Genomic DNA, 57094 nt, shown 5'->3' with positions numbered 1-57094 from the left:
ATCTTCTCGATGCCCGCATAGCGGACGTTTTTGAGTGCCGCTTCGATTCGTTTGCTCACATTGCGGGCCGGAATCACCGCATACAAAGCGCCCACCTCCCCGTTTCCACATGATATGCAAGAATGCCCACGGCTTGTGACCAAACGGGACTTACGCTCATACCCTATCCCGAAAGGAGGAGTTGCCATGTGGAAAGTGGGCGACCTCGTCGCGCGGAAGTCCTATGGGAAAGACATCTGTTTTCACATCGTAGAGCTCGATCGGTCAAATCGCATGGCCGTGCTCAAAGGGGTGGAAGTGCGCCTGCTCGCAGATGCGCCGGTGAGCGACCTTGAGAAGCTGAGCGATAAGGAGCTCCGGGACTACATCGCAGGCTACACCCGGGAAGAGGACGATGTGATGCGCCTGATTCGCTCCCGCCGCCTGATCGAGGAAGAAAAGCGGTTGATCCGCTCTGACATAAAGTTTCGCGACCATCATGATTTTTTTGAAAAGCCGGGACGGGTTCTGCATCTGGATGGAGATGGCTCATATTTGCACAAATGCTTGATGTTCTATGAGGAGCTTCGCATCCCGGCGATCGGACATCATGTGCCAGAGGTGCGCATGGCAGAAATGCTGCCCCAACTGCTCGACCAATACCACCCGGACATTCTGATCCTGACCGGGCATGATGGCCTGTTGCGCAAGGGGCAGGATCTGTCCAACGTGTTCAACTACAGAAACACCGAAAACTTCATTCGCGCAGTCAAGGCGGCCCGCCGCTATGAGCGCTCGTTTGACGATCTGATCATCTTCGCCGGAGCCTGTCAGTCCCACTATGAATCGCTCCTCGATGCGGGAGCCAACTTCGCTTCCTCCCCGCACCGCATCTTGATCCATGCGCTCGACCCGGTGTTCATCGCCGAGAAGATCGCCTACACGCCGATCAACCAGACGGTGAACATCTTCGACGTGGTGAAGTCGACGATCACAGGCACCGATGGGCTTGGCGGCGTGGAATCACGAGGAAAATACCGCATCGGGCTCCCCCGCAGCCCCTACTGATGCAAAAGCGGTTGAAACTAAGAGCATTCTGGAGAAGAATGAACTTTCTGAAAACTAAAAGGGATAAATGATTGTAATTTCTTCATAAAGACCATTGACAGGTTTTTTGGGGCGCTGATATAATTATTAACTTTCTTTGACAAAGTTCGTCAAGCATGCTACACTGAATCTTGGAAAGAGGTGGTGTGTGTTGACAGCGAAAAACGCACTAAACGAGATTAAGCGCAGCCTTGACCGTTATGTTGGTGAGAAGATCTTGCTGCGCGCCAACGGTGGACGCCGCAAAACAATCGAGCGCACCGGCGTTCTCGAAGAGACATACCCTTCTGTTTTTGTCATCAAATTGGATCAGGAGAACTCCTTTAAGCGAGTCTCGTACAGCTACGCAGACATTCTGACTGAGACGGTCGAACTGATGGTCTGCAACGATGACGGTCACGTACGCCTGACCTATTCGCAAGGGATCTTAGAAGCATAGAGCATGGGGAGTCACTCCCCGCCGCAGCCTTTCACAACCTGGTGAAAGGCTTTTTTCTTTTTGGGCAGACTACCTGTCGTCGACGTCAGATCGACAAAAGGGGGGATTGGACATGGGACGCAGAAGAGGCGTGATGAGCGAATCGCTGAAGTATGAGCTGGCCAAAGAGCTCGGTTTTTACGACACGGTTCAAAAAGAAGGATGGGGTGGCATTCGCGCCCGCGATGCAGGGAACATGGTCAAGCGCGCGATCGAGATCGCCGAAGAGGCGATGGCGCGCGACAATCAACGCTCTTGAGTTCGAGCTGACGTTCGCAGGCCAGGGCTTACGCCCTGGTTTTTCCTTTTGTGCAGGCAGGTTTTGATGGGGAGATGAATAAGCGTTCCGCCTCTCAGGGAAGACTGTCAACCTGAAGCAGTATTTCCAAGTGCTAGCATCTAAGAACTTGAGGAGGCGACTGCGTGAGCAAGCGACCTAGTAGGTTGGTCATCATCGGTGGAGCAGAGGACAAGCAGGGCGACATGGAGATCCTCCGTGAAGTCGTTCGTCTCGCAGGCGGGAAGCATGCGCGAATCGTCGTGATGACGGTCGCGACCGAGCTGCCGATCGAGGTGGGGGCTGAGTACATCGAGGTGTTCGACTCGATCGGCGTCGCCGATGTGCGCATGTTCGATGTGTCGACCCGCGAGGCGGCAGGTGCCAATTCGGCAATCAAGGCGGTGGAGGATGCGACCTGCGTCTTTTTCACCGGCGGTGATCAGGTGCGCGTGACCAAGCTGCTCGGGGGGACGCGGATGGATGCTGCTTTGCACAGACGGTTTGAAGATGGGATGGTGCTGGCCGGCACGAGCGCGGGGGCCTCGATGATGTCCTCGACGATGATCGTGTCAGGCGTGAGCGAAACCAACCCGAAGATCGGCATCGTGGAGATGGCACCCGGCATGGAGTTTTTGGCCGGGGCGGTGGTCGACCAGCATTTCGCCCAGCGTGGACGGTATGGTCGCCTGTTCTCCGCTGTGGCGCAATATCCGCACCATTTGGGGCTTGGCATCGATGAAAACACCGCGATCGTGGTGGAGGGTCAAGAGTTTCGAGTGATCGGGGAGGGCGCCGTCAGCGTGATCGACGCAGGCCAGCTTTCCTATACGAATCTGGAGCAGGTGCGAAACGGAGATGATCTGGCGCTATGCAGCGTGACTCTGCACATTTTACCGAAGGGGCATCGCTTTCATCTGCGCGATCGCGCACCGATCTTACAAAAGGACACAGCACATACGTCCGAACCAACACGAGGAGTGGACCATCAATGAGAATTGAGGATATTCGGTTCATCTCAGGGCCGAATCTCTATCTGCATCGCCCGGTCATGGTGATGCGCCTGTATTTGGAGGAGTACACCGGGAAGGAATCGAAAGACTTCCCCGGGCTGAACGACCGCCTGCTCCACCTGTTGCCCGGCCTGCGCGATCACCACTGCGCGAAGGGCGAGCCGGGCGGTTTTGTGGAACGCCTTCATGAGGGTACATATATCGGCCATGTGATCGAGCATGTGGCCATCGAGCTATCACAGCAGATCGGTATCGGGGTCAACCGCGGCAAGACGCAGTTTGTGGAGGAAGGCGTGTATGACATCATCGTCGAGTGCCAGAACGAGGCGGGCATGGAATGCCTGCTTCGCACCGCTTTTGAGCTGGTGCAGAGCTTGCTCGACGGTCAGCCATATTCGCTGCAACCGCGCATCGAGCAGGCGCGACGCTCCGCTATGCGCACGGCGCTCGGCCCGAGCACCCGCTCGATCGTAGATGCGGCAGCCGCTCGTGGCATCCCCTTTTATAGATTGAACGATAAGAGTCTGGTTCAGCTTGGAACCGGGCGTTTTTTAAAGCGGATTCAAGCGACGATCACCGAGCAGACATCCTGCATCAGCACAGACATCGCCTCCGACAAGGAGCTGACCAAACAGCTGCTCGATCTGGCGGCGATCCCCGTCCCGCACGGCGGGGTGGCCAGCACAGAGGAGGAGGCGGTCGCGCTGTGGCGGGAATTGAACACCGCGCTCGTCATCAAGCCGCTCGATGGCAATCAAGGGAAGGGCGTGTCGATCAACCTGCTCTGTGAGGACGAAGTGCGAGCCGCGTTTCGCATCGCCAAGGAGCATTCGCATCGCGTGGTGGTCGAAGAGTATATCGACGGTCGTCACTACCGCCTGCTCGTCGTCGGCGGGCAGGTCGCCGCAGCGTCTGAGCGCGTGCCCGCCCATGTGGTCGGCGACGGGAGAAGCACGATCGCTCAGCTGATCGCGGCTGCCAATCAGGACCCTGCGCGCGGTGACGGGCACGCCAAGTCGCTCTCGAAGATCAAAGTGGACGAGGTGGCGCTCGCCTACCTCGCCCGCGTGGGGCGCACCCTCGACGATCTGCCGCACGCAGGGGAGATGGTGCTCTTGCGAGACAGCGCCAACCTCTCCACCGGCGGCACGGCGGTCGATGTGACCGGGAGATTGCACCTGAGCATCGCCGAGGTGGCGGTGCGGACCGCAAGGATCGTCGGCCTCGACGTGTGCGGGATCGATCTGGTCTGTCCTGACATCGCCCAGCCGTTCGATGAGCGGTCGAGCGCGATCATCGAGGTCAATGCGGCACCTGGCATTCGGATGCACCAATCGCCGAGCGTCGGCGACTCGCGCAACGTGGGCGAGGCGATCCTCGACATGCTCTACCCGCCCGGTGCGAAGACGAGGATTCCGATCCTCTCGATCACCGGAACGAACGGCAAGACGACGACGACGCGGATGATCGGCCATGTGTTGCAGACGACCGGCCAGACGGTCGGCATGACTTCGACAGACGGCATATACATCGACGGTCGGTGCGTGGCGAAAGGCGACACGACCGGGCCGCGCTCCGCCCGCGCTATCTTGAGCGATCCGGGCGTCGATGTCGCGGTGCTGGAGACGGCAAGAGGCGGGATCGTCCGCGCGGGGCTCGGCTTTGAATATGCGGACATCGGCATCATCACCAACATTCAGCCTGACCACCTCGGGCAGGACGGCATCGACTCGGTGGAAGATCTGATCAGCATCAAATCGCTGATCGCCGAGCGGGTGCGCCCGGGAGGAACGGTGATCCTCAACGCGGATGACCCCCATCTGAGCGCGCTGCCCAAGCTGATGAAGGAGCGTCACCGCAAGGGTCGCAAATATGTCTTTTTCTCGTTGCAGAGCAACTCGCTACATCTGCGCCGCCACCTGTCGGAAGGGGGAACGGGCTACTATTACGAAGGCGGCTGGATCTACGAGGCGGTCGGGGACAGCGCTCGCCCGATGATGCGCGCCGACGAGATTCCGGTGACGATGCTCGGCGCTGCCCACTTCCATGTGGCGAACGCGATGGCGGCGATGGCCGCCTGCAGAGCGTTCGGCATGCACCCGGCGAAGATCGCAGCGGCGCTGTCCGGCTTTCGCAGCGACCTGCACAACCCCGGGCGCGTCAACCTCTATCAGATCGGGCGCGGGTATGTGCTGGTCGACTACGGGCACAACCCGCATTCGTTTCAGGCGGTCTGCGAGATGGCAGGTCGCCTGCCCAACCGCCGCGTGACCGGGGTGATCGGCGTGCCGGGCGATCGCAACAACGAGATCGTCTCCGCTTCCGGCAGGGTGGCTGCCACCGGCTTTCACCGCCTGTTTGTCAAAGAGGATGTCGACCTGCGCGGCCGGGCGCGGGGAGAGGTTGCCAAGCTGTTGAAAACGGCGATCGTCGAGGTGTCGCCCGACAAGGAATGCCGCGTCATCCACAACGAGTGCGATGCGCTGGAGGCGGCGCTGAAAGAGCTGCAGGAAGGGGAGCTGATCGTCGTCTTCTACGAGAAGCTCCCCCCGATCCTTGAGGTGCTGAAGCGGCATGATGCGGTCAGCGTTTCGCACATGGCTCTGCCAAAGACGCACGCAAACGTGTAAAAAACATGGAGAAAAAGCGTAAATGGTACGCTTTTTCTCCATGTTTGGCAGGAAAATGACCTATCACATGGAAAGACTAAAGCCAAAAGCAACGAACGATTCGTATGAAGGTAGGTCATCTCTCATGTGGACAGAAAAAGCGCAAGCCAAAATCAACCTGACTCTCGACGTGCTCCACAAGCGATCGGACGGTTATCACGAAGTGGAGATGGTGATGCAGACGGTCGACCTGTCTGACCACCTGACGTTTTATCCGCTTGCGGAAGATGAGATTCAATTGTCTTGCACGGTGCCCTACATTCCGCTCGACAGCCGCAACCTCGTCTATCAGGCGGCGAAACTGGTCAAGGAGACGTTTGGCATCGCTTCTGGCATCCGCATTCATATCGACAAGCGGATTCCGGTCGCGGCAGGCTTGGCGGGAGGGTCGAGCGATGCGGCGGCCACCTTGCGCGGGCTCAACCGCGTCTTCCAGCTCGGGCAGAGCTTGGATCAGCTGGCGGAGCTCGGGGCGAAGATCGGCTCAGACGTCCCGTTTTGCATCTATGGCGGCACGGCGCTCGCCCGCGGTCGCGGCGAGCTGATCGAGCACCTGCCGAAGGTGGCCCCGACGTGGGTCGTGCTGGTCAAGCCGCCGATCGCCGTCTCGACGGCAGATGTGTACGGGCGGCTGAAGGTGGCGGAGATCGAGCGGCATCCGAGCGCGATGGCGATGGTCGAGGCGCTCGCCACAGGCGAAGTGCGCCTGATCGCCGATCATCTCGGCAACGTGCTGGAAAGCGTGACATTTTCGATGTACCCGGAAGTGGAACGGCTGAAGGGCCAACTGCTGAAGTTCGGAGCGGTCGGCGCGCTGATGTCGGGCAGCGGTCCGACCGTGTTTGCGCTCGTCGACCGAGAGCACAAGGCCAACCGCATCTACAACGCACTGCGCGGCTTCTCCCGCGAAGTGTATCTCTGCCGCTTCTACTAGGGGGACCCAAGGAGGCAGGACTGCATGGACGTGTTGGTGCTTGCCGGCGGGACGAGCGCAGAGCTGCCCGTCCCCGAAAAAGCGCAGATCAACATCGGCGGGCGCCGGATGGTCGATCATGTGGTCGCCGCCCTGCAGGCGGTGCCAGCTGTGCGCTCCGTTCGCGTCCATCGCGGGCGGGAGCAGAGCTTGGTGGCCAACCTGCTGGACGCGGTGGAGGCGATGATTGCCGAGGGAAGCGAATATGTGCTGATCTCCGCCTGCGACATCCCGTTTTTGACACCGGAGGCGGTCGAGGATTTTTTGGCGAACTGTCCACCAGAATGCGACTTCTGCTACCCGATCGTGCGAAGGGAAGCGTGCGAGCGCAAGTTTCCCGGCGTGAGGCGCACCTATGTCAAGCTCAAGGAGGGGACGTTTACCGGCGGCAACCTCTTTCTGGTGCGGGCCGAAGCGCTCCCACCGCTGCGGGAGCGGCTGACGCGCATCTTCCACTATCGGAAGCGCCCTTTGCTGCTGGCCCGCGAGTTCGGGTGGGGCGTCACCCTGTCGTTTGCAGTGTCCGCCTTGCTGCGCACGCTTTCGGTGCAGAAGCTCGAACGGGAGCTCTGGCGGCTGACCGGGATCAGGGCGAAAGCGGTGATCACCGAGCATGCGGAGATCGGAACGGACATCGACAAACTTTCCGACCTGAGGCAGCTGGAACAGCTTGTCATAAACACGAAAGAAGTGATATGATCCTCATATCAATGTTCGTGTTTCGGAAGGGGGCTGCTAGGTGAGCAAAATGCGACGCAGTGAGCGTATCGTACGGTTGACACAAATCCTGCTCGAACAGCCGCACCGCGTGTTGTCGCTGACGGAGATGGCAGACAAACTCTCCTCGGCGAAGTCCAGCCTGAGCGAGGACTTGGCGATCATCCGCGAAGTGATGGAGTCAGAAGGGCTGGGCACGCTGGAGACGCAGGCGGGAGCGGCGGGCGGCGTGCGCTATGTGCCGGGCTTTCGCAAGGAGCTAGGCTTGCAATACATTCAGCAGATCAGCGAGATCTTGGGCTCCGGTGAGCGCATCTTGCCGGGCGGTTTTTTGTATATGTCTGACGTGTTGGGCGATCCGATTCTGCTCGACACCGCCGGCAAGATGTTTGCCGCCCGCTTTAAGGAGTCGGGCGCCGACTATGTTGTCACCGTCGAGACGAAGGGGATTCCGATCGCGGTGGCTGCGGCGCGCTACCTCTCCGTGCCGATGGTGGTCGTCCGCCGCGATCACAAGGTGACCGAAGGGTCGTCCGTCTCGATCAACTATGTGTCGGGCAGTCGGCGGATTCAGACGATGTCGCTGTCGCGCCGCTCGCTGCCAGAGAAGTCGAAGGTGCTGATCGTCGACGATTTCATGAAGGCGGGCGGAACGGTGAAAGCGCTGATCGACCTGATGAAAGAGTTCCAGGTCGAGGTGGTCGGCACCGGCATCTTCATGTCGACCGAGGAGCCGCAGGAGAAGATGATCTCCGGCTACGTGTCGCTTGCGACCTTGCGCGAGGTCGACGAGCAGGCGCGCCAGGTGGAGATCGTCCCCGGCACGTATTTTAACGAGGAGGAATGAACAATGGAAAAGAACATCATCTCGACACAGAACGCACCGGCCGCGATCGGCCCGTACTCGCAAGCGATGAAGGTGGGCAACATGCTCTTCACTTCCGGGCAGATCCCGCTGACGCCAAACGGCGACCTGGTCACCGGTGACATCAAAGAGCAGACCCATCAGGTGTTCCAAAACCTGAAAGGGGTGCTGGAAGCGGCGGGCGCAACGTTTCATGATGTTGCAAAAGCAACCGTTTTCATCGCCGACATGAACCAGTTTGGCGAGATCAACGAAGTGTATGCCGAATACTTTGGCGACCATCGTCCGGCTCGCTCCACCGTCCAGGTGGCACGCCTGCCGAAAGATGTTGGCGTCGAGATCGAACTGATCGCATTCGTAAAATAAGCATGGAAGAGAGCGACGCCCCTCGGTGAGGGGCGTTTTTTCGTGCGCACAGAGCGGCTGAATAACTCATTGAGAAATTTGTGAGGAGCCAAGAAGAGGAGTTCATAAACAAAACATATTTTATTTTAATATAAACCATTGCATCAAAGATATATATGTTATATATTTTAATATGCGGTGAAGCTATGGAAAAATCGGTCAGATGTTGGCACGGACGTTGCTCTGCAACAGCTCAATGATCAGACTCTTTACTCACTAAAGATGGTTCGTCCAACTTTTAGCGAAGGATTAATATCAATTTCAGGGTATAATCATAAGAGTCCTACTAAACTTGCACAGCTAAACTTAAAGAAATTTGATTCATAAGAAGGAATTAAGCGATGAAGGGTCGTATTATTACATCAAAGTTTGGCAACACGTAAAATCACAAAAGTTTAAAGAGGTGACAGATGTGCAAATCACTGATGTTCGTCTTCGTAAAATGAACACAGAGGGCCGGATGAAGGCTATTGCATCGATTACAATTGACAATGAATTCGTAATTCACGACATTCGCATCATCGACGGGAACAACGGTATGTTCGTCGCGATGCCGAGCAAGCGCACGCCAGATGGAGAATTCCGCGATATCGCGCATCCAATTTCTTCTGAGACCAGGGAGAAGATTCAAAGCGCGATTCTGAAAGTCTATTACCAGGAAGAAGAAGTGAGCACAGAAGGGGTAACGATCGCGTAAAGATCGCCCGCCAATCGCAACTGATACCAAACGGACCTCGTCATGTCCCCGCAGACGAGGTCCGTTTTTTTTCGATCTTGTGAAGTCGGTTGAAAAGGGCTATCTGATAAGATATAGTTTGGGGTGGACAAACCCTGTAAACTTTGTGTTTACATTGATAGATCGTGAAATCCGGATGGGAGGATCACACATGTCAGGAACATACGCGGTGGTCTTAGCTGCAGGCATGGGCACGCGCATGAAATCCAAGAAGCATAAAGTCCTGCACGAGATCTGTGGCAAACCGATGGTTTTGCACATGGTGGACACGCTGGAAGCGGCCGGTTTTGATCGCAAGGTGATCGTCGTCGGCGCTTCGAGAGAGCAAGTGATGGAGCGGCTGGGCGATCATGAGTATGCGATCCAAGAGGAGCAGCTCGGCACCGCACATGCGGTGATGATGGCCAAGGACAAACTCGGCCATGAGCAGGGATTGACGCTCGTCTGCGCAGGCGACACGCCGATCATCCGCCAAGAGACGTTGGAGCAGATGCTTCAAGCGCACAGAGCGAGCGGGGCGGCCGTCACCGTTTTGACGGCGGTGGTGGACAATCCTTTCGGACTCGGGCGCATCATCCGCGACGAGGCGGGCAACGTGCTGCGCATCGTCGAGGAGAAGGATGCGAGCGACGAAGAGCGCAAGGTTCAGGAGATCAACTCCTCCGTCTTTCTCTACGACAATCAGCTGTTGTTCCACGCGCTCGCCAAGATCGATAACAACAACGCGCAAGGGGAATACTACCTGCCTGACTGCCTGGAGGTACTGCGCTGCGAAGGGCACCAAGTAAACGCTTACGTCTGCGAAGACCCGCGGGAGATTCAAGGCATCAACGACCGAGCACAGCTCGCGATCGCCAACGAGATCATCCGCGAGCGCATCGCGATTAACCATATGAAAAACGGCGTCACCATCGTCGATCCGAAAGGGACCTACATCGACGCGGGCGTTGCGATCGGAGCGGACACGGTGCTGCTGCCGGGGACGGTGCTCGAAGGCGACACGGTGATCGGCGAGGATTGCAAGATCGGCCCGAACGCGCATCTGGTCAACGTCACCGTCGAAGACGGTGTGAAGATCCAGCATTCGGTGCTGACCGACGCGGTGGTCGAGCGCGAGGCGACCGTCGGACCGTTCGCCTACCTGCGCCCGAAGGCGCATATCGGACAAGGGGCGAAGATCGGCGATTTTGTCGAGATCAAGAACGCCAAGATCGGGGCGGGCAGCAAAGTTTCGCACCTGTCCTACATCGGAGATGCGGAGATCGGCAGCGGCGTCAACGTCGGCTGTGGAACGATCACCGTCAACTATGATGGCGTGAACAAGTACAAGACGATCGTGGGCGACGACTCGTTTATCGGTTGCAATTCCAACCTGGTCGCGCCGCTCACCTTGGGCAAGAAAGTATATGTGGCAGCCGGTTCGACCGTCACAGACGACGTTCCGGACGGAGCGCTCGCGATCGCACGGGAGCGCCAGGTGACAAAAGAAGGCTATACAGAAAAATTGGAAGCTCGCCTGAAAGAGCAAAAAAAGTAGGGGGCTTGTGACATGACGCCATACAAAGACAAGAAGCTGAAAATTTTTGCAGGGAATTCCAATGTTGAATTGGCGGAGGAAATTGCCAACTATGTCGGCGTGCCGCTCGGGACTGCAAATGTCATTCGCTTTAGCGACGGAGAAATTCGCATCAAGATTGACGAGAGCGTGCGCGGTTGTGATGTCTTTGTTGTCCAGCCGACCTCAGCCCCTGCCAACGAGCACATCATGGAGCTGTTGATCATGGTCGATGCGCTCAAGCGCGCATCTGCCAAGAGCATCAACGTGGTGGTTCCGTACTATGGCTATGCGCGCCAAGACCGCAAATCGCGGGCGCGCGAACCGATCACAGCCAAGCTGGTCGCCAACCTGATCCAGACGGCAGGCGCCCACCGGATGATCACGATGGATCTGCACGCCGGCCAGATCCAAGGCTTTTTCGACATCCCGGTCGATCATCTGCTGGCTGAGAAGCTGCTGGCCGATTATTTTGCACAAAAAGGTCTGGAAGATGTCGTCATCGTCTCGCCCGACATGGGCGGCGTCACGCGCGCGCGCGGCATGGCGGAGCGCCTCGGGGCGGGCATCGCGATCATCGACAAGCGCCGCCCGGAGCCGAACGTGTCAGAGGTGATGAACATCATCGGCAACATCGAAGGCAAGACGGCGATCATGATCGACGACATGATCGACACGGCGGGCACGATCACCCACGGTGCGGCGGCGCTGATCGAGCGCGGATGCAAAGAGGTCTATGCCTGCTGCGTGCATCCGGTGCTCTCCGGGCCTGCGATCACTCGCCTGGAAAACTCGGTGCTCAAAGAGGTTGTCGTCTGCAACACGATCATCCTCGACGAAGAGAAGCGTCAAGGCACCAACAAGATCACCCAGCTGTCTGTCGCATCGCTGATCGGGAATGCGATCGTCAAGATCCATGAAGAAGAGTCTGTATCCACTTTGTTCTAGTATCTAAAAACTAGCCATTCCTAGGCGGATCGATGCCTGCCGATTGCAAAACCCCCATTGGAAAATGGGGGTTTTGTTGCGCCCAGAGCGCCCCCGCCGCTCAGGCTGATCACAGGAGACACCCCCTTCGTGCCAAGCTGTACCGAATGCGGAGTCGCCAGAAAAGAATCTGACTCGACGTGTACAGGGTGCGTTCTCGGGGCATCCTGATCGGGTAGAGCGAAATTCGGGAGGTACGTAAAATGGCGATGAACCGCATCAGTTTGGAAGCGCATCGGCGCACGAGCCTGACAAAAGGGGAGCGCAGCCGCATTCGCAGCCGCGGTGATGTTCCTGGCGTGGTGTACGGCAAAGGCAGAGAACCACAGGCGATCTATCTCACGCACGAATCGTTCAAACGGTTGCATGGTCACGGTCGCATGCTGGTCGAGCTGACCCTCGATGGCGACCGCATCTCGGTGATGGTGCACGAGGTGAGCCGCGACATGATGAACAAACAGCCGTTGCACATCGACCTGCACGCTGTCGACCTGTCCGAGCCGATTCAGGTGGAAATTCCGATCTTCCTCGACGGGTTGGAAGAGGTGGAGAAGAAAAACGCCATCATCCAGCAGCAGACTCGCGATGTGCTGGTCAAATGCTTGCCGACAGACGTGCCCGAGTTTATCATGCACAACATCGCAAGCCTCGGCATCGGCGATAGCGTCCACTGCGGCGATCTGAAAATGCCGGCGAAAGTTGCGTTGCTCTCCTCGCCTGACGAGGTGGTCTGCTCGATCTTGGAGGCGAAAAATGCGCCGCCGGAGACGGAGATCGAGCCGAAAGAGCCAGATCTCGTGCACGACACGGAGGGCAAGGGCAAAGATGCGCCAGATAAGGTGGCGCGCTGATCGCGTTCTCGCGACGCAAAACATAGGGCGAATCCAAGCCGTTCCTCATCAGGAGCGGCTTTTTGCTTGCATCGTGCGGAGAGAACAAGTATCGTAAGAAGAGGCAGAAAACAAAAAGGGAGGAACATCCCCGTGAAACTTTTTGTCGGTCTGGGCAATCCGGGCTCAAACTATGAGCTGAACCGTCACAACATCGGGTTTCTCGCGATCGATCGCTTGGAAGATGAGCTGTCGATTCCGGTCAACAAAAGCAAATGGAACGCGCTATACGGCGAAGGGAACTACAAAGGGGAAAAAGTGGTGCTCCTCAAGCCGATGACTTATATGAACCGATCTGGGGATGCGCTGCAGGCGGCGGTCGCATGGTACAAGCCGAACCTGGAAGACATCTTTGTCATCTATGATGACATGGACACCCCGCTCGGACGGATGCGCCTGCGCGAGAGAGGAAGCGCCGGCGGTCACAACGGAATGAAATCGATCATTCAGCACCTCGGCACCGAATCGTTTCAGCGCATCCGCTTGGGCGTTGGCCGCCCGCATCCGGGCAGCGATGTGATTCAGCACGTCCTGACCAACTTCCGCAAAGAAGAGTGGGAAGAGGTCGAGAAAGTGGTCTTAAATATGAAGAGCGTCATAGATTGTATCCTAGAAGATGGGTTCCAAAAGGCGATGAACCGATTCAACACCAAATAGAACGGAACATTTTGGTATGGTGGCGATCTCCCCTGTGCATACTAAGCTGAGAAGCATGTGAGGAACAGGGGGATCGGAAGATGCGCATCATCTATTACTGCCGCCATTGTCAAAGCCATCTCGGCGAGGTGGACGGGAAGTTTGCAGATGAGGTAAAGCTTGGATTTCGTACGTTAACACCGGAAGAGGCGGCCGATATTATCACCTACAATTCGATTCAGGATTCGACCTATGTGAAGACGATCTGTGAATACTGTCAGGAAGCGATCGAGGCTCATCCGGAGCTGAGCCTTTTGTCAAATCCGTTGCAGTAATCGTTCAAGTTTCAGGATGAACAGTGCCTTAGCGCATGGCTAAGGCTTTTTTGCTCTTACGGAGGGGATATCGTGCAATCATTAGTTCGAATTTTGAGTTCGGATGACGATTTTAAACGCGTCTTGCATCAATGTCAAGACGGCATTCGCGATCAGCTGATCACCGGACTGACAGGATCGGCCCAGCATCTCTGGCTCGCAGGGATTCGGGGCTCTTTGGCGCGTCCGCTGCTGATCGTCACGCACAGCATGGGCCGGGCGCAACAGGTGTATGAAGATCTGATGGAGCTGATGCCGCAGGAGAGCGTTCGGCTCTTCCCCAGCCGAGAGCTCGGGTTTGTCGATGTGCTCGCCTACAGTCCGGAGCTTGCGGCAGCCAGGCTGTCGGTGCTGGAGTCGCTGGTGCGCGGCGAGAGCACGATCATCATCGCGCCGCTCTCCGCCCTGCACGAGACGCTGACCTCTCCGCACGAATTTCTGCGGGCGGGTCGCACGCTGCGCGTCGGCGACGAGATCCGCATCGAAGATTTTGCTTACCACCTGAGCTACCTCGGCTATGAGCGCGTGGACATGGTGGAGAGCAAGGGTGAGTTTTCGGTGCGCGGCGGCATCGTCGACGTCTTTCCCCTCACGCGAGAAGAAGCGGTGCGGATCGAGCTGTTCGATGTGGAAGTGGACTCGATCCGCACCTTTGATGCATCCAGCCAACGCTCACTGGAAAAGGTGGAGCAGGTCGCCTTTTGGCCGATTCGCGAGGTGATCGCGCCAGCAGAGCGCATTCGTGTGGCCGGTCAGGAGCTCGCCGCGCGGTTTGAACAGCACCTGAGCAAGCTGCAGAGCGCTGAGGTGGCGGAGAAGCTGCGCGAGAACATCGGAGCTGACCTCGATCGGATGGAGGAGGGCGCTTGGTTTCCCAACCTGATCCGCTACTATGATCTGATCGAGCCGACCCCTTACAACCTGCTGCGCTATCTGCGCCAGGACACCCTGCTGATCTTCGATGAGCCGGGCAGACTGAAAGAGACGGTCAAGAGCTTGGAGAAAGAGGAGCTGGAAGGGCTGACCACCGCGCTCGAATACGGGGAGATGCTGCCGGGCCTCGCCGTGGAGAAAAGGCGCGGCGATCTCTTTGTCGACAAGGCGCACACCAAGCTGATGTTCTCGCTGTTCACCCGGGCGATCCCGGGGCTTTCCCCGCAGGCGGTCGTCTCCACCACCACCCGCTCGATGCAAAATTTCCACGGGCAGATGAACGTGCTGAAATCGGAGTTGGAGCGCTGGTCGAAGCTGTCCTATCAGGTGATCTTTTTGGCGGCGACAGCAGAGCGCGCCGAGCGGATGCAGCGCGTGCTCGACGATTACCAGATGGAGGCGAACATCGTCAGCGACTGGGATGGAACCCGTCAGGCCCCGATGATTCTGATCGGCAACCTCGCGACCGGATTTGAGCTGTCCTCGCTGCGGATCGCGGTGATCACCGAGACGGAAGTGTTCACCAACAAGAAGAAGATTCGCAAGATGAAAACGCTCTCAGACGCGCAGAAGATCAAGTCGTACCAAGACTTGAAAGTTGGGGATTACGTGGTGCACGTCAACCACGGGATCGGCAAGTACATGGGGATTCAGACGAAAGAGATCTTAGGCATTCACAAAGATTATCTCCAGATCAAATACAAGGGCAAAGATGAGCTGTTCGTGCCGGTCGAGCAGATCGACCTGGTGCAAAAATATATCGGTCAGGAAGAAAAAGAGCCGAAGATCTACTCGCTCGGCGGCTCCGAATGGCAGCGGGTGCGCAGCAAGGTGCAGTCGGCGGTCAAAGATATCGCAGAAGACCTGATCAAGCTGTATGCCAAGCGGCAGGCGGCGCCCGGCCATCCGTTTGCGCCGGAGACCCCGTGGCAGCGGGAGTTTGAAGCGATGTTTCCATATAAAGAGACGGACGACCAACTGCGCTGCATCGGCGAGATCAAAAAGGACATGGAGCTCGGGCGGCCGATGGATCGCCTGCTCTGCGGCGATGTCGGGTATGGCAAGACGGAGGTCGCCATCCGCGCCGCGTTTAAAGCGGTGATGGACGGCAAGCAGGTGGCGGTGCTGGTGCCGACGACCATCTTGGCGCAACAGCATTTCCAGACCTTTAAAGAGCGCTGCTCCGGCTTTCCGGTCAACGTGGAGCTGATCTCGCGCTTTCGGACAAAAGGGCAGGTGACCGAGGCGACCAAAGGGCTGAAGAGCGGCAGTGTCGACATCGTGATCGGCACGCATCGACTGTTGTCAAAATCGATTCAATATAAAGACTTAGGGCTGTTGATCATCGATGAAGAGCAGCGCTTTGGCGTGGGGCATAAGGAGAAGCTGAAGCAGTTGCGCGCCAACGTGGACTGTCTGACGCTGACTGCGACCCCGATCCCGCGCACGCTGCACATGTCGATGATCGGGGTGCGCGACCTGTCTGTCATCGAGACGCCGCCCGAAAATCGCTTTCCGGTGCAGACGTTTGTCGTCGAGCAGCAGGACGGGATCGTCCGCGAGGCGATCGAGCGGGAACTGAGCCGCGGGGGACAGGTCTACTATCTGTTCAACAAGGTGAACGGGATTCAGGAGATGGCACAGCATTTGAAGCGGCTGGTACCGGACGCGAGAGTTCTCGTCGGCCACGGCCAGATGCCAGAGGAGGAGTTGGAGCGGGTGATGCTCGACTTCCTGCAGGGGGATGCGGACGTGCTGGTGTCGACGACGATCATCGAGACAGGGCTGGACGTGCCCAACGTCAACACGCTGATCGTGCACGATGCGGACCATCTGGGGCTCTCGCAGCTCTATCAGCTTCGCGGGCGGGTGGGGCGTTCGACGCGCATCGCCTACGCCTATTTTACCTACCAGCGCAACAAGGTGTTGTCGGAGGTGGCGGAGAAGCGCCTGCAGGCGATCAAGGAGTTCACCGAGCTCGGCTCCGGCTTCAAGATCGCGATGCGCGACCTGTCGATCCGCGGGGCGGGCAACCTGCTCGGCGCACAGCAACACGGCTTTATCGCGTCTGTCGGCTTCGACCTCTATTCGCAGATGCTGGGGGAGGCGATCGAGGAGTTGAAAGAGGGTGGGGTGCGCGAAGAGCAGTCGCCCGATCCGACGGTCGAGCTGTCTGTCGATGCGTACATCCCGTCGACCTATATCACCGACCCGATGCAAAAGATCGAAATCTATAAAAAGTTTGTCGCCGCCCGAACGCTTGAGGAAGTGCGCGATCTGGAGGAAGAGGTGGAGGATCGCTTTGGCGACCTGCCGATCGAGGTGCGCAACCTGCTTTCCGTCTCGCAGCTGAAGGCGAACGCGATCCGCTATGGCATGGTGGAGATCAAGCAAACGCCGCAGGGTGAGGTGATCCTTCGCTTGGACGAAGCGCAGCGCAAGCGAATCGACGGCGAAAAGCTGTTCTCGCTCACCCGCGACTTCCCCAACCGCATGAAGCTGACCTCCCAGCCGCAGATCGTGGTCACGTTAAAGGTGAAAGGGCTGAAAGAGGCGGAGATCCTCCAGATGCTCGAAAAGTTTATGGATCGCTACCAGATCGTCCCCAAGCAGGAGGGGGAGCGGAGAGATCCGATCACATCGCCTTAGATCGGGAGAACAGATCGCCCTGCTGTGAGCAGGCGATTCGATCCGACTGAACCAGCGCAACGCCCTCGTTTCGTAAAAGAGACGAGGGCGTTTTTTGATGGGGAGGGATGTGGAGTGGATAATCTAAAATAGAGAAACCATTTGATTCCAACTTGAAAAATATGTATAATATATAATGATATGTAAAGTGATTATAATTTTTAATATTCGTGGATTGTAATGTGTATAAACGGTGCAAGGCGACCTTTTTGGTATTGATGTGCATCGCGCTATTCCCGACAGCGGCGTACGCCTCGTCGCAAATTCGAAGATCACCACAATCTATAATTGAGGTGAACCGGATGAAAAAAATCATCATGATCTCCACTCTGGCTGTCGTGTTGGCACTCACGGGAATCTGGGCGGCGCAAAAAAATACGAAACATGTTGCACAGTCTGAAGAGGTACAAAAAGAGCTTGAGGTCAATTTCCGAGAGGGTGACACCAAAGTGAGCGTCGCTCATGCAAAGGTCGAGTCTTTTCGTTCCTTGCAAGAGCTGGAAGATCATTCAGACCTGATCGTTCGTGGAGTGAAGTTGGACGGAAAGGAAAACGTGACCACCTCACCGATTGGCACAATAATGGATGTGGAGACAATCTCTCGCTTTCAGGTCTCTGCGGTATACAAAGGCGTTGTGGCGCAAGGGGACGTGCTCACTGTTGCCGAACCGGTCGCAACTCATCGGGGAGTGATCGTGTCGATCGCAGGCTACAAAGCGATGAAACAAGGAAAAGAGTATATCCTCTTCCTATTCAAGGCACCAGATACCAACAATCTTGGGATTGTCGCTGTGACGCAGGGGAAATACACAACAGATCGCACCGTCGAACTGTATGCGAAACAAGAGGAAGACAACCACAAACGCATCTCCAAGTACACGAAGGAAGTCAACGACAAGTATAGCAAGGAGCAGTAAACCATTTCGCTCAGTGGTATACATTTTTGAAAAATAGCCTCAAGAAGCAGAAGGGAGGTAGCAGATGAAATACCATCAGACGGTCAATCATCAGCATGATCCGCTCGACCCGCCACACGAGGTATGGGTCGATGAGCAGCTGTTGCCGCTGCAGCGGATTGAAGGAGGAGGGCCTCCGAAGAAAGTCATCCTGTCTCAGATGCCCAAGTGGTTGAGGATGTTCTTTCTGTTCGTCATGGGCTCCTTTCTCCTGATGGGAGCGTTCGGAGTCTACATGACGTTCTTTCGCTCCTGATCGGTGAAAAAAACCGCCTTCTGCAAAGCGGTTGCGAAAAATGAGTCTACATCGAACAGGCGGGTGAGCTTACATCCGCCTGTTTGCGATACAATCGACCGTTCCCGGCTTCCATCCTCACGTGACAATCCTCCCGCAGCAGGAGCCCCCCTTAAATAAGGCGCGATCTGGATCACAGAGCAGCAAGGATTATGAACGGATGAGTGCCCCACCTGCGCCAGCGAGCCGGCGCTGTTTTACCCCCCTCTCCCCATGCATAAACGCCCTGAGCAGGCTCAATACTAACCTCACTTTCCCATCCAAAAGAAAGGGGGATTCCCAACCCACAATGTACCAATGGTAAAAATCAAGGGGCGTGGACAAGATAATGCCAACAGCAGATAGATATCTATAGAAACACATACAGATCGATCCAGATACCTATCCATACCTTGCTAGCTTGATTCCACGGAAAGAGAGGTCGAATCGAAGAAATGAAGGCAACAGGAATTGTACGCAGAATCGACGATTTGGGCCGTGTCGTGATTCCGAAGGAAATTCGTAGAACTCTCCGCATCCGGGAAGGGGACCCGCTGGAGATTTTTGTAGACCGCGATGGAGAAGTCATACTCAAAAAATATTCGCCGATCGGCGAACTTGGCGATTTTGCAAAAGAGTATGCGGAGTCGCTGTCCGAGACGCTCGGACACATCTGCCTGATCACCGACCGCGATGTGATCATCGCCGTCTCGGGCACCTCGAAGAAAGACTTTATGGAAAAGCCGGTCGGCTCGGACATTGAGCGCTCGATGGACGATCGCAAGACGATCACCAGCTTCGCGCCAGGCGAATATGGCATCACGCGCGACAAATCGGAAATGTTCTCCTCCCAGGTGATCGCTCCGATCATCGCCGGCGGCGATCCGATCGGCACGGTGGTCATCCTCTCCCGCGACGAGGCGGTCAAGATGGGCGAGCTGGAAACGAAGCTCGCGGAGACGGCAGCTGGTTTTCTCGCCAAGCAGATGGAGCAATAATCCTATAGCCTTATGAAGCGATAGACAGGTTGTTTGCGGCGACCTGTCTTTTTCTGCGCCGAGCGGTCGACACATTTCAGGGTGCCAGTCCTAACTCCTGCTCCTGTCTCATACGATGAGAAGGAACGAGCCTCGCAGGGATGATCTGCCAGGTATGCTATACTTAGGAGGAGTTGCCGATGACAGAACGCAACCTGTTTTTGCGCGGTGCGCTCGTGCTCGGGCTGGCTGGCATCCTGTCGAAGGTGCTGGGCTCTGTCTATACGATCTTTCTACAAAACATCATCGGGGATCGGGGGATCGGCCTCTATCAGATGGCCTACCCGATCTATTCGACCTTGTTGATTCTTTCGACGGCAGGCTTTCCGGTCGCCGTCTCTAAATTTGTGGCGGAGCATATCGCGCTCGGCGATTATGCAGGTGCGAAAAAAGTGTTCCGCGTCTCCTCCGCTCTGCTGACGCTGTCAGGAGTCGTCTGCTTTTTTATGCTCTATTACGGGGCGGATCGGTTCGCCGTCTGGTTTGGCGATCAAGATGCGGCGATCGCGATCCGGGCGATCTCGCCAGCGCTGCTCGTCGTGCCGATCATGAGCGCCTTTCGCGGCTATTTTCAAGGTTGGCAGCGGATGGAGCCGACGGCGATCTCGCAGGTGACCGAGCAGCTGGTTCGGGTGGGGACGATCCTCGTGGCGGCTGTGCTGTTGCTCAAGTGGGGCTATTCGGAGGCACACGCAGCAGCAGGTGCTGCTTTTGGCGCGTTTACCGGCGGGGTGGTTGGCTTTCTCATCCTGCTGGTCTATGCCTGGAGAAGGCGGGAGCTGTTCCGCCACGACATGCGCTTTCGCAACAAAGTTCCACAGCAGCGGACGCGCGCGCATATCAAAAAGCTCTGCTGGTACGCGCTGCCGATCTCGCTGGGCGCGCTGGTCGTGCCGCTGATGAACAACATCGATGTGGTGACGGTCGTCAACCTGCTCAAAGCGTGCGGTTACTCGCAGCAGGAGGCGACCGAGATGTTCGGGCTGCTGACCGGGCGCGCGTTCAAGCTGATGCTCTTGCCGACCACGTTCGCCTCGGCGATCGGCACGGCGCTGTTGCCGGCGATTGCGGCGGCGATCGCCCTGAAGAACGCCACGCTCGTCGCGCGGCGGATGGAGCTGGCGATGCGGATGACCGTGCTGGTCGCCCTGCCGTCTGCAGTCGGGCTCGCCCTGCTCGCCTCGCCGATCGACATCATGCTGTTTAAGGACACGGAGGGCACCCAGGCGATCATCGCGATCGCGGCAGCCACCCTGTTCGCCTCGATTCAGCTGACGACCTCCTCGATCCTGCAGGGCATGGGCGTCGTCTACGTTCCGGTGCGCAACCTGTTCATCGGGGCGGTGGTCAAGCTCGGGCTGAACTTCCTGCTCGTCCCGATCTGGGGGATCAACGGGGCGGCGATCTCCACCGTCATCTCCTACCTGCTCGCCACCCTGCTCAACCTCTACAGCATGTATCGCCGCACCGGCGTGGTGTTCGACCTGCGGGCGATGCTTGTGCGCCCGCTGCTCGCCACCTTTTTCATGGGGGTGGCCGCCTATTCGATCCTGCGCGAGCTGTGGCCGCTGCTCGCTGGCGTGCTCAGCTCCGATCGGCTGGTCGCAGCGGCGGCAACGCTCGTCGCCATCGCCGGGTCGGGTGCCGTCTACGCGCTTGCGCTGATGGTCACCGGGGCGGTGACGCGCTCAGACATCGCGGGGATTCCCAAGGTGGGCCCGCGCCTGGGCGCACTGTTTCAAAAGCTCGGCTTGATCAGATGATAAGGAGTGGAACAAATCGATGGCAAAAGTGACAGTCGTGGGGCTCGGGCCTGGTTCGTGGAACGGGCTGCCCCTCGGTACCTATACGATCTTAGAAGAGCAACAGCAGATGGGAAGCGCGGTTTTTTTGCGAACTGAGCGCCATCCTGTCGTCGACGATCTCCGCGAGAAGGGGATCGTCTTTACTGCTTTTGATCACTATTATGAGCAGTCTGAACAGTTTGCAGAGGTCTATCAGAAGATCGCTGACCACCTGCTGAATGCAGCGCGCGAGCAGGGACAGATCGTCTATGCGGTGCCCGGCCATCCGGGCGTGGCGGAGACGACGGTGCAACACCTCCGCCGCCAAGGGGCGCGTGCAGGCGTGGAGGTTGTGATCGGGCCTGGGCACTCTTTTCTCGACGATCTGCTCGTCCACGTCGGCGTCGACCCGGCCGACGGGATGCTGTTGCTCGATGGGACGAGCTTGCGTCCCCGCCAGCTCAACCCCAGCCTGCACGCGGTGATCATGCAGGTCTATTCGCCAGACGTGGCATCGGAGGTCAAGCTGACCCTGATGGAGCAGTACACAGACGACTATCCGGTCACCGTCGTGCGCGCGATCGGCGTGGAAGGGATGGAGAAGGTGCTCACCATCCCGCTGTACGAACTCGATCGCCTCGACTGGATCGACCACCTCACCTCCGTCTTCGTGCCGAGCACCGAAGAGGAGGCGGTCGTCCACCGCCAGATGTGGCGATATGTCGAAATCGTAAGCAGGCTGCGCGACCCGGAGGAGGGCTGTCCGTGGGATCTGAAGCAGACGCACCAGTCGCTGCGCAAATACGTGCTGGAAGAAGCGTACGAGGTGGCGGAGGCGATCGACAAGGACGATCCGTTCGAGCTGGCCGACGAGCTGGGCGATCTGCTCCTGCAGATCGTGCTGCACGCGCAGATCGGCGCTGAGGAGGGCACGTTCGACATCTACGAGGTGATCCGCTCCGCTGCCGACAAGATGATCAGGCGCCATCCGCACGTCTTCGGCGGCGGCAGAGAGGCGGATACGGCAGAGGAGGTCGTGCAGAACTGGCAGGAGATCAAAGCGCAGGAGAAGGCGGAAAAAGGGTTGGTGCAGCGCTCGATCTTAGACGACATCCCGAGCGCGCTGCCGTCCGTCACCGCCGCGATCCGCTTGCAGAAGAAGGCGGCTCAGGTCGGGTTTGACTGGTCGGACATCGCCGATGTATATAAAAAGGTAAAAGAAGAAATAAATGAATTACAAGAGACGAGCGGCAAGTCTGACGAATTTGGCGATTTGCTCTTCGCGATGATCAACTTGGCGCGCTTCTTAGAGGTGGACCCCGAAACGGCGCTCGCCAGCACCAACCGCAAGTTTCGCGACCGCTTCCAACACATCGAAAACTCGCTGCGAGAGCGGGGGAAGACCTTGGAGGAAAGCAGTTTAGAAGAGATGGATCAGCTCTGGGAAGAGGCGAAACGTCGCTCCTGATGTTGCTTTCTGCAATTTTATAGGCGATCGGCAGGATTTTTGTGAAGAAAGCACGAATTACCACTTGGTATTTTTAACCCAAAACACCATTGGCTTTTGGAAAGGGGCATATTATCACGATGAATAAGGTAGAACTGATCACCGCAGTAGCGGAAAAATCCGGCCTGAAGAAAAAAGACGCAGAACTTGCGGTTAACAGCTTTTTGGAAACGATCGAAGAGGCACTGGCTGCAGGCGACAAGGTGCAACTGATCGGCTTTGGCACATTCGAAACCCGCAAGCGCGCAGCTCGCTCGGGCCGCAACCCGAAGACCGGCGCTGAGATCACCATCCCAGAGTCTGTCGTTCCGGCTTTCAAACCGGGCAACAAGCTGAAAGAAGCGACGAAGTAGTCTCATGCGCTTGGACAAATTCCTCAAAGTGTCCCGTCTGATCAAGCGGCGCACCCTGGCCAAAGAAGTGTGCGATCAGGGGCGTATCTCGATCAACGGACGCCCGGCAAAAGCCAGCACCAGCGTCGCCTGCGGCGATGTGTTGACGGTGAAGTTCGGCCAGAAGATCGTCGAAGCACGCGTCGAGGTGCTGCAAGAATCTGCGAAGAAGGAACTTGCGGCCCAGATGTATACGATCCTCTCGGAGACGAAGCGTTCGGGCGAGCCTGACCTGGACGATGACGACGAAGAGGATGAGGACTAAACTACGTGAGGTAGAGCACCGACATACCAGTCGGTGCTCTATTTTTTTGTATTGAACGGACGACCCTCCGCATAGATTGTACCAACTGGTGTGATGAGGAGGAACTGTTGATGCAAGAGGAACGTCTGCGCAATAAAAATTACCCGCAGCATGAAGTCATCCTCCGCAACAGGCAAAATCTTGAGCTGACCGGCGTGCTCAACGTCGAGAGCTTCGATGCGCAAGAGTTTGTCCTGAAGACGCAATACGGCTTTTTAGCGATCCGCGGGGAGAATCTGCATATTAAAACGCTCAATCTGGAAAATGGGATCGTGGCGATCGAGGGCCTGATTTTAGACATGGGGTACTTTGATGAAGGGATGTCGGCAGGTGAGAAGGCAAAGGGCCTATTCAGCAAGCTGTTCCGCTAGAGCGAACGGAAAGGGGCGACGGGAATGAATCAGCAGATGCAATACCTCGCCATACTGTCCATGAGCCTGAGCGGCGCCGTACTCGGTGCCGTTTATGATGTCTATCGAACGATCCTGTCCGAGTGGAAATATCTCCGCTTCTTAGGCCCGGTGCTCGACTTTCTCTTCTGGGTGTTCGCCCTGCTGCTGGTCCTCGTCGCTCTGCATGAGGTCAACCACGGGGATGTCAGGGTGTACGTGTTCGTACTTTTGGGAATCGGCCTCGTACTTTATCGCCTGCTCTTGCGTAAACTGGTGGTTGGGAGCACAGTCCGCATCGTGCTGGCGATCACGTTCAGCGTGAAGATGATCTACCGGCTGTTCATGATGCTGGTGGTGACCCCGCTGCTCTGGATCGGATCGCTGTTGCTCGCCCTGTGGCGCTTGATCGATCGGCTGGCAGCAGGTCTTGAGCGCCTGATCCTCTGGCCGTTCCAGCCGCTCTTGCGCGTTTGCAGCTGGCTGTTGCACAAGCTCTATCGCTTGGCGATCGAACCGCTGGTCGGACCTGTGGTGCGCCCGGTGCAAAAATTTGTTCAGCGAGTAAAGAGCAGATGGAAAGGATTTCTGCGCGCTGTGGCGAAGTGGTTAGTCGGCAAAGATCAGGATGATGACGACAACAAGAAGCGCTGACGAACAGGAGGCGAACAGGATGAGCAAACCGGCTCGGAAAAACGTACTGCCCATGCAACAGGATTCTGAAAAAAAGCATCCTGTTCCAACTGACCGCACCGCTCCGGCAAAAGCGAAGAAGAGATTGAATTTCCGCAACTTGTTTCTGCTGGCCTTTATGACCTGGGCTGCTTATGTGTTCTTCTTCGTGCAATCTCCAGACATCGACCGGCTGAATCAAGATCAGGCGCAGTTGAACTCGGAGATCAAGCTGATGCAGGAGACTAACCAAGAACTGCAAAAGAAGATTGAGCAATTGAACGACCCTGATTACATTGCGGAAATCGCGCGCAAAAAGTACCTGATGGTCAAAGAGGGCGAAACGTTGTTTTTGCCGCCGAAACAGTAAACTTCTCCCTTCTTGAATTATTGGGGTTCTCTCGTTATAATTTTAGTTGGAAACTTGTGTTCACCCTTAAGGAGGAGCTTTCTCTAACATGGCCATTGAATTGGGCAGCAAACTGGTTGGGAAGGTAACAGGGATCACCAATTTTGGTGCATTCGTGTTGCTACCCGGTAACGTCACGGGTCTCGTGCACATCTCGGAAATTGCCGATACTTACGTGAAAGACATTAATGATCATCTGAAAGTCAACGACGAAGTCACCGTCAAAGTCATCAACGTGGACAAAGACGGGAAGATTGGCCTTTCGATTCGCCAAGCAAAAGATCCACAGCCCGGCCAAGAAGCGGGTCAGAAGCGCGATTTTGGGCGCGGCGACCGTCCTCCTCGTCCCGACCGTCCGCATGGCGGCCGTGAAGACAGAGGCCCGCGCGGCGGTGGCAATCGTGGTGGTGGACGTGCGCAAGGCGGCGGCAACCGACTGAACTTTGAAGATAAGATGAACCGCTTCTTGAAAGAAAGCGAAGACCGTCTATCTGCACTCAAACGTCATGAGTCGAAGCGTGGAGGTCGTGGTGGCCGACGCGGCTAATTTTTTCGAGATAACGTCAACAACGGCACTTCCAGCCTCGCTTGGAGGTGCCTTTTGTTTGTGACCCCTCGATTTCCAAAAATATGTTCAAGAGATCTACATAAAATTCCTCGTTTTGACACAACATGTAGTTGTTCATTATAATAAAATAGTCTATGGAACGGTCTAGTCTATGGAATGTTCGTTTTTATCATCTGAAATAAAGAGGTGACAAGTCTCATGATGTTGTTCGAAGGGATGCCGTTACATCCGATCTCAGTCGCAGTTGTGTTTGTGATCTTCGCCGTACTGTGCGTGTTCACTATGGTTTCCATGGTCAAACAGCGCAAGATGGCATTGGCAGGCTTCATGTTCCTGTCTGCTGTCGTCATGGTGGCATCTGCGGTGATTTCAGCACAAGTATCCGCTACGTAATTGAGGTTTGATCAGAAAAGCCTTCTCGGTGCGCGAGGAGGTTTTTTATTTTTTGTCAACGCGGTCCAAATGAATTTAATTTTCGGAATAATTTTATTATATTTTCGCCGTTCACAAAAAGGTCCCTCCAACATAGAGTATATCGTCGGCTGGCAACAAAAAAAGTTTTTTTGGAGGGACTTCATCATGGGTTTTAACCTCAATGACATTCAAGAGTACAACCTCGAAAAATGTCATGAATTGCGGATCAAAGAAATCGAATCATACTGGACTCGTTACGGCTATTGGCTCGCACTTCTCGCGAAAATCGATAAAACAAAATAAGATCGGCAACGCGAAAAGCCACTCGGACAGGGTGGCTTTTCGCGTGCGATCATTTTGCTTTCCGGCTGTATTTCGAATACATCCACCAGATCGTTCCACCGACGAGAGCTGCCACCGCGAGCGCGATCCCGACATAGGACCACACATAGTTCATCTGCAACCGCCTCCTTCGATCTTCTGGTTGTAGTATGCCCAAGACTTTGAACAATTCCCTTTTACCTTGTACGATTTTTGTGCTATAATTGCACTTGCTCTCTATGCAAAGATGAATATTCTTCCTGACGGCGGCTATACTGAAGTATTGGACTCACCGGCAGGATGTTCTGGAATTTGTACATACATCGATAGGTAAAACGGAAAGGAAGTGCGGGCCTTGTCCGAACAAGCATTGCATCTTGATCCAAAGCAAATTGCGGAGCTGTCCCTCGTCGACCTCGCGTATCTCGTTTTAAAGACAACCAACAATCCCTACCATTTCCGCGATCTGATGGCAGAGCTGGCGCGCCTGAAAGGCCTGTCTGAAGAGCAGGTGAACGATGTGATCGCGCGTCTGTACACCGAGATCAACATCGACGGCCGCTTCGTCTGCATCGGTGGCAACGTGTGGGGACTGAAGCGTTGGTATCCAACCGATAAAGCGGCGCCAGAGAAAGCGGCGACCGGCAAGAAGTTCGTTCGCAAAGATCTTGACGATGATGACGACTTCTACGATGAGGACGAAGATTCGTTCGAGGAAGAAGCTGAAGAGGACGATTCCTTTGGCGACTATTCGGAAGATGACGCCGATCAGGAAGAGCTCACCCCAGATGCTGAAGAAGATGAAGAGCTCGCCGAAGAGGATTTTGATGACGAAGAAGAGGACGAGGCTGACTCGGATGAGGAAGAACTCGATTCCTATGAGGATGAAGAAGAGTTTTAAGTGATACGATATAACGAACAAAGCCGCGAACCTGAAAATAGGGCGCGGCTCTTTTTGCTGGTCCTCTATTGACAACGTTGCGAGGGAACGCTAAGATACTAAAGGTATTTTGGAAAAAAGCGAACAGGTTCGTTTTTTTTTGTGTACGGATTGCAAAAACTACTTCAATCACGCAGTACATAGGGGGCACAGCAAGGCATGGCAAAGTATATTTTCGTCACAGGCGGTGTTGTTTCTTCGTTAGGCAAAGGGATTACCGCTGCATCGCTCGGTCGCTTGTTGAAAAATCGCGGTCTGAAAGTAACGATTCAAAAGTTTGACCCGTATATCAACGTCGATCCGGGCACGATGAGCCCGTATCAGCACGGTGAGGTGTTCGTCACAGACGACGGTGCGGAAACAGACCTCGACCTCGGTCACTACGAACGCTTTATCGATATCAACCTGTCGAAGAACAACAACATCACGACCGGGAAGGTGTATTGGTCGGTCATCTCCAAGGAGCGCCGTGGTGACTACCTTGGCGGCACCGTTCAGGTGATCCCGCACATCACCAACGAGATCAAAGAGCGCGTCTTCCGCGCGGCGAAAGATACGTCTGCCGATGTGGTGATCACCGAGATCGGCGGTACGGTAGGCGATATCGAGTCCCTGCCGTTCCTCGAAGCGATTCGCCAGATCAAGTCGGATGTCGGTCGGGAAAATGTGATGTACATCCATGTCACGCTGATTCCGTACCTCGGCAAAGCGGGCGAGATCAAGACCAAGCCGACCCAGCACTCGGTCAAGGAACTGCGCTCGATCGGGATTTCCCCGAACATCATCGTCTGCCGGACTTCGATGCCGCTGTCGCTCGACGTGAAGCGCAAGATCGCGCTGTTCTGCGATACCGATCAGGATGCGGTCATCGAGGCGCAGGATGCGGACACGCTCTATGATCTGCCGTTGATGTTCCAGGAGGAAGGCTTGGACGAACTGGTCGTTCGCCACTTCGGGTTCGATGTGCCCAAAGCGGACATGACCGAGTGGATCGAGCTGGTCAGCAAGGTGAAAAACTTGCAGCACACGACCAAGATCGCGCTCGTCGGCAAATATGTGTCGCTTCGCGACGCGTACATCTCGGTGGCAGAAGCGCTGTACCATGCCGGCTATGCGGCAGACTCGAACATTGAGATCGACTGGGTGCCAGCCGAAGAGGTGACTGAGGAGAACGTCGAGGAGCTGCTGCGCGATGCGGATGGCATCCTCGTGCCGGGCGGCTTCGGGGATCGCGGCGTGGAAGGCAAGATCATCGCGACCCAGTATGCGCGCGAGAAGAAGATTCCGTTCCTCGGCATCTGTCTGGGCATGCAGGTTGCTTGCATCGAGTATGCGCGCAATGTGCTCGGCCATGCGGATGCGAATTCGAGCGAGATCAACGAGCTGACCACCCATCCGATCATCGACTTGCTCCCCGAGCAGAAGGAGATCGAAGACCTGGGCGGCACGCTTCGCCTCGGCCTCTATCCCTGCAAGGTGGAGACGGGCACGAAAGCGTACGATGCGTATGGCGACGCTCTGATCTATGAGCGCCATCGCCACCGCTATGAGTTTAACAACGAGTACCGTGAAGAGATGAAGAACCAGGGCTTCCTGTTCTCCGGAACCTCGCCGGACGGCCGTCTGGTCGAGATCATCGAGTTGGCAGATCACCCGTGGTTTGTCGCATCGCAGTTCCACCCGGAGTTCACGTCGCGACCGAACCGTCCGCAACCGCTGTTCCGCGATTTTGTGAAAGCGGCGCTGGTGAAGCACAACAACCGCTAGTTCGTACAGAAACGAAAAAGAGCCGATCTCCCGCTCAGGAGATCGGCTCTTTTCTTTGCTGCCGCGCCGTGAGCAGAACAGGCAGGCTCTGTGGCCGCAAGCTGTTCGACATCGCTCGCTGCGGGCTGAGCGCCTTTTGGTCGCCGCTCACTTCGACAAGCTGCTTGTTCATGGTGAAGCGAACGAGAAATGAGGGCATCTGCATTGGCATTTCGTTCCCCCTACCCCTGTAGAAACGTGTTTGTCCTCTGCCATGCACCCGCTCATTCGGCAGCCCGGCTGCCATCGCGAGGTCGACCCCACATCCACCTCGCCTTAGGCCCGAAGCTTTGCGCCCCATGCTTTCACATGGTTTACCTTTTACGCTTGGCGGTACTCCGTTACCAAGAGTATGGAAACGATTGCGGGGTTAGACCAAAACTGAACGAAAAATAGACAAAATCTGTACAGCAAATCGACCAGCGCGGAACAAAAAAACCGACTCTCGCTGCCAGTGATCCTGACAAGGAGAAGCGGCGGATGTTCATGTATCGGCAGACTGCGACGCCTTCCAGCGCGCATATTCGATAAACTCTTGAAACTGTTCTTTGGTCAGACCGCTCGCCGCCGCTTGCTGCGTCAGCTGCAACCAGCCGAGATCGAGCTGCTTGACCAATGCCACCAGCTCAGGTGCCAATTCGCTCGCCAACATCTGGGCGGTGGTATAGCTCCGATCAAAAAAGAAGTCGGTCGGCACCTCAAGCACAGAGGCGATCTTCTCAAGAAATTGGATCGACGGATTGTCGCGGACGCCGCGCTCGATGTCGCTCAAATAGCTCTTCGCACAATCGGCGCGCGCAGCCAACTCGCCCAAGCTGATTCCTCTCTCTTTTCGAAGTTGGCGAATTTTTGCTCCGAGCATGCTCTCCCCCTCCTCCTCTTTCTTTCCATTGTAGCAAACAACTTCCTGGATGGTATAGGTCGATGATCTTTAGTCATCCTATGTCACCCGCTATAAATATAGTCCCGACGATTCGGTTACATCATTAAAACAAATAAATCAAACACGAGCCTCGATGGAGGCGAGCGAATAGGAGCGGAGAGCGAGTCGACATGGCTGTTCGCTAAAGAGGACATGAAGCGGTAATTTCAGTTCTGTGTTCGTTATATCGGTCATATGGTAGTGGAGGAAAATGACAGCGAGGCTGAGAGTTGAAGGGGGTGAACGTCATCGAGCCGTTCGAATCGATCGAGCAGAGCGTGCAAGAAACGCGTTTGGAGCGGGGAAAGCGCACCCGTCAGCAGCGGCGAAGGCAGTGGGGGATGATGAGCGTCGCCATGCTGACCGCGTTTTCGACGACCGTCCTGCTGGGGGTGGAAAGCTCCCGCATGACCAACTCGCTCTTCACAGCAGAGGTCGCCAACGCGTCCTCGGTTACGGCGGGCAACCTCTGTGTGGAAGATACGCACCAGAACGGTGAGAAGCACAAGCCCCACCCGCCGGGGGAGGGGAAGGGTCACTGCAAACCGCATGGCGATGACAAAAAACAGGATCGGAGCGAGCAACCGCCTGCAGAGGCGCCGGCGCAGCAACCGGCCGACGCAGCAACCGAAAGCAAGCGGTGAGCTGCCAACCGCACCGACTGCGCTTGCAACCGGCCTGATCTGTCCAAAGGAGGAAAGTCAGGGGGCTCCCCAGTGTCATCCGCTGCGCAGATCGAAGGTGCAGGCTCGATGTCGGCGCTTCCCGCCCCTGACGAGATCGACACCCACACGCCTCCAGCTCTGGGATAAACACATGCAGGGAGGACTGAAATGAAAAAGGCGAGGAACCTGATCGGCAAAATCATCTCCGGTCTGCTGATCGCGCTGCTCTGTTTCAATCTGTACTTCGTGCTCGCTTCCAAGCTATCTGGGGGAGAGCCGAAGGTGTTCGGTCACACCCTGATGGTCGTGCTGTCCGGATCGATGGGCCCGGTGTTCGATACGGGCGATCTGATCGCAGTCAAGCCGGGCGATCTTGCCACCAAATATGAAGTTGGCGATGTGATCTCCTTTCGCTCGGCAGAAAGCTCCTCGATCATCATCACCCACCGCGTGCTCGAAGTGAAGATGGGAGACGGCTACCCGGTCTATGTGACGCAGGGGGATGCGAACGAGGCGGCCGATCCGGAGCCGGTGCGGCAGGCGCAAGTCATCGGCAAGTATGCAGACTTTCACATCCCGAAGATCGGCTACTTTTTCGACTGGTTGAAGACGACGCAAGGCTTGGCGATCCTGCTCTTGATCCCCGGTGTCCTGCTGATCGCAGGCCCGATCTACGCGCTGATCCGCGAGATCATGAACAAGGAGAGCGAGCCGCAGGCGGAGAGCGTCGATACGGTGACCGCCGAGCAGATGGCAGCCACGCAGACGGAAGCGACTGCGGCTGTGGATGCTGAAGCAGAGGATGAAGCAGAGGACGGAGCTGAGGACGGAGCTGAGGACGGAGCTGAGGATGGAGCTGAGGACAGAGCTGAGGATGAAGCTGAGGATGAAGCTGAGGATGAAGCTGAGGATGAAGCTGAGGATGAAGCTGAGGATGAAGCTGAGGATGAAGCTGAGGATGAAGCTGAGGATGAAGCTGAGGATGAAGCTGAGGTGGAAGGAAAGGCGAGGTTGGAATGACAGCTATGGGGCTTGATCGGCAGCGGATGTCCATCTCGACGTCTGGTCGAGCAGCCAGAACCTATATGGCTTCATCAAGTAAAGGAGGACGTCTCAAGTGAAAAAGAAGATCGCGATGGCAATGGTATCAACCGCGCTGGGCGCTATGCTGATCGGCGCAGGCTCCTACGCACTGTTCACATCGGAGGCGGTGAACAGCGGCAACAACTTTGCAGCGGGCACGCTGACGCTGGAAGATCTTTCGGGCGGCCCGATCGCTTCGCAGTCGATCCATTTTAACAACCTCGCCCCCGGCGACAATGGTACGGTGACGATGACGGTGCGCAATGCGGGATCGCTCGACGCATGGGTGCGCATCAACCAAGCAGCTTCGAACTCCTCCAAGGCGGGCCAACTGTTCGCCGGAGCAACACCTCTGCAGCTCGGCTGGGATGCTGATGTGGTGAAGGTGCCTGCAGGCGGAACGACCACGTTTGATGTCACATACAACTTCCCGCTTGCGGCAGACAACTCCTACCAGAGCAAAAGCGGCTCGTTCAATGTGGTCGTGCAAGCGGTGCAAGCTCGCAACAACACAAACGCGGGCAACACCGGCCCGATCGCTTGGCAATAGGAAACGACTTTCGAGGATGAGCTGAAACGGGTGGTGTGATCTCGCCCGCTCGTTTCCCATCTGGACGCATGGTGAGAGGAGCCAAGTTCGATGAAAAAGAAAAAACTTGCGATCTTTGCCCTGACCGGAGTTGTGGCCACGACGCTGGTGGTCGGTGGTGCGACGTACGCGCTGTTCTCAAGCTCGGTCGTCAATCACAACACGGTGGAATCGGGGACGCTGATCATCACGGCGAAGCGAGACGATGTGCCAAACGTCGGTCCGATGTTCTACACCCAGTCGGTCATCGGTCAGGTGGGCGCGATGCCGACCGGAGAATGGGCGCCAGGCGATAAGCATACGCGCGGCCTGTTCTTATCGAACACCGGATCGCTCGCCGCCAAGCTGAAAACTTTGACGATCATCCCGACCAACTCTTCCGCTCAGCCAGTATCGACCAGCTCGGTCGGAGCCAACCTGCAAGCGTATAACGATTCGATCCTGTTCGCTCGACAAGCGCGAGTGAAAATTTGGGAGGTCAAAGAGTACGACCCTACCCGTGGACTCATTCCCTTTACGCGCATGGATGGCAGCGACATGGACCTTGTGATGGACATCATCAACGAGGGCTATCGGATCTGGTATGATGCGAACCCGAGCGCAGACCTCCAGGATCAAACACAGGTGGCGCAACTGCTCAACGCGGTCAACGCGTACCTGCTCGAACAGCTCAACGAGCGCGGATCGAGCGTCAACAACCGCCTGTTTAATGTCGTGAAGATGTACGACCAACCGCTGATCAATTTTGTGAACACGCCGCTTCAAGCATCTTCGTTCGGCATTGAGCTGCAGCCGGGCGAAGCGACGCTTCTCGCCTACACGGTCGAGATGAACCGGATTCCGCCTGCGGGTATCGACCCCAACTCGTTCCAAGGCAAATCGGTCTTCTTCACCTTCGGCTCGAAGTGGGAGCAGTCTGCTCACAACTAAGCGGCGATCTGGCTTCCTACCCCTGATCGGATAGAGGCTTGAGACTGCGGCAGCGCGTTGTCGCAGTCTCAAGCTGTGCCGCGGGAGAGGTCAGCAAAGAGGGGTGAAGGAAAAGGTGAGGAGCAAGCGGGTCAAAAAGTTTTCTCTGCTCATCATGACCTTGCTGTTGGCGATGATGCTTGCGGCTGGCGACCGTCTGGCACAGGCGAGCCCGCCTGCGCCCGCAAGCGCTGTCAATCAGCTGGGCACGCTTTCTGTCGATGCCTCGCCTGCCGAACTGTTCGCAGGTTCGCAGCAGATCGGCAACCTGGCGCCGGGAGACGGGGCGAGCGGCGCGTTTACTGTGCAAAACACAGGTGCCGATCAGGTGCGGGTGCAGGTGAAGCATCATCTGGAAGGCGATCTGTTTCAGATGTTTTCGCCCGATGGACATCCACTGGAGATCTCCTATTCGATCATGTTGTATAACAGTCTTCACCTACCGATCGGAACCGCGATACAAGTCCCGCCTTTCTCATCCGATCAGGTGTCGCCAAGCTTTCTGTTAGGCCCTGATCATCGCGCGGTGATCACCTACGAGTATCGGTTGCCGCTCGCAGCTACGAATGAATACCAAGGCAAACAGGGGCGGGTGGAGCTTGTGGTGATCACCAGCCAGGTACCCGATGTGCCGAAGCCTTGCGAGGAGACGAACACCTGCCCGAAACCACCTTGTGAGGTGACCGACACCTGCCCACCGTTGCCCTGTGAAGTGACAGATACTTGTCCGAAGCCGCCTTGCGAAGAGACCAACACCTGTCCGCCGCCCAGACCTTGTTCAGACATTCCCTGCCCGCCGGCAGATGGCAATCCCACTCCCAAGCCTGACCCCGGCTCCAATCCTGATCCTAAGCCCGACCCCAAAAATGACCCGCCACAAAAGCCTACCGCTCCCGGCCTGATCGAAGGCGGCACCAGCCCGCAGACGGGAGTGCCGGTGGTCAGGATGGCGATGCAGGGTGCCTTGTTGTTGGTGAGCGGCGGGCTGATGATCGTCTGGGCGAGAAAGAAGAGGAAGAAGTAGATGAAAAACGGTCGACTTCTGATGCTGCTAGGTGCGATCTGCATGCTGGCGGGGCTGATCTGGCTGGCGCAGATCCCCTATTTTTTCTATCGCTCCGACGCGGTGGGTCAAGAGCTGCTGGCAAGGGCGAAGGCGAGCGCTGTCGATCGAGCTGAGGGGACGACCGCGGGCGGATCGAACGCAGCGCCTGCACGGAGCGACGCTGATGATGAGCAAGGGCCTCCTGCGGCGATCTCCCCACCGCTCGGCTGGCTCACCATCCCATCGCTGCAGCTGGAAGCACCGATCCTCTCCGGCACCGACGAGGAGCAGATCGCCGTCGCGGTCGGTCATTTTCAGGGCAGCGCCGCTCTGGGAACGGAGAGCACCGCGCTGCTGGCCGCCCACAATGCGACCTACTTTCGCCACATCGATCGGTTGAAGCGAGGAGACGAGATCCAGATCACAACTTCTGCCGGGGTGTTCACCTATCAGGTGACCGGTGCGAGCGTTGCGCATGCTGCTGACGGTGTGGTCAAGATGGGAGGGGAGGGGCTGGTGCTGATGACCTGCTACCCGCTCGACGCGCTTCGCCAGACAGAGTATCGCTATCTGGTGTATGCGACCGCAAAAAAGCCGAGAGCATGAGCTCTCGGCTTTTTACGTTCTTTTTATTTCAGGTCGAGGCGGATGTCGCGGCCGTCATCTTTGACGGTCACTTGCTTGCCTTGAGCGGTCAGGTCTTTGACCATCTTCACCCAAGAGTCGAGCATCACATCGCCGATCTTCCAATCTTTCACTTCGCCGAACACGGTGTAGCCGTCGCCAGCGCCGGTCGCCATGAAGTCGTTGGTGGTCACCTTGAAAGTGCGGCTTTCGTTGTACTTGCCGTCCACATAGATCGGCGTACCGTCGGTCAGCGTCACTTTGGTCACCATGTCGCCCGCTTTTCGCGTGCCGTCCCACTCGACGTTCACGCCAGACCATTGCATGGCGACCAAACCGGAGTATTTGTCGACAACGTCGATCGCGCGCTTGATCTGCTCTGCGGTCATCGTGCCGGTGTTGTTCGTGTTGCCGAACGGAAGGACGGCAAACATCTCACCGTAGGTGATCTCGCCTGCGTTCACATCTGCGCGGATGCCGCCTGCGTTGGTGAAGGCGATATCGGAGCCTTCCGCCTGACGCATCGCATCGGTGATCAGCATGCCGAGCGGAGTGACGCCGTCGCGGTCCTTGCCGCCGTTTTGCGACATGCGAGGCGGTTTGCGCGACAGTTCGGTCGCTGCAACGCCTTGCACTTCCGACTCTTTCGCCGACACTTTGTCCTTGTAGCCCTTGATGATGTTTTTGACGTTCTGATCAGCGGTGGTCAAGTTGGTGTACGTTTCGAGCAGACCAGCGTTTGAGGAGACGATATCTTTGTTGTCCTTGTCGACGAACAGCTGGACGTGACCGAGCGCCCATGTCCACTGCGATGCTTCGACGACCGGGATGCCGTTGACGATCCCTGCTACGCGCTGGTGGGAGTGCCCGCCGATGATAGCGTCGATCATGCCGTTGCCCGTGCCGTTGGCCAGGTCGACCAGCTCGCCCATGATCTCTTTGGTCTTCTTGTCTTGCTCGCCCGGCAGGTGGGAGGTGACGATGACCACGTCGCACCCTTTCGCCTTCAGCTCTGCAGACAGCTCTTTGGCGATCGGAGCCGGATCTGGGAAGGACAGTCCTTCGATGTTGGTCGACTTGGTGGTCGTCTTCGTCTGCGGCGTGGAGAAGCCGATGACGCCGATTTTCACGCCGCCCTTGTCCAAGATCACATAAGGCTGCGTCCAGTCGACCAGCTTGCCGGTCGAGTCTTCGATGACGTTGGCGGAGATGATCGGCACTTTCGATTTATTGATGTTGTCGATCAGCACGTCGCGTCCGAAGTCGAACTCGTGGTTGCCGATCGCCATCGCGTCATACTTGATCTCTTCCATCGATTCGATGACCGACTCCCCGTTGAACAGGTTGGAGATCAGCGTGCCTTGCCATGCGTCGCCACCATCGACGACGACGGTGCCATCCGGGTTGACCGAGCGGAAGTCGTTGACGATGCCGCCGATCGTTTCCATGCCGCCTTGATCTTGATTTTTGTTCTTGTCAAATTGAACTTCAATATTGCCATGAATGTCATTGGTAGAGAGGATATCCAGCACGTCGAACAGGACGTACTTCAGCGCTTTCGCCGCTTCGCCGCGGGTCATCTTCGCGTTCGGGTCGAAGTTGCCGTCTGCGTTCGGCTCAAATACGCCGGCGATCGCCGTGTAGGCGACGAACGGGCGAGCCCACTCGGCCACCTGATCTTTATCGTTAAAATAGTTGAGCACCTTTTGGTTCACGTTCGGAACTTGACCTTTGTTCATCGAGGCGCCGATGATGACGGCGAGCTCTTGGCGGGTCACTTCGCGGTTCGGCTCGAAGTTCCCGTTGCCGACGCCGGAGACCAGACCTGCTGCCACCGCGTTTTCAACGATTTGGCGCTGCCAGGTCGCCAGGTCGTGGAACGATGATTTTTTCGCGGTCACATCTTCGAGCTTGAGCGCTTTGTTGATCATCGCGACCAGCTCGGCGCGCGTTACATATTTGTCTGCTTTCAAATCGGTGGTGCCCGGATAGCCGACGATCGCACCCTTCATCTGAGCGAGTTCAAGATCGGTTTTTTGGGTGGTCGGAGCTTGCGCCGATGTGGTGGTCACGCCGGTCGCCAGCGCCTGTGGGCTGTACAGTGCGGTCATCAGCGAAGCGACGACTGCCAATGCCCCAAACTTTACGCCATTCTTTTTCATATCTTTTTTCTTCCTCCTACTCTAGTAAAAGAGTGATAGTTCGACCCTATTATACTAGATGTCAGGAAATAAAGGTTAACAACATCGGAGTATTTCGTTAATTTTGTTAGGAATCTGCTCAAAGGGCTGTCGTTTCTTGACAGTGGGACATGGCGATCCCTATAATAATAAGGATGTACAGAGGTTGCCAGATTGTAGATTAGGAGGGGTTAGCAGTGTCCATTAACATAACTTTGCCGGATGGAAGCGTGCGTTCTTACGAGGGCGGACAGGTGACGCCGGCAGAGGTGGCTGCAAGTATCGGCAAAGGGCTTGCCAAGGCAGCGCTCGCCGCAAAAGTTGACGGTCGCCTCGTGGATCTTTCGCATCCGATCAAGCAAGATGCGGAGATCGCGATCGTGACCTGGGATTCGACTGAAGGTCATGAGGTGTTTTGGCACACCTCGACTCACATTATGGCACAAGCGGTGAAACGCCTGTTCCCGGATGCGCAGCTGACCGTGGGACCGACGATCGACGAAGGATATTTCTATGACATCGACACCCCTCGCACCTTGACGCCTGAAGATGTGGAGAAGGTAGAAGCGGAGATGAAGAAGATCATCGAGGCTGACTTCCCGATCGTTCGCAAGGAGCTGTCCCGCGAGGACGCGATCGCCTATTTCGAAGGGATCGGCGAACACTACAAGGTCGAGATCATCAAAGACTTGCCGGAAGACGAAGTGATCTCCGCCTATACGCAAGGGGAGTTTACCGATCTCTGCTATGGACCGCACCTGCCGTCGACCGGCAAGGTGAAAGCGCTGAAGATCACCAACATCGCAGGCGCTTACTGGCGCGGCGACCAAAACAACAAACAGCTCCAGCGACTGTACGGCGTGTCATATCCGTCGCAAAAGGAGCTCGAACAATATAACTTCCGCATCGAGGAAGCGAAGAAGCGCGACCATCGCCGCCTCGGCAAGGAGCTCGGCCTGTTCTCGCTGCGCGATGAATCGCCGGCGATTCCGTTCTGGCTGCCCAAAGGCCGCGTCCTGTGGAACACGCTGCGCGACTGGTCGTACAAGACGCAGCTTCGCCTCGGCTATCAGGAGATCAACACCCCGCAGGTGCTCAAGGTCGACCTGTTCCATCAGTCGGGCCACTACGACTTCTACAAGGACAACATGTACTTCATGAACCAGGACGGCACCGAGTATGGATTGAAGCCGATGAACTGCCCGGCGCACTGTCTGGTGTTCTCCGAAGGCGTCCATTCCTATCGCGACCTGCCCGTTCGCTACTCCGAGTACGAGCGTCTGCATCGCTGGGAGATGTCAGGTGCGGTACACGGTCTGATGCGCGTGCGCGGCCTCTGCCAAGATGATGCGCACCTCTTCTGCACCGAAGAGCAGATCGAAAAGGAGATCATGGGCGTGCTCCGACTGCTCGACCAAACGTACAGCACGCTCGGCCTGACCTACAAAGTCAAGCTTTCGACCCGTCCGGAAGAGTATATGGGAGAGCTTGAGCTGTGGAACAAGGCGGAGGCGACGCTGGAAAAAACGCTGAACGACATCGGGGCCAACTGGGTGCTCAACCCGGGCGATGGCGCGTTCTACGGACCGAAGCTCGACTTTGATGTCACCGACTCGCTCGGACGCACCTGGCAGTGCGCGACTTTGCAGCTCGACTTCCAACTGCCGATCCGCTTCAACCTCAACTATGTGGATCGCGATGGCGGGCAGAAGACGCCGATCATCATCCACCGGGCGATCTTCGGCTCGATCGAGCGCTTTATCGGCATCCTGATCGAGCACTTTGCCGGCGCGTTCCCGACTTGGCTCGCTCCAGAGCAAGTGCGGATTCTGCCGATCGCAGACCGCCACATCGAGTATGCGGAACAGCTCAAGGAGAAATTGCTCGACCACGAGATTCGCGCGACTGTCGATGCTGACCATGAGAAGATCGGTTACAAGATCCGCAACGGTCAGCTGCAAAAGGTTCCGTACATGCTGATCATCGGCGATCGCGAAGCGGAGACCGGCTCTGTCGCAGTTCGCAGCCGCGAAGCGGGCGACCTCGGCACCAAGTCGGCAGAGGAGTTCATCGCGGACATTCTCGCGGAGATCAACGAGAAGCGCCTGTCCAAGTCTCATCTGTCGGCGACAGAGGCGTAAGCCTCTTCGCTGAGTGCGCCCTTTCGCCCTTCGACGAGGGAAGTCAACAGCAACAGCGATCGTTCGCATCGTGATCTGCGAAAAGCGGATGTATCGCGACCCAAAAAGGCTAGCCTCTGTGCAGGGGCTAGCCTTTTTCGTGCTTCAAGGCGCGCCGTTCGTTTCACCTCGATCAAGTTTGGCAAGCAAGGAAGCTTAGGATCGCTGGGCGGATCGAATGGAACCTCAACATGTCAGCATCCAGATCGGAATCGTTCCTTGCACTGCGGAACAGCGCCATGATCGGCACTGTTCCGCTTTTTTGATGGGAAACTTTTCGCAGAGCGCAGGAGCGGGTCATTTTTTAACGGGTTTCTAAAGTTCAGACGCTATGATGAAGACGAAGAGCGATCGAGCAGAGCGGAACGACCAGTTGAACGATGAAAAACGATGGCGATCTAGGGGGGAAACGTATGAAAGCTGGAGCAAAAGGGAGCATTTTGGTGACGGGCGGTGCTGGATACATCGGGAGTCACACGGTGCAGGCGCTGCGGAGAAGAGGTCTGCAGGCGGTCGTTGTGGACAATTTGGTGACAGGACATCGAGCGGCCGTTCCGCCAGACGTGCCGTTTTATCAGGCGGACATCGCTGATCAGGATGTGATCGAGGAGATCATCCACACGCACCGCGTCGAAGCGGTCATCCATTTTGCCGGACGCGGTCAGGTCAGCGAATCGATCGCGAAACCAGATCTTTATTTCCTGGAAAATACGGCGAAGACGATGCAGTTCGTCTCGAATCTGATCGCGCAAGGGGTCAACACGATCGTGTTCTCCTCGACGGCAGCCGTGTATGGAAGTCCTGAGGCGGTGCCGATCGCGGAAGAGGCGGAGAAAAAACCGCTCAATCCGTATGGACTGTCCAAGCTGATGATCGAGCAATCGTTCGAATGGTTGGAGAAGGCATACGGGTTGCGCTGGATCGCTTTGCGGTATTTTAATGCGGCAGGTGCTGCGCTGGATGGGACGCTCGGCGAGCATCACGACACCGAGACGCACCTGATCCCGCTCGTGCTGCAGACGGCGCTCGGGCTGCGCGAGATGGTCTCGATCTTCGGCACGGATCACAACACGCAGGACGGGACGAGTGTTCGCGACTATGTCCACGTGCAAGATCTGGCAGAAGCGCATGTGCTGGCTGTCGATGCGTTGAAAACGGGCCTTGCGAGCGGCGCATATAACGTGGGGACGGGCAGGGGGGTATCAGATCGTCAGGTAATCGAGACGGTGACGCAGGAGACGGGAGTGTGCTTTCCGGTGCAGGAGAAGGAGCGCAGACAGGGCGAACCTGTTGAGTTGGTGGCGCAGGCGGAAAAGATCAGGGAAGCGATCGGCTGGCAGGCGAAGCACAGCGATCTGTCGACGATCATCTCCAGCGCTTGGAACTGGCATCTGCGGTACCCCTCCGGTTACCAGGGCGACGTGAGCAATCATTGAGCCGCGCCAGTCGGTCGGCCGATGAAGCGAAACGGAGGGAGAACAGCGTGATCACTTCAGCGTTTGATGAGGCTGGAACTGAGGGGATGGAGGGTGCAAAGCGGGAAGTGGAGATCGCGACAAGTGCGATGCGATTGGAGCGAGCATTATGGCCCACCAGATCGAAGTTGGATGGACGGGTGAGATCTGGGGACGCCTTCGGGAGCAGATCGATGCAACGGGTGCACAAGATCGGAGGCTTGTTGATGTGGTGCTGGTGAACGGCATGTGCGGCTCCGTTCAGGGGGCGCGAGCGATCCTTGTTGTCCAGAGAAGAAAAACAGCACTCTTGCCGAGTGCTGTTTTTTATAGGCTTCGAGCTCCAATACCTGCCGAGGAGCATCCTTATTGTAAAACTAGACGTCCCGCTTGCTAAACTTCCGAACGGCTAAGAAGAGCAGGAGCGCTCCATACAGGAACGAATAGATGAGCATCGCATTGCTCGGCATGGCCACCGTGCCAAACAAGCCCTTCGCAGCAAAGGAGAGCGGGCTGTCCGCCACGTCGAAGAGCATGACGGTCATGCGCCTGAACAGCGCGTCGATCGGATAGACGAGCGAGGAGAGGATGCCGATGTTTTGCAGCGCCACATTTTTCATCAGCGCACCAAACTGCTCCATAAAGCCACCGATAAAGCTGATGCCGAACAGGACGATCATGATGATGCCGCCGTTGATCGTCGTCAGGCGAGTGGAGAGCCAGAGACCGAGCGCCGCCGTGATCAGGGGGAGGGTTAGAAACAGGGAGCCCGCTTTGGCAAACTGCTCGAAGCTGAGCGTGATGGTCAGCGCACCGCCGAACAGCTTGTTCATCAAAATGACGCCGCCGAAGATAAACAGCGAGTAGAGCACCAGCAAGCTGCCCAGCCCGATAAATTTACCGAGGATCAGATCGCGACGCTTGATCGGCCGCGCGAGAATCGTGTCGATCTGGTGGCTTTCGATCTCGCCAGACACGCTGCCGACCGTGGAGAGCGTCGTCAGCAAGATCGTGATAAAGTTGGCAAAAAAGAGTCCGATCGAAAGAATTTGGGTGGCAAACATCGACTTTTCCATCAACAGCTGGCCGATGTCACCGCCGAGAAAGCTTAACTGTTCTTCCAGCTCTTTGGAGGCGTAGTGGTTGGCGACGCCAAAAAAGATCAAAAAGGCGATCGTCATCAGCAGGGCGATCAGAAAGATGCGCTTATAGAGCGTTTCTTTAAATGACAGTTTGGCGATTGAGAACATGCTCTTGCTCCTTTCGGTTCACCCAGTGCAGGAAGACATCTTCCAGATGCGGTTGGATCGGCACCAGCTCGTACAGCATCACACCCCGCTGGCTGAACAGATTGACAAGCTCAGGAATCTGGTCGTCCCCCGACAGTTGGAGCAGGAATCGCTGCGTGTTGTCCTCCGCCGAGGAATCGACCGGCTCCCAAGCGCGGATCAGCCCGTCGAGGCTGTTCAGAATGCCCTTGGTCAGGCCGGCAGCCCGTATCTGCACTCTGGTCTGCGCCTCTGTCAGCTTGCGCCATTCCCCTTGGACGACCAGTTCGCTTTTGTGAATGATCGCCACATGGTCGCAGATCGTCTCCACCTCGGAGAGCAGGTGCGAGTTCAAGAAGACCGTCTTGCCTTCCCGTTTCAATTCGGACATCAGATCGCGGACCTCCCGACGCCCGATCGGGTCGAGCGCAGAAGTCGGCTCGTCGAGGAAGATCAGATCGGGGTCGCTGATCAGCGCGCAGGCCAGACCGATCCGCTGCTGCATCCCTTTGGAGAACTTCCGAATCTTCCCGTCCGCTCTCCCGGCCATGCCGACGCGCTCGATCAGATCGTCAACGCGCTTCTTGCGCAGATGGCGCGGGACTCCTGCCAACTCTGCGTGCGTCTCCAACAGCTGGCGGCCGGTCAGCCAGTCCTGATAGCGAAACAGCTCGGGCAGATAGCCGATCTTGCGCTTGGTGTCGATATCGCCGATCGGTCGGCCCATCATCTCGGCACGTCCGCTCGTCGGGTGAATCAGCCCGAGCATCGTGCGGACAAACGTGCTCTTGCCTGCGCCATTTGGCCCGATAAACCCGAAGACGACGCCGCGCGGCACTTCGAGGGTGATATTTTTACAGCCCGCTCTTCCGTCATACTGTTTGGTGAGATTCCATGTCTGAATCACGAGGTCGCTCATGAGTAACTCCTTTCCGTGCAGAACAGAACAAGAGCAAACCGATTGGCGGCTGCTCTTGCTCCCATCTGACGTTCGCTTCTAGAGGCTGTTGGCGATGCTCAGCAGTTTAGCTTTCAGCTCTTGATCTGACATTTCAGCTTGGAAATAGAGGGAGATGTTGTGAATCTCTCCGTCCGCTTCCCACATCAATGAGGCGCTGTTGCCATACTGCTCGGGCAGGAACAGACCGCTGTTGCCCTTTACTTTAACATCTTCCGCTTTCTTCTTGCCTTCGAAGAATGGAATCGGCAGCGTGGTCTTCCAATCTTTGATCGAAGAGAGCTGTGCGCTGACTCCTTGCGGCAGGAGCGGCGAGGCGAGAATCGTCCGGCGCAGCTCTTCCACATCCACATCGGCCGGCACGTTGAGCTTCGGCGAGCTGAACACTTTGTAGTTGATCCATTCGCCATTGTTTTGCCCGAACTGATAGCTGGTCGTCTTCGGGAAGGTCAGCGCAAAATGCTTGTCGTTCAGCTTCTCGTCAAATTTTACGCCTGCGTTCAGCTGGGCCAGCATCTTGTTCGCCTTGTCGGTGTCCAACTGCATGTTGATCGTATACTCAGGCTGAATGCCACCATATTGGAACTCATAGCCAGCAGGGAGAGTGATCGGGGAAACACCTGCCGCTTTCATCCCGTCCAGCGATTCGAAATTTTGCTGTTCGCGAGTTTCATCGACCCAGAATTTCCCGAGCCCGCTGATCGTCTTTTCGCCGATCTCGTGACCGGAGAAGAGCTGTCCGATGCTCTGCAGATCCTCTTGGGTGACTTTGACCATCTCCACTTTGTTGACGCGGAAGATGGAGAGCAGTCCGTCTGCTGCCGCTTGAACTTGCGGGATGGTCATCACCGAGACGACCAGTGCGGCCGCCGCCGTGCCTGCGATCCATTTTTGATATGTTTTTGCCATGCTAAACCAGCTCCGTTTCGTTTGGGGTGGGGTTGCAATCGTTTCGATCGGCCGGGTCGGCTCGATCGCTGCGCTTGCACCAGCTGTGCGCTCGCGCAGTTTCGCTTCAAAGCGCGACCAAGCTTGCTCGACGTCGATCTTCGCCTCTTCAGGAAGCGGGGCGAAGCTTTCGGCGAGCGCCTCATCCGCCCAGGCGGTCAGGCGCTTCAGCTCAAGGAGGGCTTGGCGACAGAGGTCGCACTGGTCGAGGTGAAGGGCGAGCTCCTTGCGCTCTTGGCGAGAGAGTTCGCCGTCGACATATGCTTGGATGCGTGCTTCTTGTGGACAGTTGTTCATGCCTCAGACCCCCTTTTTCGTTGATAGAGATCTCGAAATTTGCGTCTGGCGCGGGCGAGCAACGTGCCGACCGAGCCGGTATCGACCGAGGTTGCTTCGGCCAATTCTTTGTAGTTGTAGCCGGAGTATTTCATCATCAGCAAGGTGCGATCGCGCTCCGGCAGAGAGAAGATCGCCTCGCGAACCGCTTCGATCTCCTCCTGATGGAGCCAGCGGTCTTCAGGTGATGGTTCCACTTGCGAGCTGTGATGCGCCTGCTCTTCATCGCGGGCATTGCGCCTTTTCTCACCGCGCAGATAGTTGTAGGCGGCGTAAATGCCCGCTTGCATCAGCCACCCACCGATATTTTCAATGAGGCGAATGTCTTGATCGTACAGTTTCAGAAACACCTCTTGGGCGAGGTCTTCTGCTGCCGACTGATCGCGAGTGATGCGCATGATCTGCCGGACAACCTGCGGGTAGTAGGTTTTGAACAGCTCTGGAAATGGCGGAGCGGTATGGGAACTCGGTCGTTCTGCCATGCGTGCGATTCCCTCCATTCTGCGCCTCCTTTCATCGCGGGCTTCTATCTATACGAAACCGCCCGAGCGGCTTTTGTGACAGCAGCGATCAAAAAAAGAAGCATGACGCGATGTTTTCTGCGCGTCATGCTGGAAAGCGAACCGATTCGTGCGCTAGGCCACATAGGTAGAATAGCCGAAAAATCCACCGAGGATGCCGGCGATCCCGATCGCTCCCAGATAGAGGCGAAGCAGATTGGTGCGCTCTCTCGGCGGCAGGCTGTCTTTCAGCGCGGTGATCGACTGCGAGTTGCGGATGATGACGAGCAGGGCGGCCAGCGTCCCGACGACAGCAAAGAAGCGAGTGAAGCTGAGGTCGAAATAGGTCAGGAACAGCGCAAGGAAAAGCCCGCCGAGGCTGATGCCGTAGAGATACTTGTCCAACTCCGGCAACGCGTTCCGCTTGGTGCGCACGAGGAAGGTGTAAAGGTTGAGCAAAAGTGCCGCAATCAACATAAATTGAAACATCGTAGCTAACGTATGGGTTGTCATCGCATATCTCCTTTATTATCAGAATTTTATATCTATTAGTATACAGGATTACATGTCCTCGCGCTTGATCAATCGTGCGCGCGTGACGATGTTTTCGCCAAATTTGTCTTTCAGCAGGTCGACCGTCTTCGAAAGCTCCTCCTGTTTTGGGTCGGGGGCGCGAAAGCTGAGATCGTCGAACAGGCTGAGCTGCTCCGCATGCTGTTGGTCGTCTGCACAAAGCCCGCTGACCGAGACGCCGATCAGCCGGATCGCATCCTTTTTCGTGAGCGCGCACTTGGCGAGCAGTCGTTTCGCCACCTCGTAGATCGTCTGTTCCAAATGGGTGGGTGCAGGCAAGGTCTGGCTTCTGGTGATCGTGCGAAAGGGGGCGTAGCGCAGCTTCAGCGTCACCGTCCGCCCTTTCACACCTTTGCGGCGCAGGCGGCGCGCCACCTTGACCGCTTGGCTGAGCAGCGTGGTTTCGAGGAAGGCGATCTCCTGCACATCTGCGGCGAAGGTCGTCTCGTGACCGACCGATTTGACCTCATGCTCCGGCTCGACCGGTCGATCGTCGAGGCCGTTCGACAGCCGATAGATGTGATCGGCAAAATCGCCGAGGTGGATGCGCATGCGCTTCAGATCCATGTTGGCCACATCGCCGATCGTCTTCAGCCCGAGGCGCTGCAGCTGTTCGGCGCTCTTCTTGCCGACGCCCCACAGGCGGGTGATCGGCAGGGGGTGAACGCGATGGAGCAGATCCTCCCGGTTCAGCAGGACGAGCCCATCCGGCTTTTCCAGATCGGAGCCGAGCTTGGCGAGATATTTATTGTAGGAGATGCCGACCGACGCGCTCAGGCCAAGCTCGTCGCGAATGTCCTGCTTCAGCCTCCTCGCGATCGTCAGGCCATCCCCGAACAGGCGGGCGCTGCCGGTGACGTCGAGAAACGCCTCGTCGACCGAAAGACCCTCGATCAGCGGCGTATAGCGTGCGAGGATGTCAAACATCTGACGGGAGACGGTGCTGTATTTTCTCATGTTCGGGAAGAGAAAGATGCCGTCCGGACAGCGGCGCTGCGCCTCTGCGGTCGGCATGGCGGAGCGGACGCCAAACACCCGCGCTTCATAGGAACAGGTCGAGACGACACCACGCCCGGACGCAGGTCCGCCGATGATCACCGGGCGACCGCGCAACTCCGGCTGGTCGCGCTGCTCGACCGATGCAAAAAACGCATCCATATCGAGATGTAATATCGTTCGCTCCATCCGTTTCACCTCCATGTAATCGAACAAACGTTTCTATTTCTTCAGCATAACAAAAAAACCGTTTCGACTCTAGGGCGAGACGGTTTTTTCTTCCAAGCGCTGAAAGGGTCAGAATTTCTGCCGATCGGATCGGAGCGGCGGCACAGCTTTTCTGCGCGGCGGGGCGATCGTCGTGCAGAAGGCGAGCAGATGCTGATAGGCCGCTTTGCGATCTGCCATCGACAGCGCTTGGCGGCCAGGGCGCGGGTTGATGTCGAGCGGGTACAGCTCGCCGTCGGTGGTCAGCCCGATGTCGATGCCGAGAAAGGCCAGCGTGGGTCGGATCGGTGTCAGCGCTTCGGCAGTGAGGATGGCGACCTGTTCGATCTGCTCGCGGGTGGGCATGTTCAGCCGCCGTTTGTTCATCTCCGCCTCCAGCCAAGAGAGCGGTTCGATCCGTCCGCCGCGCGCGAGGTTGGTCACCGCTTGCCCCGCCTGCCCCGCTCGCGGCACGGTGGTCACCGGCCGCCACCTCCGCTCTCCATCGCGAAAGAGCACGACGCGCAGGTCGATTTTGCAACCGCCGACCTCGACGAGCGAAACGCCTTGCTGAATCAGGTGCGGCGTTCGCTTCAGCTGCGCGGCGATCAGCTGGAGCAGCTGAGCTCGGTCGACGGTGCGTCGCTTTTGCTCAGCGATGGTGAACAGACCGTCCTCAGCTCGGGAGATGCACAGCACGCCTTGCCCTTTCGAACCGCGAACCGGCTTCAAAAAGACGCTCGGGTAGCGCGTCAGCCAGCCGATCGCCTCCTCCGCCCGCAGCAAGGAGTCGGTCGCCGGCAGATGAGCGGCGAGGGCAGGGGAGTCGGACAGGGCGCGCCAGACGCCGCGCTTGTCGGGCAGGCGCGGGTTGAGCACCGGGATGCCGCGCGCTCGCAGCGATCGCTTGAGCGCTGCGTACTGGGGATCGAGGCGTGCGATGTGCACAAACACCTGGTCGACGATCAGGTGCGGCAGCTTCGTTCGGCCGTACCACCAGGAGCCGTTCGCTCGCTGCCGGAAGCCCGACACGCTGTTCGCGCCAAGCGCCATCTGATGCGGGTGAAAAAACAGGATGGGGATCTCCGCCTCGCGCCCGACTGCTGACAGCAGCTCCCACGTGGGGGGAAGTCGTGTGGCGGTCGGCCGCGGAAGATCGGTCGTCATCAGTCCGAGCAGAGGTTGCTCCAAGGGGGTCACCTTCCACTGTAGCGTTTTCACCTATCGTATGAAGCGCGATCGCCATCCGTCTCACTCTTTTGCTGCCGCTTCGTATACTTACAACTGGGGGAGGATCATGCTAACATAGAGTAGTGTTTGGAGATGTGCAAGTTTTACCATCTGCAGTTCGGTGTGTTCAGCACCGTTTTCAGCATTGAGGAGGAACGACAGAATGAGCGATTATTTGGTACGCGCAACCGCACTCGACGGCAAGCTTCGCGCGTTTGCATGCATAACGACGGAGATCGTCAGGGAGCTTTCCGATCGCAACAAGGCACTCGCTTTGGCAAGCGCCGCCCTCGGTCGGACGGCGACGATGGCTGCGATGATGGGCGTGATGTTAAAAGGCAAGGAGACGGTCACACTGCAGATTCGCGGGGACGGCCCGCTCGGGCGCATCGTGGCGACGGCAGACAGCGAGGGCCATGTGCGCGGCTATGTGGACAACCCGCTGGTCGAACTGGCTCCGAAAGATGGCATCGTGTTCGGCGATGTCGAAAAGCTGGATGTCGGCGCAGCGGTCGGCGATGGTTTTCTCTATGTGATCAAAGACTTGGGGATGAAGGAGCCGTATATCGGCTCCGTGCCGCTGGCGACCGGGGAGATCGGGGACGATTTCCTGTACTACTTTGCCCAGTCCGAACAGACTCCGTCTGCGCTCGGGCTTGGCGTTCTGGTCGGGAAGGATCAGGCGGTGACTGCTGCGGGCGGCTTTTTGCTCCAGCTGCTCCCAGGGGTGTCGGACGAGGATATCGACTACATCGAAAATCAGATTCGCCAGTTCCCGCACATCACTTCACTGCTCGTGCAGGGATACACGCCAGAGGAGATCTTGAAGCGGTTGATCCCAGGCGACATCAACTTCAATGAAAAGGTCGAGATCGGCTTCCGCTGCGACTGCTCCCACGAGCGGTTTGCCCGCGGTCTGCTGTCGCTCGGCGCGGCGGAGCTGACCAAGATCATGGAAGAGGACAAGCGGGCAGAGCTCGTCTGCCACTTCTGCAACGAGGTCTACCAGTTTGAGGAGGCAGACCTGCTCGAACTGATCGCCGAGGCAAAGAGGGATTGACAGAAAAAGGTCTCCCGCGCTACACTATGAGTAACAAATATCGTAAATCCAACTGCAATACTTGGCTATGGATTTAGGGGAGGTACAACCAATGCGCGTGGCAAATAACATTGCAGAACTGATCGGGCAGACTCCGATCATCAAATTGAACACCATCGGCGGGCCGGACGATGCGGAGATCTATGTGAAACTGGAGTCGTTCAACCCGGGCGGCTCGGTGAAGGACCGCATCGCCTACTCGATGATCGTCGAAGCGGAAAAGGCGGGAGAGATCAAGCCGGGCGATACGCTCGTCGAGCCGACATCGGGCAACACCGGTATCGGGCTTGCGATGATGGCGGCAGCAAAAGGGTACCGAGCTGTGCTGGTCATGCCGGACACGATGTCGGTCGAGCGTCGCAACCTGCTCCGCGCGTACGGGGCAGAGCTGGTGCTCACTCCGGGTGCAGAGGGGATGAAGGGCGCGATCGCCAAGGCGAACGCGCTGAAAGAGGAGAACCCATCTTGGTTCATCCCGCAGCAGTTTGACAACCCAGCGAACCCGAAGATCCATCGCGAGACGACCGCGCAAGAGATTCTTGCTGCGTTTGACGGGCAGTTGGATGCGTTCGTCGCGGGCGTTGGCACCGGCGGCACGCTGACCGGCGTCGGCGAAGTGCTCAAGTCGAGCAACCCGAACATCAAGGTCGTGGCTGTCGAGCCGAGCGCCTCTCCGGTACTCTCCGGCGGACAACCTGGGCCGCACAAAATCCAGGGCATCGGCGCAGGGTTCGTTCCGTCGATCATGAACACCGACCAAGTGGATGAGATCATCCAAGTCGAGAACGAGATCGCGTTCGAATATGCGCGTCGCCTCGCCAAAGATGAGGGCATCCTCGTCGGGATCTCCTCCGGCGGCAACGTGTACGCTGCCCTGCAGATCGCCCAAAAGCTCGGCAAGGGCAAGAAAGTGCTCACCGTGGCTCCGTCCACCGGGGAGCGGTATCTGTCGACCGCGCTGTTCCAGTTTGAATAGAACGACCAGAGTAAGCACCTTTTTGGTGCTTACTTTTTTGTGCCATCCTGCTGATCGCCCTTCGCCATCGCCAGACGAAAAGGTTGCCAACCGGCAATCTTTTTTAGTTTCATTTGCTATAATGAAAAAAGTTTGGCGAGGGGGAATCGAGGATGAGATACAATCCTTATGTGATACATATTGAAAATGAAGCGCACCTGCATGCGGAGTTCCGGCTGGTCGGTTCGACCGAGGCGGGGAATCGGATCATGCTGAACAAAGGGCGCAGCTTTGTGATTCGCATTGACGAGGTGAGCTTGAAGGCGGCGAACATCTTGAAGCAGGAGATGCTCTCCCGCGGCGGGGATGCGGCGGTGCACCGCGATGTGGCAGACCTGTCTGCAGGCGACTCTTCGATCGTGCTGATGGGGACGAAGCGACAATATCTTGAGCTGATCGACAAGCTGCGCATTCAGCCTTTCGGTCTCAAACAGCTCGGGCAAGAGCTGGCCGAGGCGATCGATCGCTATGATCGGAAAGCTTCGCCGACGCTCACCTTTGCAGGGGGCAAGTTTTCCTTTGACTTTGGAACGCGCACCTACATGATGGGCATCCTCAATCTGACGCCCGACTCTTTTTCGGACGGCGGGCGTTGGACAGACCTCGACCGAGCGGTTCAGCACGCCAAAGAGATGGTGGCGGCAGGCGCCGACATCTTGGACATCGGCGGTGAATCGACGCGCCCAGGGCACGATCCGGTGTCGGCAGAAGAGGAGATTCGCCGCGTGATCCCGGTGATCGAGCGGTTGGCGCAAGAGGTTCACGTGCCGCTGTCGATCGACACCTACAAAGGGGAGGTCGCCAAAGCGGCGATCGAGGCGGGCGCCCACATCGTCAACGATGTCTGGGGTTTTAAAAAGGACTCGACGCTCGCTGGCATCTGCGCCGCTCTCGACTGCCCAGTCATCCTGATGCACAACCGCGAAACACCGCATGAGCGCGATCTGATCACCGGCGTCGTCGGCGATATTCGCGAGTCGATTCGGCTGGCGCACGAGGCGGGCGTGCGCGATGAAAACATCATCCTCGACCCTGGCATCGGATTTGGCAAGACGCATGAGCAAAACCTGTATATGATGAAGCGGATGGACGATTTTGTCGGGCTGGGCTATCCGGTATTGCTCGGCACCTCGCGCAAATCGATGATCGGAAATACGCTGCACCTGCCTGTCGAGGAACGGGTGGAGGGCACGGCTGCCACCGTTGCGCTCGGCATCGCCAAAGGCGTCGACATCGTGCGGGTGCACGATGTGTTGGCGATGGCGCGCGTCGCCCGGATGACAGACGCGATGGTGCGCTGAGCAGAGTTGAAGGAAGCGAAGACCCAGCGAAGGAGAGACGGATAAGATGGATGCGATCTACATATCAGGCATGGAGTTTTACGGCTATCATGGAGTTTTTGAGGAGGAAAATCGCCTCGGGCAGCGCTTCTATGCTGACCTCACCCTCTACACTTCGCTTCGCGAGGCGGGGACGACAGACGATTTGACAGCGACGATCCACTACGGGGAAGCGTACGCGGAGATCAAAAAGATCATGGAGGGCGAGCCGGTGCAACTGTTGGAAACGCTCGCCGAGCGCATCGCCCAGCAGATGCTCTCCACCTATGAGCGCGTGCAAAAGGTGCGGGTGAAGGTGACCAAGCCGATGCCGCCGTTCGCCGGCACTTTGCAGGGAGTCGCGGTGGAGGTCTATCGTGAACGATAAGCATCGCCACACCGCCTACCTGTCGCTCGGTTCCAACCTGGGCGATCGCATGCAGAATCTGCGCAGTGCGATCGCCCGCTTGAACGATCATCCGGACATCGAGGTGACCCGCATCTCCCCCGTCTACGAGACCGCCCCGGTCGGGATGACCGACCAGCCCGATTTTTTGAACGTGGCGATCGAGCTCAAGACGGCGCTCGATCCGAAAAAGTTGCTTTTCGTCACCAGTTCTACAGAATTAGACATGGGTCGTCAAAGGGATATCAGGTGGGGACCGCGTACATTAGATATAGACATCCTGCTCATAGACAAGCAGGTCATGGACACGGCGGAGCTCATCGTACCACATCCTCGCATGGCGGAACGCGCATTCGTCCTACTACCGCTCGCAGACCTTGCAGGCGACATGGTGCATCCTGTAACGCTGCAAACCGTGTCAGACATGGCCGATCAGGTTGACGGGAAGGAAGGGGTCTCTCGATGTCAGATACAATTGGCAAGCGGTTGCGAGCTTTTCGAAAGCTGAAGAACCTCACCCAACAGGAGCTGGCCGACAAACTGCACGTCTCGATTGCGATCGTCGGTGCGATTGAGCGCGGAACTAGAGATCCTTCGACCGAGATCTTGCGCTCCATCCACTCGGTGCTCGGCGTGACGGAGCAGGAGCTTCGCGGAGAGTCGCTAACAATTGGTGGTTGAGCGGAGCGAGCGACAGATGGTAAGATGGCAGTAACGAAATTTGATGCGAGGCACAGACCGCAGGTCTGTGTTTTTCGCTGTTCTATATAGATGGGAGTGAGCGTTTCATGTTGAAGATCGGAAATGTGGAGCTGGAGAACAATGTGATCTTGGCGCCGATGGCAGGTGTGTGCAACCCGTCGTTTCGCATCTTGGCGAAAGAGATGGGAGCGGGCATGGTCTGTGCGGAGATGGTAGCGACGAAAGCTTTGCAGCATGGCAACGCGAAAACTCGCTCCATGCTGACCATCCTGCCGGAGGAGAAGCCAGTCTCGATGCAATTGGTCGGCTGTGACGCAGAATCGATGGGAATCGCAGCTGAGCTGGTCGCCAACACCGATGCGGCGATCGTCGACATCAACATGGGCTGCCCGGCGAGCAAGATCCACCGGGCGGGCTCGGGCGCAGCGCTTGCGCGCGACCCGGAAAATGCGGCGCGCATCGTGGAAGCGGTCGTCAAGGCGGTGCCGAACAAGCCGGTCACCGTCAAGTTCCGCAAGGGTTGGGACGATGACAACATCAACGCGGTCGCGGTGGCGAAGGCGGTCGAGCAGGCGGGAGCGAAAGCGGTGTCCGTCCACGGGCGCACCGCGAAGCAGATGTACCAGGGTGAGGCAGACTGGAGCATCATCCGCGAGGTGAAGGCGGCGGTGAAGATCCCCGTGATCGGCAACGGCGATGTCACCACACCGCAAAAGGCGATGCAACTGCTCAGGGAGACAGGCTGTGACGGCGTGATGATCGGCCGAGGATCGCTCGGCAACCCGTGGATCTTCCGCGCGGTCACCCACTTCATGCAGACCGGGGAAGAGCTGATGCCGCCGACGGCGGAGGAGCGCATCCGCGTGGCGCTGCGCCACACCGACCTGCTCGTCGCTGAAAAAGGGGAGCATGTCGGCACGCGCGAGATGAGAAAGCACATCGCTTGGTACACGAAAGGACTTCGCGATTCGAACCAGTTCCGCGACCGGATCAACCTCTTGGAGACGTCGCAGTCGCTTCGCGATGCGCTCGACGAGTATCTGGAATATCTGATCAGGTCGGAAGCGCAGGAAGCGATGATCTAGCACCGTCTAAAACCGCTGCTTGCTGGAGAGGATGGAAGGGAGACTTTCCAGATTTTCCGGCAGGGGGTGGAGATGTGAAACGAGTGGTCAGCGTCTCCCTCGGTTCTTCTCTGCGCGATCACAGCGTGCAGCTCTCCCTTTTGGGAGAGGAGGTGCTCCTCGAACGGATCGGCACCGACGGGGATCGGCGCAAGGTGATCGAGGAGATTCGGAGGTTGGATGGCAAAGTCGATGCGTTCGGAATGGGCGGCCTCGACCGCTATCTGTACCTGAGCGATCGCCGCTACACCTTTCGGGAGGCGGAGCTGATCGCCCGCCATGCGACTCGCTCGCCGATCGTCGATGGATCGGGGCTGAAAAACGGCTTGGAGCGCCATGTGGTGCGCAGCTTGGCCGATCACCCGCAGATTCGCTTGCGCAACAAAAGCGTGCTGCTCGTCTCGGGCGCCGACCGATTTGGCATGGCGACCGCGCTGGTGGAGATCGGATGTGAAGTGGTCTTTGGCGATCTGATGTTCGGATTGGGGTTGCCGCTGGCGATTCGCTCCCTGCAGGGGCTCGATCGTGCGGCGCGGATGATCGCACCGCTGATCACCAAGCTGCCGATCCGCTTTTTGTATCCGACCGGTGAGAAGCAGCAGGAGATTCGGGCGAAATATGAACAGCACTACCTGGATGCCGATGTGATCGCAGGCGACTTTCATTTTATTCGACGTCATCTTCCGGAGCGGCTGACAGGCAAGACGGTCGTGACCAACACGGTGACGCCAGCAGATGTGCAGATGTTGCGCGCGCGCGGCGTCGAGCATCTGGTGACGACGACGCCTGACTTTTCCGGCAGGAGCTTCGGCACGAATGCGATCGAGGCGCTGCTTGTCGCCTTGGCGGAGAGCGACCGCGAGCTCGCTCCGATGCGCTATGTGTCGCTGCTGAATCGGATCGGATTTGAACCGCGCATTGAATCGTTGACAGATCGGGTTTGAAGCAACTATAATCTTTTGAAAGATATGTTTTATGAAATAAACAGAGCGGAGCACTGTCAGCAGATGCGGTTGGCAGTGTTTTTCTATAGTCTGATGACCAAGATCGAATCTGATCAGGAGGAGCTGGTACATATGTCGGAGAAGGAAACGTTGCTCACCATCGGTGGGCTTCAGAAATTAGAAGAAGAGCTGGACCATCTGAAATCGGTGAAGCGCCGCGAGGTGGCCGAGCGGATCAAAGTGGCGATCAGCTACGGAGATATCAGCGAGAACTCAGAGTATGATGATGCGAAAAACGAACAGGCTTTTATTGAAGGTCGCATCATCACGCTGGAGAAGATGCTGCGCAACGCCCGCATCATCAGCGAGTCCGATCTGAGCACCGGGGCGGTCGGCATCGGCAACTGTGTGGTGATCAAGGACATCGAGTATGGCGATGTGATGGAATACACGATCGTCGGCACTGCGGAGGCAGATCCGACCGAAAACAAAATTTCGAACGAGTCTCCTGTCGGTCGGGCTTTACTTGGACGGGTGATTGGCGATAAGATTGAAGTTAATGTACCGGCGGGTACGATCGAATATGAGATCTTAGAGATCAAAAAATAGAATCTATCGGAGTTGAGAGCGATGTCAGAACAACAGCAATCCACGCCCGCGCTCGAAGTAAACGAGCAGATGCAGGTCCGCCGCGAAAAGTTGCAGGCCCTGTACGACAAAGGGATCGAACCGTGGGGCAAACGCTTTGAAGCGTCCCATACTTCTTTGGAGGTCCTCGCTTTTGGCGAGAACTTGACCAAGGAGGAGTTGGCGGAGATCAATCAGCCGGTATTGATCGCCGGTCGGATCATGCTGAAGCGCGGTCAAGGGAAGGCGAGCTTCTCGCACATCCAAGACCGTGCGGGGCGTGTGCAGATCTACGTCAAGAAGGACACGGTCGGCGATGCGTCCTACGAGCTGTTTGATAAGATGGACATCGGTGATTTTATCGCGGTTGAAGGGACGATCTTTAAAACGAACAAAGGGGAAGTGTCGATCAACGTGTCGGCTCTCGAACTGATGACCAAGTCGTTGCGTCCCCTGCCCGACAAGCACGCAGGACTGAAAGATGTGGAGCAGCGCTATCGTCAGCGCTATGTCGATCTGATCGTCAACCCGGATGTGCGCGAGACGTTTGTGCAGCGCTCGAAGATCATCCAAGCGATGCGTCATTTCTTTGATGGACAAGGATTCCTTGAGGTAGAGACCCCGACGATGCATGCGATCGCTGGCGGCGCGGCCGCTCGTCCGTTCGTCACGCATCACAACGCGCTCGATATGGAGCTGTACATGCGGATCGCGCTCGAACTGCCGCTGAAGCGGTTGATCGTTGGCGGCTTGGAGCGCGTATACGAGATCGGTCGCGCCTATCGCAACGAAGGGGTGTCCACTCGCCATAACCCTGAGTTCACGATGCTTGAGCTGTATCAGGCGTATGCGGACTACACCGACATCATGACGCTTACGGAGAACAGCATCGTCTACGCGGCACAGCAGGTGCTCGGGACGACGCAGATCGAATACCAGGGCGTGCAGGTGGATCTGTCTCCGCAGTGGAAGCGCATTTCGATGGTCGATGCGGTCAAGGAAGCGTGCGGTGTTGATTTCAAACAGGTGCACACAGACGAAGAGGCGCATCAACTGGCGAAGGAGCACAAGGTGCAGGCGGAAAAGGCATGGAAAGTCGGCCATATCCTCAACGCGTTCTTCGAGGAGTTTGTGGAGTCGAGCCTGATCCAGCCGACGTTTATCACCGGCCACCCGGTGGAGATCTCGCCGCTGGCGAAGAAAAACCCAGAAGATCCACGCTATACGGATCGCTTTGAGCTGTTTATCGTCGGACGCGAGCATGCGAACGCGTTTACGGAGCTGAACGATCCGATCGACCAGCGCCAGCGCTTCGAAGCGCAGTTGGAAGAGAAAGAGCAAGGCAATGATGAGGCGCATGAGATGGATGAAGATTTCATTCAAGCGCTCGAATATGGGATGCCGCCAACGGGCGGTCTGGGCATCGGCATCGACCGCGTCGTCATGCTGCTGACCAACCAACCATCGATTCGCGATGTGTTGTTGTTCCCGCATATGCGTCACGTCTAGGATGAACATTCGGAAGGACTTAGCCGATCGGCTAAGTCCTTTTTATTTTTGACAAGGAGTGTTTTCGCAAAGCGTGACAAGGCGAAGGTGCTGCTGAAGGCGATGCTGTAAGCAAGCCGCGCAACAAAAATGGGGATAATTCGTGTGAATTTGTGGGTAACTTTGTGGACGATGTGGATAACTTGGGGATAATGGCCGGTTTTGTGGACAACTTCTCTGCGCGAATCGGTGCTTCCATCCCGAGTGAAACAGGGGAATGGCTGTGTTTTACGCGGTTGGTGCTGGATCATGTCGGAGTTTGTTAGGATTTGTTCCACTGTGGACATTGTGGATAAGATCGTGAAGTGGTAAGATAGCTCTTGTCGCCGCGAGCGACAGAACGTTTGAACGGTACGATCGAGAAAAAGATCGTTCAAAAGCTGTTCTTGATATTTTTTCTGATAGGAATAAATTGTTATTGATTTTGCTTCTTGCGATGTGTTATATTATTTCTTGTCGCCGCGAAACGGCGGACGACGCGAAAGAGCAAAACGATTGATCCTTGAAAACTAAACGAGTGTTATGAAG

Annotated in this window: 59 protein-coding genes and 1 riboswitch (1 of these 60 cut by a window edge); of the genes, 48 read left to right on the top strand and 11 right to left on the bottom strand. The window is 56.9% G+C overall.

Annotated features, from left to right (window positions below):
* Positions 1-77, bottom strand: partial view of a glycosyltransferase family 2 protein gene (locus tag ACFSOY_RS11915; protein ID WP_386047070.1) — the 5' end (the start) only. It extends 715 nt beyond the left edge of the window; only the first 77 of its 792 coding nucleotides appear in the window; the start codon lies at positions 75-77; its stop codon lies beyond the left edge, outside the window.
* A gap of 109 nt (positions 78-186) precedes the next feature.
* Here ACFSOY_RS11915 and yabG point away from each other — a divergent pair, with 109 nt between their 5' ends.
* From yabG to ACFSOY_RS11765, 30 genes are all read left to right on the top strand, one after another.
* Entirely contained in the window at positions 187-1047 is an 861-nt protein-coding gene (gene yabG / locus ACFSOY_RS11910) for a sporulation peptidase YabG (RefSeq protein WP_386046939.1), read from the top strand.
* A 190-nt stretch (positions 1048-1237) separates the two neighbouring features.
* Complete coding sequence (gene veg, locus ACFSOY_RS11905) at positions 1238-1525, top strand: biofilm formation stimulator Veg (protein WP_386046937.1); 288 nt, start codon at positions 1238-1240, stop codon at positions 1523-1525.
* Between the two features lie 112 nt (positions 1526-1637).
* Positions 1638-1823 carry a small, acid-soluble spore protein, alpha/beta type gene (locus tag ACFSOY_RS11900; protein ID WP_386046936.1) on the top strand — a complete coding sequence of 62 codons (186 nt, stop codon included), beginning with the start codon at positions 1638-1640 and terminating at the stop codon, positions 1821-1823.
* Between the two features lie 164 nt (positions 1824-1987).
* Positions 1988-2836, top strand: coding sequence for a cyanophycinase (locus ACFSOY_RS11895; RefSeq protein WP_386046934.1), 849 nt, complete (start codon positions 1988-1990; stop codon positions 2834-2836).
* Entirely contained in the window at positions 2833-5484 is a 2652-nt protein-coding gene (cphA, locus tag ACFSOY_RS11890; RefSeq protein ID WP_386046932.1) for a cyanophycin synthetase, read from the top strand. The genes ACFSOY_RS11895 and cphA overlap by 4 nt, the downstream gene beginning before the upstream one ends.
* A 124-nt stretch (positions 5485-5608) precedes the next feature.
* Positions 5609-6457: a 4-(cytidine 5'-diphospho)-2-C-methyl-D-erythritol kinase gene (ispE, locus tag ACFSOY_RS11885; RefSeq protein WP_386046931.1), complete on the top strand. Its 849-nt coding sequence runs from the start codon at positions 5609-5611 to the stop codon at positions 6455-6457.
* A gap of 24 nt (positions 6458-6481) precedes the next feature.
* Positions 6482-7195, top strand: a complete 714-nt coding sequence (locus tag ACFSOY_RS11880; RefSeq protein WP_386046929.1) for a molybdenum cofactor guanylyltransferase — start codon at positions 6482-6484, stop codon at positions 7193-7195.
* 40 nt (positions 7196-7235) lie between these two features.
* Positions 7236-8060 carry a pur operon repressor gene (gene purR, locus ACFSOY_RS11875; protein ID WP_386046927.1) on the top strand — a complete coding sequence of 275 codons (825 nt, stop codon included), beginning with the start codon at positions 7236-7238 and terminating at the stop codon, positions 8058-8060.
* A gap of 3 nt (positions 8061-8063) precedes the next feature.
* On the top strand, positions 8064-8444 hold the full coding sequence (locus ACFSOY_RS11870; RefSeq protein ID WP_386046925.1) for a RidA family protein: 381 nt from the start codon (positions 8064-8066) through the stop codon (positions 8442-8444).
* Positions 8445-8895: 451 nt separating this feature from the next.
* Positions 8896-9180, top strand: coding sequence for a septation regulator SpoVG (spoVG, locus tag ACFSOY_RS11865; protein ID WP_386046924.1), 285 nt, complete (start codon positions 8896-8898; stop codon positions 9178-9180).
* Between the two features lie 190 nt (positions 9181-9370).
* Positions 9371-10756, top strand: coding sequence for a bifunctional UDP-N-acetylglucosamine diphosphorylase/glucosamine-1-phosphate N-acetyltransferase GlmU (glmU, locus tag ACFSOY_RS11860; protein ID WP_386046922.1), 1386 nt, complete (start codon positions 9371-9373; stop codon positions 10754-10756).
* 12 nt (positions 10757-10768) lie between these two features.
* On the top strand, positions 10769-11722 hold the full coding sequence (locus ACFSOY_RS11855) for a ribose-phosphate diphosphokinase (protein WP_386046920.1): 954 nt from the start codon (positions 10769-10771) through the stop codon (positions 11720-11722).
* Positions 11723-11964: 242 nt separating this feature from the next.
* Positions 11965-12612 carry a 50S ribosomal protein L25 gene (locus tag ACFSOY_RS11850; protein WP_386046918.1) on the top strand — a complete coding sequence of 216 codons (648 nt, stop codon included), beginning with the start codon at positions 11965-11967 and terminating at the stop codon, positions 12610-12612.
* A 132-nt stretch (positions 12613-12744) separates the two neighbouring features.
* On the top strand, positions 12745-13308 hold the full coding sequence (pth, locus tag ACFSOY_RS11845; protein ID WP_386046916.1) for an aminoacyl-tRNA hydrolase: 564 nt from the start codon (positions 12745-12747) through the stop codon (positions 13306-13308).
* Between the two features lie 80 nt (positions 13309-13388).
* A complete protein-coding gene (locus tag ACFSOY_RS11840) occupies positions 13389-13622 on the top strand; it encodes an anti-sigma-F factor Fin (protein WP_386046914.1) in 234 nt (77 codons plus the stop codon).
* 72 nt (positions 13623-13694) lie between these two features.
* Positions 13695-17243, top strand: coding sequence for a transcription-repair coupling factor (gene mfd, locus ACFSOY_RS11835; protein WP_386046912.1), 3549 nt, complete (start codon positions 13695-13697; stop codon positions 17241-17243).
* A gap of 341 nt (positions 17244-17584) precedes the next feature.
* Positions 17585-18199, top strand: a complete 615-nt coding sequence (locus ACFSOY_RS11830; RefSeq protein ID WP_386046910.1) for a hypothetical protein — start codon at positions 17585-17587, stop codon at positions 18197-18199.
* Positions 18200-18263: 64 nt separating this feature from the next.
* Positions 18264-18494: a hypothetical protein gene (locus tag ACFSOY_RS11825; RefSeq protein WP_386046908.1), complete on the top strand. Its 231-nt coding sequence runs from the start codon at positions 18264-18266 to the stop codon at positions 18492-18494.
* A 473-nt stretch (positions 18495-18967) separates the two neighbouring features.
* Positions 18968-19510 carry a stage V sporulation protein T gene (gene spoVT, locus ACFSOY_RS11820; protein ID WP_386046906.1) on the top strand — a complete coding sequence of 181 codons (543 nt, stop codon included), beginning with the start codon at positions 18968-18970 and terminating at the stop codon, positions 19508-19510.
* A gap of 179 nt (positions 19511-19689) precedes the next feature.
* Positions 19690-21312 carry a putative polysaccharide biosynthesis protein gene (locus tag ACFSOY_RS11815; protein ID WP_386046904.1) on the top strand — a complete coding sequence of 541 codons (1623 nt, stop codon included), beginning with the start codon at positions 19690-19692 and terminating at the stop codon, positions 21310-21312.
* 19 nt (positions 21313-21331) lie between these two features.
* Positions 21332-22801 (top strand): bifunctional methyltransferase/pyrophosphohydrolase YabN, encoded by a 1470-nt coding sequence (gene yabN, locus ACFSOY_RS11810; RefSeq protein WP_386046902.1) that lies wholly within the window; start codon positions 21332-21334, stop codon positions 22799-22801.
* A gap of 119 nt (positions 22802-22920) precedes the next feature.
* A complete protein-coding gene (locus tag ACFSOY_RS11805; protein WP_087456378.1) occupies positions 22921-23193 on the top strand; it encodes an HU family DNA-binding protein in 273 nt (90 codons plus the stop codon).
* A gap of 4 nt (positions 23194-23197) precedes the next feature.
* Positions 23198-23497, top strand: coding sequence for an RNA-binding S4 domain-containing protein (locus tag ACFSOY_RS11800; RefSeq protein ID WP_386046901.1), 300 nt, complete (start codon positions 23198-23200; stop codon positions 23495-23497).
* Between the two features lie 110 nt (positions 23498-23607).
* On the top strand, positions 23608-23907 hold the full coding sequence (gene yabP, locus ACFSOY_RS11795) for a sporulation protein YabP (RefSeq protein WP_386046899.1): 300 nt from the start codon (positions 23608-23610) through the stop codon (positions 23905-23907).
* 24 nt (positions 23908-23931) lie between these two features.
* A complete protein-coding gene (gene yabQ / locus ACFSOY_RS11790) occupies positions 23932-24579 on the top strand; it encodes a spore cortex biosynthesis protein YabQ (RefSeq protein WP_386046897.1) in 648 nt (215 codons plus the stop codon).
* A gap of 19 nt (positions 24580-24598) precedes the next feature.
* Positions 24599-24967, top strand: a complete 369-nt coding sequence (locus ACFSOY_RS11785; RefSeq protein WP_386046895.1) for an FtsB family cell division protein — start codon at positions 24599-24601, stop codon at positions 24965-24967.
* A gap of 88 nt (positions 24968-25055) precedes the next feature.
* The gene (locus tag ACFSOY_RS11780) at positions 25056-25553 is read left to right on the top strand and encodes a S1 domain-containing RNA-binding protein (protein ID WP_386046893.1); all 498 of its coding nucleotides are present in this window, start codon (positions 25056-25058) and stop codon (positions 25551-25553) included.
* A 219-nt stretch (positions 25554-25772) separates the two neighbouring features.
* On the top strand, positions 25773-25967 hold the full coding sequence (locus ACFSOY_RS11775; protein ID WP_386046891.1) for a hypothetical protein: 195 nt from the start codon (positions 25773-25775) through the stop codon (positions 25965-25967).
* A gap of 697 nt (positions 25968-26664) precedes the next feature.
* Positions 26665-27210 carry a DNA-directed RNA polymerase subunit delta gene (gene rpoE, locus ACFSOY_RS11770; RefSeq protein WP_386046889.1) on the top strand — a complete coding sequence of 182 codons (546 nt, stop codon included), beginning with the start codon at positions 26665-26667 and terminating at the stop codon, positions 27208-27210.
* Positions 27211-27408: 198 nt separating this feature from the next.
* Positions 27409-29016, top strand: coding sequence for a CTP synthase (locus tag ACFSOY_RS11765; protein ID WP_386046888.1), 1608 nt, complete (start codon positions 27409-27411; stop codon positions 29014-29016).
* A 34-nt stretch (positions 29017-29050) separates the two neighbouring features.
* On the opposite strand, the gene ACFSOY_RS11760 is transcribed toward ACFSOY_RS11765, so the two are convergent.
* Positions 29051-29227 carry a hypothetical protein gene (locus tag ACFSOY_RS11760; RefSeq protein WP_386046886.1) on the bottom strand — a complete coding sequence of 59 codons (177 nt, stop codon included), beginning with the start codon at positions 29225-29227 and terminating at the stop codon, positions 29051-29053.
* 55 nt (positions 29228-29282) lie between these two features.
* Positions 29283-29384, bottom strand: a riboswitch (cyclic di-GMP riboswitch).
* Positions 29385-29539: 155 nt separating this feature from the next.
* A complete protein-coding gene (locus ACFSOY_RS11755; RefSeq protein ID WP_386046885.1) occupies positions 29540-29917 on the bottom strand; it encodes a helix-turn-helix domain-containing protein in 378 nt (125 codons plus the stop codon).
* A 290-nt stretch (positions 29918-30207) separates the two neighbouring features.
* Between ACFSOY_RS11755 and ACFSOY_RS11750 the strand changes: the two genes are divergently transcribed.
* The 6 genes from ACFSOY_RS11750 to ACFSOY_RS11725 all read left to right on the top strand — a co-directional run bounded on the left by ACFSOY_RS11750 (position 30208) and on the right by ACFSOY_RS11725 (position 34934).
* The gene (locus ACFSOY_RS11750) at positions 30208-30621 is read left to right on the top strand and encodes a hypothetical protein (RefSeq protein ID WP_386046883.1); all 414 of its coding nucleotides are present in this window, start codon (positions 30208-30210) and stop codon (positions 30619-30621) included.
* 189 nt (positions 30622-30810) lie between these two features.
* Positions 30811-31662: a signal peptidase I gene (locus ACFSOY_RS11745; RefSeq protein WP_386046882.1), complete on the top strand. Its 852-nt coding sequence runs from the start codon at positions 30811-30813 to the stop codon at positions 31660-31662.
* A 97-nt stretch (positions 31663-31759) separates the two neighbouring features.
* Positions 31760-32275: a TasA family protein gene (locus ACFSOY_RS11740; RefSeq protein WP_386046880.1), complete on the top strand. Its 516-nt coding sequence runs from the start codon at positions 31760-31762 to the stop codon at positions 32273-32275.
* Between the two features lie 90 nt (positions 32276-32365).
* Positions 32366-33244, top strand: coding sequence for a TasA family protein (locus ACFSOY_RS11735; protein WP_386046877.1), 879 nt, complete (start codon positions 32366-32368; stop codon positions 33242-33244).
* A 115-nt stretch (positions 33245-33359) separates the two neighbouring features.
* On the top strand, positions 33360-34307 hold the full coding sequence (locus tag ACFSOY_RS11730) for a hypothetical protein (protein WP_386046876.1): 948 nt from the start codon (positions 33360-33362) through the stop codon (positions 34305-34307).
* Complete coding sequence (locus tag ACFSOY_RS11725) at positions 34308-34934, top strand: class D sortase (protein ID WP_386046874.1); 627 nt, start codon at positions 34308-34310, stop codon at positions 34932-34934.
* Between the two features lie 23 nt (positions 34935-34957).
* On the opposite strand, the gene ACFSOY_RS11720 is transcribed toward ACFSOY_RS11725, so the two are convergent.
* Positions 34958-37114: a 5'-nucleotidase C-terminal domain-containing protein gene (locus tag ACFSOY_RS11720; RefSeq protein WP_386046872.1), complete on the bottom strand. Its 2157-nt coding sequence runs from the start codon at positions 37112-37114 to the stop codon at positions 34958-34960.
* Between the two features lie 215 nt (positions 37115-37329).
* Between ACFSOY_RS11720 and thrS the strand changes: the two genes are divergently transcribed.
* Positions 37330-39273: a threonine--tRNA ligase gene (thrS, locus tag ACFSOY_RS11715; RefSeq protein WP_386046870.1), complete on the top strand. Its 1944-nt coding sequence runs from the start codon at positions 37330-37332 to the stop codon at positions 39271-39273.
* Positions 39274-39725: 452 nt separating this feature from the next.
* The gene (gene galE / locus ACFSOY_RS11710; protein WP_386046868.1) at positions 39726-40748 is read left to right on the top strand and encodes a UDP-glucose 4-epimerase GalE; all 1023 of its coding nucleotides are present in this window, start codon (positions 39726-39728) and stop codon (positions 40746-40748) included.
* A 395-nt stretch (positions 40749-41143) separates the two neighbouring features.
* On the opposite strand, the gene ACFSOY_RS11705 is transcribed toward galE, so the two are convergent.
* The 7 genes from ACFSOY_RS11705 to ACFSOY_RS11675 all read right to left on the bottom strand — a co-directional run bounded on the left by ACFSOY_RS11705 (position 41144) and on the right by ACFSOY_RS11675 (position 47743).
* Positions 41144-42016, bottom strand: coding sequence for an ABC transporter permease (locus tag ACFSOY_RS11705; RefSeq protein ID WP_386046867.1), 873 nt, complete (start codon positions 42014-42016; stop codon positions 41144-41146).
* Entirely contained in the window at positions 41988-42953 is a 966-nt protein-coding gene (locus ACFSOY_RS11700) for an ABC transporter ATP-binding protein (RefSeq protein WP_386046865.1), read from the bottom strand. Before ACFSOY_RS11700 ends, ACFSOY_RS11705 begins: the two co-directional genes overlap by 29 nt.
* A 78-nt stretch (positions 42954-43031) precedes the next feature.
* On the bottom strand, positions 43032-44237 hold the full coding sequence (locus ACFSOY_RS11695) for an anti-sigma factor family protein (RefSeq protein WP_386046863.1): 1206 nt from the start codon (positions 44235-44237) through the stop codon (positions 43032-43034).
* A complete protein-coding gene (locus ACFSOY_RS11690) occupies positions 44234-44776 on the bottom strand; it encodes an RNA polymerase sigma factor SigX (RefSeq protein ID WP_386046861.1) in 543 nt (180 codons plus the stop codon). Before ACFSOY_RS11690 ends, ACFSOY_RS11695 begins: the two co-directional genes overlap by 4 nt.
* A 135-nt stretch (positions 44777-44911) precedes the next feature.
* Positions 44912-45289, bottom strand: coding sequence for a hypothetical protein (locus ACFSOY_RS11685; protein WP_386046859.1), 378 nt, complete (start codon positions 45287-45289; stop codon positions 44912-44914).
* Positions 45290-45337: 48 nt separating this feature from the next.
* Positions 45338-46534: a DNA polymerase IV gene (locus tag ACFSOY_RS11680; protein ID WP_386046857.1), complete on the bottom strand. Its 1197-nt coding sequence runs from the start codon at positions 46532-46534 to the stop codon at positions 45338-45340.
* 108 nt (positions 46535-46642) lie between these two features.
* Positions 46643-47743: a YheC/YheD family endospore coat-associated protein gene (locus ACFSOY_RS11675; protein WP_386046856.1), complete on the bottom strand. Its 1101-nt coding sequence runs from the start codon at positions 47741-47743 to the stop codon at positions 46643-46645.
* A 202-nt stretch (positions 47744-47945) separates the two neighbouring features.
* Here ACFSOY_RS11675 and hslO point away from each other — a divergent pair, with 202 nt between their 5' ends.
* From hslO to lysS, 10 genes are all read left to right on the top strand, one after another.
* Positions 47946-48842, top strand: coding sequence for an Hsp33 family molecular chaperone HslO (hslO, locus tag ACFSOY_RS11670; RefSeq protein WP_386046854.1), 897 nt, complete (start codon positions 47946-47948; stop codon positions 48840-48842).
* 91 nt (positions 48843-48933) lie between these two features.
* The gene (cysK, locus tag ACFSOY_RS11665; RefSeq protein ID WP_386046853.1) at positions 48934-49857 is read left to right on the top strand and encodes a cysteine synthase A; all 924 of its coding nucleotides are present in this window, start codon (positions 48934-48936) and stop codon (positions 49855-49857) included.
* A gap of 152 nt (positions 49858-50009) precedes the next feature.
* Entirely contained in the window at positions 50010-51197 is a 1188-nt protein-coding gene (gene folP / locus ACFSOY_RS11660) for a dihydropteroate synthase (RefSeq protein ID WP_386046851.1), read from the top strand.
* A gap of 46 nt (positions 51198-51243) precedes the next feature.
* On the top strand, positions 51244-51603 hold the full coding sequence (gene folB / locus ACFSOY_RS11655) for a dihydroneopterin aldolase (RefSeq protein WP_386046849.1): 360 nt from the start codon (positions 51244-51246) through the stop codon (positions 51601-51603).
* Positions 51593-52129, top strand: coding sequence for a 2-amino-4-hydroxy-6-hydroxymethyldihydropteridine diphosphokinase (folK, locus tag ACFSOY_RS11650; protein WP_386046847.1), 537 nt, complete (start codon positions 51593-51595; stop codon positions 52127-52129). Before folB ends, folK begins: the two co-directional genes overlap by 11 nt.
* Positions 52084-52302: a helix-turn-helix domain-containing protein gene (locus tag ACFSOY_RS11645; protein ID WP_386046846.1), complete on the top strand. Its 219-nt coding sequence runs from the start codon at positions 52084-52086 to the stop codon at positions 52300-52302. The genes folK and ACFSOY_RS11645 overlap by 46 nt, the downstream gene beginning before the upstream one ends.
* Positions 52303-52409: 107 nt before the next feature.
* Positions 52410-53408 (top strand): tRNA dihydrouridine synthase DusB, encoded by a 999-nt coding sequence (gene dusB, locus ACFSOY_RS11640; RefSeq protein ID WP_386046844.1) that lies wholly within the window; start codon positions 52410-52412, stop codon positions 53406-53408.
* A gap of 74 nt (positions 53409-53482) precedes the next feature.
* Positions 53483-54391: a quinate 5-dehydrogenase gene (locus ACFSOY_RS11635; protein WP_386046842.1), complete on the top strand. Its 909-nt coding sequence runs from the start codon at positions 53483-53485 to the stop codon at positions 54389-54391.
* Positions 54392-54523: 132 nt separating this feature from the next.
* Positions 54524-55000: a transcription elongation factor GreA gene (gene greA, locus ACFSOY_RS11630; protein WP_386047068.1), complete on the top strand. Its 477-nt coding sequence runs from the start codon at positions 54524-54526 to the stop codon at positions 54998-55000.
* Positions 55001-55021: 21 nt separating this feature from the next.
* A complete protein-coding gene (lysS, locus tag ACFSOY_RS11625) occupies positions 55022-56527 on the top strand; it encodes a lysine--tRNA ligase (RefSeq protein WP_386046840.1) in 1506 nt (501 codons plus the stop codon).
* Positions 56528-57094: the final 567 nt, after the last annotated feature.

The organism is Tumebacillus lipolyticus, assembly GCF_042682745.1.
Classification (GTDB): domain Bacteria; phylum Bacillota; class Bacilli; order Tumebacillales; family Tumebacillaceae; genus Tumebacillus_A; species Tumebacillus_A lipolyticus.
The sequence above is the reverse complement of the archived record's forward strand: the minus strand, read 5'-3'. Positions and strand labels throughout refer to the sequence as shown.

What these genes read in the sequence shown, in the direction of transcription:
- yabG (WP_386046939.1), top strand. Translation starts at nt 187, where the DNA reads ATGTGGAAAGTGGGCGACCTCGTCGCGCGGAAGTCCTATGGGAAAGAC.
- ACFSOY_RS11900 (WP_386046936.1), top strand. Translation starts at nt 1,638, where the DNA reads ATGGGACGCAGAAGAGGCGTGATGAGCGAATCGCTGAAGTATGAGCTG.
- cphA (WP_386046932.1), top strand. Translation starts at nt 2,833, where the DNA reads ATGAGAATTGAGGATATTCGGTTCATCTCAGGGCCGAATCTCTATCTG.
- ispE (WP_386046931.1), top strand. Translation starts at nt 5,609, where the DNA reads ATGTGGACAGAAAAAGCGCAAGCCAAAATCAACCTGACTCTCGACGTG.
- ACFSOY_RS11880 (WP_386046929.1), top strand. Translation starts at nt 6,482, where the DNA reads ATGGACGTGTTGGTGCTTGCCGGCGGGACGAGCGCAGAGCTGCCCGTC.
- ACFSOY_RS11870 (WP_386046925.1), top strand. Translation starts at nt 8,064, where the DNA reads ATGGAAAAGAACATCATCTCGACACAGAACGCACCGGCCGCGATCGGC.
- glmU (WP_386046922.1), top strand. Translation starts at nt 9,371, where the DNA reads ATGTCAGGAACATACGCGGTGGTCTTAGCTGCAGGCATGGGCACGCGC.
- ACFSOY_RS11855 (WP_386046920.1), top strand. Translation starts at nt 10,769, where the DNA reads ATGACGCCATACAAAGACAAGAAGCTGAAAATTTTTGCAGGGAATTCC.
- ACFSOY_RS11850 (WP_386046918.1), top strand. Translation starts at nt 11,965, where the DNA reads ATGGCGATGAACCGCATCAGTTTGGAAGCGCATCGGCGCACGAGCCTG.
- ACFSOY_RS11840 (WP_386046914.1), top strand. Translation starts at nt 13,389, where the DNA reads ATGCGCATCATCTATTACTGCCGCCATTGTCAAAGCCATCTCGGCGAG.
- ACFSOY_RS11830 (WP_386046910.1), top strand. Translation starts at nt 17,585, where the DNA reads ATGAAAAAAATCATCATGATCTCCACTCTGGCTGTCGTGTTGGCACTC.
- ACFSOY_RS11825 (WP_386046908.1), top strand. Translation starts at nt 18,264, where the DNA reads ATGAAATACCATCAGACGGTCAATCATCAGCATGATCCGCTCGACCCG.
- spoVT (WP_386046906.1), top strand. Translation starts at nt 18,968, where the DNA reads ATGAAGGCAACAGGAATTGTACGCAGAATCGACGATTTGGGCCGTGTC.
- ACFSOY_RS11815 (WP_386046904.1), top strand. Translation starts at nt 19,690, where the DNA reads ATGACAGAACGCAACCTGTTTTTGCGCGGTGCGCTCGTGCTCGGGCTG.
- yabN (WP_386046902.1), top strand. Translation starts at nt 21,332, where the DNA reads ATGGCAAAAGTGACAGTCGTGGGGCTCGGGCCTGGTTCGTGGAACGGG.
- ACFSOY_RS11805 (WP_087456378.1), top strand. Translation starts at nt 22,921, where the DNA reads ATGAATAAGGTAGAACTGATCACCGCAGTAGCGGAAAAATCCGGCCTG.
- ACFSOY_RS11800 (WP_386046901.1), top strand. Translation starts at nt 23,198, where the DNA reads ATGCGCTTGGACAAATTCCTCAAAGTGTCCCGTCTGATCAAGCGGCGC.
- yabP (WP_386046899.1), top strand. Translation starts at nt 23,608, where the DNA reads ATGCAAGAGGAACGTCTGCGCAATAAAAATTACCCGCAGCATGAAGTC.
- yabQ (WP_386046897.1), top strand. Translation starts at nt 23,932, where the DNA reads ATGAATCAGCAGATGCAATACCTCGCCATACTGTCCATGAGCCTGAGC.
- ACFSOY_RS11785 (WP_386046895.1), top strand. Translation starts at nt 24,599, where the DNA reads ATGAGCAAACCGGCTCGGAAAAACGTACTGCCCATGCAACAGGATTCT.
- ACFSOY_RS11780 (WP_386046893.1), top strand. Translation starts at nt 25,056, where the DNA reads ATGGCCATTGAATTGGGCAGCAAACTGGTTGGGAAGGTAACAGGGATC.
- ACFSOY_RS11775 (WP_386046891.1), top strand. Translation starts at nt 25,773, where the DNA reads ATGATGTTGTTCGAAGGGATGCCGTTACATCCGATCTCAGTCGCAGTT.
- ACFSOY_RS11765 (WP_386046888.1), top strand. Translation starts at nt 27,409, where the DNA reads ATGGCAAAGTATATTTTCGTCACAGGCGGTGTTGTTTCTTCGTTAGGC.
- ACFSOY_RS11760 (WP_386046886.1), bottom strand. Translation starts at nt 29,227, where the DNA reads ATGCCAATGCAGATGCCCTCATTTCTCGTTCGCTTCACCATGAACAAG.
- ACFSOY_RS11755 (WP_386046885.1), bottom strand. Translation starts at nt 29,917, where the DNA reads ATGCTCGGAGCAAAAATTCGCCAACTTCGAAAAGAGAGAGGAATCAGC.
- ACFSOY_RS11745 (WP_386046882.1), top strand. Translation starts at nt 30,811, where the DNA reads ATGAAAAAGGCGAGGAACCTGATCGGCAAAATCATCTCCGGTCTGCTG.
- ACFSOY_RS11735 (WP_386046877.1), top strand. Translation starts at nt 32,366, where the DNA reads ATGAAAAAGAAAAAACTTGCGATCTTTGCCCTGACCGGAGTTGTGGCC.
- ACFSOY_RS11725 (WP_386046874.1), top strand. Translation starts at nt 34,308, where the DNA reads ATGAAAAACGGTCGACTTCTGATGCTGCTAGGTGCGATCTGCATGCTG.
- ACFSOY_RS11720 (WP_386046872.1), bottom strand. Translation starts at nt 37,114, where the DNA reads ATGAAAAAGAATGGCGTAAAGTTTGGGGCATTGGCAGTCGTCGCTTCG.
- galE (WP_386046868.1), top strand. Translation starts at nt 39,726, where the DNA reads ATGAAAGCTGGAGCAAAAGGGAGCATTTTGGTGACGGGCGGTGCTGGA.
- ACFSOY_RS11705 (WP_386046867.1), bottom strand. Translation starts at nt 42,016, where the DNA reads ATGTTCTCAATCGCCAAACTGTCATTTAAAGAAACGCTCTATAAGCGC.
- ACFSOY_RS11700 (WP_386046865.1), bottom strand. Translation starts at nt 42,953, where the DNA reads ATGAGCGACCTCGTGATTCAGACATGGAATCTCACCAAACAGTATGAC.
- ACFSOY_RS11695 (WP_386046863.1), bottom strand. Translation starts at nt 44,237, where the DNA reads ATGAACAACTGTCCACAAGAAGCACGCATCCAAGCATATGTCGACGGC.
- ACFSOY_RS11690 (WP_386046861.1), bottom strand. Translation starts at nt 44,776, where the DNA reads ATGGAGGGAATCGCACGCATGGCAGAACGACCGAGTTCCCATACCGCT.
- ACFSOY_RS11685 (WP_386046859.1), bottom strand. Translation starts at nt 45,289, where the DNA reads ATGACAACCCATACGTTAGCTACGATGTTTCAATTTATGTTGATTGCG.
- ACFSOY_RS11680 (WP_386046857.1), bottom strand. Translation starts at nt 46,534, where the DNA reads ATGGAGCGAACGATATTACATCTCGATATGGATGCGTTTTTTGCATCG.
- hslO (WP_386046854.1), top strand. Translation starts at nt 47,946, where the DNA reads ATGAGCGATTATTTGGTACGCGCAACCGCACTCGACGGCAAGCTTCGC.
- cysK (WP_386046853.1), top strand. Translation starts at nt 48,934, where the DNA reads ATGCGCGTGGCAAATAACATTGCAGAACTGATCGGGCAGACTCCGATC.
- folP (WP_386046851.1), top strand. Translation starts at nt 50,010, where the DNA reads ATGAGATACAATCCTTATGTGATACATATTGAAAATGAAGCGCACCTG.
- folB (WP_386046849.1), top strand. Translation starts at nt 51,244, where the DNA reads ATGGATGCGATCTACATATCAGGCATGGAGTTTTACGGCTATCATGGA.
- ACFSOY_RS11645 (WP_386046846.1), top strand. Translation starts at nt 52,084, where the DNA reads ATGTCAGATACAATTGGCAAGCGGTTGCGAGCTTTTCGAAAGCTGAAG.
- dusB (WP_386046844.1), top strand. Translation starts at nt 52,410, where the DNA reads ATGTTGAAGATCGGAAATGTGGAGCTGGAGAACAATGTGATCTTGGCG.
- greA (WP_386047068.1), top strand. Translation starts at nt 54,524, where the DNA reads ATGTCGGAGAAGGAAACGTTGCTCACCATCGGTGGGCTTCAGAAATTA.
- lysS (WP_386046840.1), top strand. Translation starts at nt 55,022, where the DNA reads ATGTCAGAACAACAGCAATCCACGCCCGCGCTCGAAGTAAACGAGCAG.